The sequence below is a fragment of the Ruegeria sp. YTSC230 genome, assembly GCF_059609665.1.
On the sequence record NZ_JBXWMC010000002.1, the window covers coordinates 229586 to 283732 of the forward strand.

Consider the following 54147-nt stretch of genomic DNA (forward strand, 5'->3'; position numbering starts at 1 on the left):
GCTTGCGCCGACTCTTGCTAAAAACCACCGCGCGCGCCGCGTATACGATGTAAACCGCGCAAGCGGACAGAATGATCGCACCAAGGTTGGTGGCAAAAAGAAGACCGGCCTCATAGGCCTCGGCGGGCTCGTCGAAATACAGCAACACACCCGAAGCAGACAGAGGTGGCACCAAGGACACGCCGATGGCTGCACCGGGAAGCAGGCTGGCCTCGGACCGGTTGATTTGAACGTAAGCTGCGGCCACTCCGGCGGCGAGGGCAACGATCAGATCCTCGGTGCCCGGATCCGTTCTGGCGAGAACCTGATCGGGGATCAGAATGCCGCGCGGGACGTCTGCGACATAGACAAGAAGCCACGCCAGCAAGACGCTGATTACCGCGGCACCGCAGACAATCAAAGCCAGTTTGAACGCGCGACCCAGCCATCCCATCACCATCGCCGCCGCAACCCCAAGGATCGGGGTCATCAATGGCGCAACAAGCATTGCGGCAATGACGACCGCACTGGAATCTCGCAGCATGCCCATCGTGGCGATCACCACGGATAAGGTCAGAAGCATGGCAAACCGTCGCCAATAGGCAGATTTGTCCTTGCCTTCAAATCTCAGGATGTCGCGTGTGGTGCTGAACTTGCGGGAACTCATGAACGTCGTCTGACCCAATTCGCTGTCTGGCTATTGATGGCAGACTACCAACGGATGCCATTCGCGCAAAACATTAGTAGCAAAGAAAAAAGGCGCCCGGGTGGGGCGCCTTTCGGTTGGGATGTTTGTCAGCGTCAAACCTTGAGGTTCGGGATGATCTGTTTTTTGCGGCTCATGATGCCGGGCAGGACTACGGCATCGCCGTCCACGCTTGCGCCAAAGCTCTTTTCCGCGACGCCTTTGACTAGATCGTTCGGCACCAGCAGGGTGGCCTCTTCGTTCAGGATATCGACCACGAACAGCAGAACCTGATCAACGCCGTCTTCCTTGGCCACGTCAGCCATCGAACCCGCTAGGCTTGCCTTGCGGTCTAGCACAACGCCCGGTGCGGTGGTTTCCAGAACCGAAACGCGGAACTTGGTACCGTCGACCTCATATTCCTTGCTGTCCATGCGGATCAGTTCGGCGTCCGAGAAAGACGACACATCCGATTTGGCCGCGAACATTTCCGCGGCATAGGTCGCGACGTCCAGACCCAGCTCGGCAGCCAGCTTCTCGGCCACTGCGCGGTCATGTGCGGTGGTGGTGGGTGAGCGGAATTCCAGCGTATCCGACAGGATGCAGGTCAGTGCGGCGGCTTTGATGGCGTCGGGCATCTTGGCGGCGTCGTCACCGATCAGGTCCATCATGATGGTCGCCGTGCAGGCCAGCGGGCGCACGGTGATGTCGATCGGGCCTTTGGTTTCCAGGCCACCAACCAGCTTGTGGTGGTCGATGATTGCGCGGATGTCGGCGCTGTTTACGCTGGCTGGCAGCTCGGCCGGGTTGTTGGTGTCCACGATGACTACCGGTGCGCCCTCGGCCACGTCCTCGATGATGCGCGGCTTTGGCAGGTCCCAGCGCTGCAGCAGGAATGCCGCTTCGGTGTTGGGTTCGCCCAGCAAAACCGGCTCAGCCTGTTCTCCTTTGATTTCGTTCAGGTACCATGACCACAGGATAGGTGAGCCTGTGGAGTCGGTGTCGGGGGATTTATGTCCAAATACGAGCGTTGTCATGTCAGCGTCCTGAGGGTGATCATTTTGCGCGCCTTATAGGGCGGTCCGCCGGGGTTGTCACCCGACAGTGTTTATGCTGCGGCGGTTGGTCTGAAATCGAGGTGGGTCAGAACGGGGCGCGGGTCAGGGTGTACCCGGTCTGTTGCAATTGGTTCAGCAGCCCGTAGTCGCCCCCAAGATGCCCGGCACCGACCGCGATCACGACAGTTTGGTCCTGAATGTTTAGAATTTTCTGCATCCAGTTGCTGTTGCGCTCGACCAGAAGTTTTTGCTCGAAATCTTTCCATTCCTCGTCGAAAATCTCGGGCGACAAGCCCGAGTCTTCCAAACCCTGAAGGCGGGCGAGTTGGATGATTTCGACATGCTTCTCTTCCAGGTAGGCGTTGGCCATCGTCGCCAGTTGATCCTCGCTGCCGCCCATGGCGCCGGCCATCCGCACAAGGGACTGGACCTGCTTTTCGATGGGGTGGCTGTCGAACATACTCATAAGATCGGCAATCTGTTCAAGCGAGCGTTTGGGGATGCCCAATTCGTCAGCTAGCTGATCCAGACGGGCGTCCATCCCGTGGTTTGCAGTGGGGTCCTGCATCATGCACGGGGGGATGCCCAGCATCATGCTTAGAAACCAAGGCCGCATTTTGGCTGCCATCCAGCCAGGGATACCGCGTTCGGATAACCCGTTAGACAGGGCAGACCAGTCCTCCTCGGACATCAGGTCAATCAGGCTGGGTCCCGAGGTGATCATCACCGGGCTCATGTCCTTGGCCAGGTCTTGTTCGAACGCGTCCATTTCTTCCTGCGTTACCTCGAAATAAAACGCGTCCGCATCGCTGAGGGCCGGCGTTAGCCGTTCGACCACTGCGTCCATGCGTGGGTCATTGGCATGCAACGTACCTACAAGGTGCAGGATCGTGTCGCCCTTGGACGCGATCCAGTGATTACCTTCAGGAAACGGGATATCGGCCACTGCCTGTTGCAGTTCGGACTTTACCGCAGGGCTAAGTCCCGGCCTCAGATCATTCCCTTCGCATGCGGCCTGTGCGGCGGCGGGCAGGAATATGAAAAGCAGAGGTGCAAACAAGCGCATAAGGATCATCTCGGAATCTTCAGTGTGACCGCGACATTGCCTTTGCGCAGCATTGTATTCAAGCCAGATGCAGGTGATGGCTGGCGTTCGCGGCAAATTTGCATAGCATGGCGGAATGGACCGCGAGCAGGATCTATACCCGCCGATCAAGGCGCTGTTCGAGCGCCAGGGCTATACCGTCAAAGGCGAAGTTGGCGCTGCCGATATCGTCGCTGTTCGGGATGGCGATGAGCCGGTGATTGTTGAGCTGAAGCTGCGGTTCTCATTGGCGCTGTTTCATCAGGCGATCACGCGGCTAAGGGTGACTGATCAGATCTATGTCGGTGTGTGCAAACCAAAAGGGCGAACCGCGCGGCGTGCGTTAAAGGACAATTTAGCGCTGTGCCGCAGGCTTGGTCTTGGTCTGATCACTGTACGTGCCGACGGCGCGGTCGAGGTGCAATGTGACCCGGGCCCGTATGCACCGCGAAAAAACAAAGCAAAAGCGGCTCGTCTGCTCCGTGAATTTGACCGGCTTGAAGGTGATCCCAACGCAGGTGGGGCCACCCGGCACGGGATCGTGACGGCCTATCGTCAGGACGCGCTGAAATGTGCAGCCCATCTGGCCGAATGCGGAGCGACAAAGGGGGCGGAAGTTGCCCAATCCACCGGCGTCGCCCAGGCCACGCGCCTGATGCGGGACAATCACTACGGGTGGTTCGACAAGGTCGAGAAAGGGGTCTATGCGCTGTCGGCTACGGGGGCCGAAGGGTTGAAGCACTGGGCGTATAGCTGGGAAGATGCGAACTAGTCAGGCCGTGCGGCGATTTCGGAAATCATGGCGCGGGCTATATCTGAAAGGACGGCGTTGCGTTCAGGAAATGGCGCATCGCTTTCGGTCAGATAGATGGCGGCCAGATAGGTGCGGGGCTCGGGTGTCTGCAAAAAGGCAACGATCGCACGGCTGCCGTGGCCTCCGGCACCGGTCTTGTCCCCGATCGTCCACCCGTCAGGCACGTGCGCGCGGATAAGACCGTTGGCCACTTGATCGTCTATCATCCATTGCCTGAGTTGTGCGGAGGATGCGGGTGAGAGCGCCTGGCCAAATAACAAGCGGTCGAGCGTCGCCAGTATTGCCCGAGGCGTTGTAGTGTCGCGCGGATCGCCTGGAGTGGCTTCGTTCAGCGCCGTCTCCCATCGATCAAGGCGGGTGATGTCGTCGCCGTTTGTCCGAAGAAACTCGGTCAGTCCGGCAGGCCCATCCAGGCGGCGCAACAGCAGATTGGCCGCAGCATTGTCGCTGATCGTCATCGTTGCTTCGCATAGCGCTCCGACAGTCATACCGGTCTCAACATGTTTGCTGGTGACAGGGGAGTAATCTACCAGGTCCGTCGTCTGGTACGTGACGTGATCTGACAGGCTTTCCGTACCTGCATCCACCTCTGCCAGCACGGCGCCGCACAAGAGCGTTTTGAACGTGCTGGACATCGGAAACAGCTCATCCGCGCGGTATGAAACCTCCCATTCGTTGCTGGGATCATAAAGGAGCAGCCCGATCCGGGCATCAAGGCGGCGCTCCCAGCTCTGGACCGTTTCGGTAAGGGGCTGCGCCTGTGCTGATGTGGCTAAACCAACAGTAATAGTAATTAAAAACAACAGGGTAATTTTGATTTTCCGGAGCCCACGCATCGAATCTGCCTTGGTCAAATGTGGTCGCCATCACCTTAGTTGGCTAGGGCGCTGTGTAAACCGGGCGTTCTGGGGCTCTGCGTGCGAAAAATATTCAGGCAACTTGTTGACTCGGTCATTTCGACCCCCTAGCTATGCGTCGTTATCACTCTCCACTACCGAGTGCTAACGCCTCGCCGAAAGGCGGGGGGAGGATAGATAAACTTTGAGCCCAAGGAGCTGCAAAGATGGCATTGAAACCGCTTCATGACCGTGTGCTGGTTCGTCGTACCGAAAGCGATGAGAAAACCGCAGGCGGGTTGATCATTCCCGAAAGCGCAAAAGAAAAGCCCAGCGAAGGCGAAGTCGTTTCGACCGGTGAAGGCGCGCGCAAGGACAGCGGCGAACTGATCGCAATGGCTGTAAAAGCTGGCGACAAGATCCTGTTCGGCAAGTGGTCGGGCACCGAGGTTCAGGTCAACGGCGAAGAGCTGCTGATGATGAAAGAAAGCGACATCATGGGGATCATCGAGTAAGCGCCCGCGCTTCTCTGATCTTCATTTCCAACATTTTTCTCAAGGAGAAACAACATGGCTGCTAAGGACGTCAAGTTCGACACCGATGCCCGCAACCGCATGCTGTCAGGTGTGAACATCCTGGCCGATGCTGTCAAAGTGACCCTGGGCCCCAAAGGCCGCAACGTGGTTCTGGACAAATCCTTCGGCGCACCGCGCATCACCAAAGACGGTGTATCGGTTGCCAAGGAAATCGAACTGGAAGACAAGTTCGAAAACATGGGCGCGCAGATGGTGAAAGAAGTCGCCAGCCGCACCAATGACGAAGCCGGCGACGGCACCACCACTGCAACTGTTCTGGCTCAGTCGATCGTCAAAGAAGGTCTGAAGCAGGTTGCTGCTGGCCTGAACCCGATGGACCTGAAGCGCGGCATCGACCTGGCAACTGCCAAGGTCGTTGAAGGCATCAAAGAGATGGCGCGTGAAGTCAAAGACTCGGCAGAAGTCGCTCAGGTTGGCACCATCTCGGCCAACGGCGAAGCCGAAATCGGTCAGCAAATCGCAGACGCGATGCAGAAGGTTGGCAACGAAGGCGTTATCACCGTCGAAGAAAACAAAGGTCTGGAAACCGAGACCGATGTTGTCGAAGGTATGCAGTTCGACCGTGGCTACCTGTCGCCTTACTTCGTCACCAACGCAGACAAAATGATCGCAGATCTCGACGACTGCATGATCCTGCTGCACGAAAAGAAACTGTCCTCGCTGCAGCCGATGGTTCCGCTGCTGGAGCAAGTGATCCAGTCGCAAAAGCCGCTGCTGATCATTGCTGAGGATGTTGAAGGCGAAGCGCTGGCAACTCTGGTTGTCAACAAACTGCGCGGCGGCCTGAAAATTGCTGCTGTCAAAGCACCGGGCTTCGGCGATCGCCGCAAGGCCATGCTGCAGGACATCGCAATCCTGACCGGCGGTCAGGTCATCAGTGAAGATCTGGGCATGAAGCTTGAGTCCGTGACCATGGATATGCTGGGCACCGCCAAGAAAATCGAAATCACCAAAGACGAAACCACCATCGTTGACGGTGCTGGCGAGAAAGCCGAGATCGAAGCACGTGTTGCTCAGATCCGCACTCAGATCGAAGAAACCTCGTCGGACTACGACCGTGAGAAGCTGCAAGAGCGCGTTGCCAAACTGGCAGGCGGTGTTGCTGTTATCCGCGTAGGTGGCATGACCGAAGTTGAAGTGAAAGAGCGTAAGGATCGTGTTGACGATGCTCTGAACGCAACGCGCGCAGCCGTACAGGAAGGTGTTGTTGTGGGCGGTGGCGTTTCGCTGGTTCAGGCCGGTAAAGCACTGGACACTCTGAAAGGCGCAAACGCTGATCAGGATGCAGGCATCAATATCGTGCGTAAAGCCATCGAAGCGCCGCTGCGCCAGATTGCTGAGAACGCAGGCGTCGACGGCGCAGTTGTTGCAGGCAAAGTTCGCGAATCTTCGGAAGCGGCCTTTGGTTTCAACGCTCAGACCGAAGAGTATGGCGACATGTTCTCGTTCGGCGTTATCGATCCGGCCAAAGTTGTCCGCACTGCGCTGGAAGATGCAGCATCGGTTGCTGGCCTGCTGGTCACCACCGAAGCAATGGTTGCTGACAAGCCTGCCAAAGACGGCGCGCCTGCTGGCGGCGGCATGCCCGACATGGGCGGCATGGGCGGTATGATGTAAGACGTCGAATTCGCCTCGGCGAATTCTGACGGTCCCGACAGGCGCTTGGCTGTAAGGCCAAGCTGCCGAAGGGGAAGCCTTAAAATATAGGGACGGGGTCGCCTTCGGGTGGCCCCGTTTCGTTTTGCGGACCATCCCGCAGGAATGTCAGTGTGCAAAACGCGCCGAAACCGGCTATGCGGTTGATATGAAAATGTTCCTACTCACGTGCCTGACGATGTGCGCCTTTGCGTCCAACTCGATACTTAATCGGCTAGCGATTGATAGTGGCGCCAGCGATCCCGCTGCCTTTGCCGTGGTGCGGGTTTTAGCCGGTGCAGTGGTGCTGGCTGGATTGGTTCTTCTGAGGGCTGGTCATTTGCCCCTGTTTGACCGGCGCAGGGTTGCCGGGGCGGGGTCGTTGTCCCTGTACATGATCGGATTCTCTGTCGCCTATCTGACGCTGGACGCGGGTCTGGGCGCGCTGATCCTGTTCGGGGTGGTGCAGGTGACGATGTTCACCGTGACATCAGTGAAAGGCACTCTGCCCACTGGTCGGCAGATCGCGGGCGCCGCAATCGCGTTGCTGGGGTTGGGCTACGTGCTTTGGCCGTCCGGATCGATACAGGTCAACCCGGTCGGAGCAGCCCTGATGATTGCAGCCGGGATCGGCTGGGCAATCTATTCGCTGGTTGGCAATTCCGAACCGGATGCCTTATCCGGCACCGCGGCCAATTTCGTCGTGGCATTGCCCGTGACAACGCTGGCTTTGTTGGCGACAGGAGGGGCCTGGCACATGACCGCTAACGGATACTTGCTGGCCGCGTTGGCCGGCGCGGTTACTTCGGGGATGGGGTATGCGCTTTGGTATCAGGTTTTGCGGGAATTGACGCCCACAACGGCGGCCGTCGTGCAACTCAGCGTTCCGATCATAGCCATTATTGGCGGTGTCCTCCTGCTGGGTGAGGCCGCCAGTCTGCGTCTGATCCTGGGGGCCGGTCTGGTATTGGGCGGAATTGCACTGGCCGTTCTGCGCAGGACGCCGCGGTAGGGGTTTATTCGCTGGACGTTAGGCCTTATCTGGCGGCTATGCGTTACTTGCTTGCCCTCTTTCTGTTCTTTGTGCCTGCCATTGTGCAGGCAAAATGCGTGGTCCTGCTGCATGGGCTGGCGCGGACCGAAGCGTCCTTTACCGTCATGGAACAACTGTTCAAGACGCATGGTTATACCGTCGTGCGTCCGGGATATCCGTCTACGGACCTGCCTATTCCCGACCTGACTGCACAGACACTGCCGGACGCGTTTGCCGAATGCGGTGACGACAAGGTCAATGTGGTTGCGCATTCGATGGGCGGCATCCTGTTGCGCTATTGGTTGCAGGATAACCATCCGGAGAATCTGGGCCGCGTAGTCATGCTCGGGCCGCCCAATCAGGGTAGTCAGTTGGTGGACGAACTTAGCGCGTATGAGGTGTTTGGGATGCTGAATGGCCCGGCTGGCCTGGCGCTGGGCACGGGCCCCGAAGGTATCCCAAGGCAACTGCCGCCTGCGGATTTCGAACTGGGTGTCATCGCCGGTGAGAATTCGCTGAACCCGCTGTTTTCGTCGATGATTGACGGTTCGGATGACGGCAAGGTCTCGGTTGAGACCACCAAGGTCGAAGGGATGGCGGACCATATCGTTTTGCCGGTGACACACACATTCATGATGAACAACCCGCGCGTAATGGCGCAGGCGCTGCATTTCATAGAGTTTGGGCAGTTTGACCCACAGATTACTTGGTTGGACGGGGTGATGGAAATCATCGACGAAATCTGCATCGGGCAGGATTGTTCGGAACCCGCGTCGGAGCCTTCCCAATGACTGCACTTTCTCTGACTTTAACCGGCGCAGAGGTCTTGTTGCCGGACCAAGGGATGACTCGTGCAGACCTGCCCATTGCCGAGGGGATCGTGCAAGAGGACCGCGCAGGCAGAACAATCGATCTATCGGGATATCTTGCGATGCCCGGTATTATCGATCTGCACGGTGATGGGTTTGAGCGTCATATCGCACCGCGCCGCGGGGCGATGAAGCAGATGGGCGAGGGTATTTTGTCGGTCGAAGCTGAACTGGCCGCCAACGGGATCACGACGGCGGTTCTGGCCCAGTTCCTGAGTTGGGAGGGCGGCGTACGCGGCCCTGAATTCGCTGGCCAAGTGTTTGATGCTATCGCGTCGGTCAAAGATCGCGTCGTGACCGATCTGCTGCCTCAGTTACGGTTCGAAACGCACATGCTGGCGGAATACCCCAACCTGCCTGAACGCATCACCGATTGGCAGGTGCCCTATGTCGTGTTCAACGACCACTTGCCGCATGACCGGTTGGCCGAGGGGCGCAAGCCGCCACGTTTGACGGGGCAGGCGCTTAAGGCAGGGCGCAATCCGGACGCACATTTTGAGATGCTGCTGTCCATGCATGCCCGCCGGGATGATGTGCCCGCTGCCTTGGACACGCTCTGTACGGCGCTGGCCGAGCAGGGTGTCCGTATGGGCAGTCATGACGACGCAACCGCCCAAACCCGCGCCGATTGGCGGGCGCGGGGCGCGCAGATCGCGGAATTCCCAGAAACGCTAGAGGCAGCCGAGGCTGCACGGGCTGCTGGGGATCACGTTATTCTCGGATCACCCAACGTGGTGCGTGGCGGATCGCACAAGGGCAACGTCAGCGCGTTGGATCTGATCACGATGGGGCTGTGTGATGCGCTCGCCTCGGATTACCATTACCCCAGTCCCAGGCGCGCGGCTTTGATGCTGGCCAAATCCGGTCTGTTGGATCTGGCCGGAGCCTGGGCGTTGGTCACTTCCGGTCCGGCACGGGTTCTTGGGTTGCAGGACCGGGGCACGCTCGCCCCGGGTCAACGCGCAGACCTAGTGATCCTTGATGCTCGGTCCCACCGCGTCGCCGCCACGCTGGCTGGTGGGCGGGTTAGTTTCATGTCCGGCGATATCGCCGCACGGTTCGTGGGCTGAGTCACCGCGTGATGCGGTTGAAATGCGCCATCTTGCGGCCCGGTTTGACCTCAGCCTTGCCATAGAGATGAAGCGCCACGTCGCGTTCCCGTGCCAATTCCGGCACACGCTCCATATCATCACCGATCAAGTTCTCCATGACCACGTCCGAATGGCGTTGACCATCACCCAGGGGCCATCCCGCCACAGCGCGGATATGCTGTTCGAACTGATCCACCGCGCAGCCGTTCTGTGTCCAGTGACCCGAGTTGTGCACCCGAGGCGCAACCTCATTCACGATCAACCCTTCTGACGTGACGAACAGTTCGACACCCATGACACCGACGTAATCCAGCGCGTTCAAGATATTGGCGGCCAGAAGAACAGCATCGGTTCGTTGCGCCGGGGCAAGGCGGGCGGGTACCGTGGTGGTGTGCAAGATGCCATCGCGGTGCACGTTTTCACCGGGGTCGAAACAGGACACTTGACCGTCGATGCTGCGGGCGGCGATGACCGATACCTCGTGGCTGAAATTTACGAACCCTTCGAGGATTGCGGGCGCGCCTGCCATATCGGCCAGTGCGGCCTCGGCATCCTCGGGGCCGCGCAACCGCGCCTGTCCCTTGCCGTCATAGCCGAAACGACGTGTTTTCAGGATGGCTGGCGTGCCAATCTGGTCAATCGCTGCCTTTAGGCTGTCCAGATTAGTGATGTCGGCGAACGGCGCTGTCTTCAAACCCAACCCGGCAAGGAAAGTCTTTTCGGTCAGTCGATCTTGACTGACACGCAGCGCCTCGCGCCCCGGATGGATAGGGCAATGTGCTTCCAACAGGTCCAGCGCTTCGGTCGGGATATTTTCGAATTCATAGGTGATGACATCGACGGACTCGGCAAAGGCCTTCAGTGCCGCAGCGTCATCATAAGCTGCAGTCGTCACATGATCCGCCACCTGACCGGCGGGTGGGTTGGCTCCCGGCTCAAAGATGTGGGTTACAAAGCCCAACCGGGCCGCCGCGACGGACAACATCCGGCCTAATTGGCCACCGCCCAGAATTCCAATCCGCGCCCCCGGAGCAAGCATGTCCGTCATCAATCAGTCTCCAACCTTTTTCCAATCGCCTGCAGGGCCGAGCGCAGCGCATCATGTGCGTTGCCCGCATGCAAGGCCTGCGTCATTTGCAGGCTGAGTGTTCCATCCGTTGCCAGCGCGTCCCGCTCTTCGGCCAAACGCCCGGCTTGCCCGGTTTGCATCGTGTGCAGAAACCCGGATAGCAGCTGTGTCGTATAAAACTCTGAGGCATCCGCGTCGCCCGTTTGCTCGGCCAGCCACTCGGCACCCGTTGCCAACACGTCCAGAATGCCCGGGACCATGGCGCAGACGGCAAAATGTGCATTCAGCGCGGCCTCGTTGGATACCTTGACGACCGGGTTTTCGGGCTCGAACAATTCAGCCAGCAAGGCGCCGTTTCCGAACGCTGCAAGCGGGCATCCACCTTGCTGAAGAAAACCCAATGGGATCGTTTGCACAAAGTCAGTTGCGGGGGCGCATAACGCAGCAAGCTGATCCACCGATACAGCCGCCATCACTGACACGATCTGCTGATCCGAGCGAAAGTTTAGCTGTTCCAATACTTCCGGGGCGATTTGGGGGCGCAGGCAAAGAAAAACGATATCTGATGCGTCAAGAACCGCTTGTGGGTTCGCGACCACGACATCCAGTTCAGCTTTCAGTTCGGCCGAGACTGTGGCGTTGCGCTCTGTCACAGCGATCTCGTGCCCTTTTGCCGCAAGAAAACGCGCAATGGGGGCTGCAATATGTCCGGTTCCGATGAAGCCGATACGGCTCATCCCTGCGGTTCCTCGGGGATTGAGGCCGAAAGGGCCGCGCGCCAAGCATCCAGACGATCAGCCAGCGCGGGATCTTGCAGGGCAAGGATACCGGCCGCCATCAACCCGGCATTGGCCCCACCGGCCGAGCCGATAGCCATAGTCGCCACCGGAAAGCCTTTGGGCATCTGCACAATGGAATACAGCGAATCGACGCCGGACAGGGCCCGCGTCTGCACAGGTACACCGATCACCGGCACGCGCGTCTTTGAGGCCATCATCCCGGGCAGATGTGCAGCACCGCCCGCACCCGCGATAATCACATCCAGGCCGCGCTGAACGGCGGTTTTACCATAGTCCCAAAGGCGATCAGGGGTGCGGTGGGCCGAAACGATGCGTTTTTCATACGCAATGCCCAGTTCATCCAGAATGTCTGCGGCTTCTTTCATCGTGGGCCAGTCCGACTGACTGCCCATGATGATCCCCACTTTCACATCGCTCATCCGCTTGTCGCCCTTGCCTGCCGAAAGAGCGCGCACTATAGCCAAATCGGCCTATCTGGCAATGCGGTACAGGGCCTTCAGGCGATGATATCCGGGGTCAGACGATCCTCGATCAGGCGAATGATGTCCTTAAGGCGCAGTTTCTGCTTTTTCAGCCGCTTGATCGTTAACTGATCCGACGTCCCCGTCGCTTGCAGCGCCTCGATCGCCTCGTCCAGATCGCGGTGCTGGCGGCGAAATACCTCCAGCTCGACCCGAAGAACTTCATCTGTTTTCATTGAAATGTCAGTGGGCGCGTTCATGAACGACTCGGTTGTTGTTGTGGTGCTTTCCACACAAGATAGTGTGTCAGGGTTTATCCGGCCAGACCTTGTGGACATCCCTGCATATTCCCATATTCTATCATACGCGGTTGCCAAAACGGGACCGCACCACACGTCGCTTTGGCAATAAAGGACGAAAATACGTGTCGAAACTTACTCTTGGCTCATACCCGCATCTTTTGGGGTTCGAGCAATTGGAACGCCTTCTAGAACGGTCTGCAAAGGCCGGAAACGAAGGATACCCGCCCTATAACATCGAACAGACCTCGGATTTTTCCTATCGCATCACGCTGGCTGTAGCCGGTTTTGCGGAACAGGACCTGTCGATTACCATCGAGGATCGCCAACTGGTGATCCGGGGCCGTCAACGCGACGATAGCGAGGGGCGCATCTTTCTGCATCGCGGCATCGCGGCGCGTCAGTTCCAGCGCATGTTTGTGCTGGCGGACGGTGTCGAGGTGGGCGAGGCGATCATGGAAAACGGTCTGCTGCATGTGGATCTGACCCGCGCCGTGCCTGAAACCGTGGTTCAGACAATCAATATACGGAAGGGGTAAGAGCAATGAATACACCGATTGAAATCAACACCGAAGGCGACCGGATCGTCTATGTAAAAGCCGTCGATGTTGCTGACCTGCCGCGCGAAGTGCGCGAACAGGCCGGTGATCTGGATCAGCTCTACGCTGTGCATGACTCAGATGGTCAGCAACTGGCCCTGGTCGCAGATCGCAAGCTGGCCTTTATTCTGGCGCGCGAACATGACTTTTCCCCGGTGGCCGTGCACTAAAACGGCCCGCGCAACGTGTGATTTTCCCGTGACATCCGCCGCCCCACGGGTGAGATATGCGAACCAATACGGGTTCGCAGGGCGGAGGCACCAAACATGAGTTGGTTTGATTTTGACTGGGTGGACGCATTCAGCGACCGCGCCTTTGGCGGCAATGGATGCGCCGTGGTGCATGGTGGGGCCGTCCTACCCAAAGATATCTGCACGGCTTACGTGCGCGAAACGTCCTTGGTCGAATGTACCTTTACCGGGCCGTCTGACGTGGCCGACTTCCAAGTGCGCTATTTTCTGGCCAGCCGTGAAATCCCTTTTGCGGGTCATCCAACCATTGCCACTGTCGCGGCGATGCGGTCGCGTGGGCTGTTTCAGGGGGATGCACTGACACTGGACACCGGGGCAGGGATCGTTTCCATCCAACTCAATGGTGATGAGATTGAGATGACGCAGGTTGCCCCGCAATTTGGTGCGATGGTTCCTGCCGATCTGGTTGCCGCCGCCATCAGCCTGCCGGAAAGCGCGATCATCTCCCCACCTCAGATGGTATCCACAGGGTTGCCCTTTTGTGTCACCGTATTGCGCGATCATGAAGCCTTGCGCGCCGCGAAGTTGGTTGAAGAACCTTTGCGAAAAGTGATCGAAGCAGGCGGGTATTCGGGGTCGGACATGGCCGAGCCCTTCCTTGTGACGCTGGAAGGTGCGACCGAGGCGGGCGACACATTCTCACGTCTGTTGATGCTGCCGCCCAGCCCGCCCGAGGACCCCTTCACGGGATCAGCAACCGGGGCGATGGCAGCTTATCTGTGGAAGTATGGTTTGATGCCCAAAGATACGTTTACGGCAGAACAGGGCCACGACTTGGGCCGCCCCGGCCAAGCGACCGTTAAACGCGTTGGACCCGCCGATGCGATGACCGGTATCAAGGTGGCGGGTCGCGGCTATATTCTAATGCGCGGACAGGTCAATTTTCTCAGGCAACTGTCATGACCGAACCCGCAATCGCCATCCTGCCTTACGGGCATCGATTAGGGCTGAAACTGGCTTCGGTTCCATTGTCCGATCTGATCTGGCCCGAAGGGTGCCCCGAGCGGTTGGAGGGAAAAACGGTAGGCGATCTTGAGCGTACTGACCATCTGATCATGTATCCCAATTCTACCGTGCATTTGCGCCTGCGCCGGGGCACCCGCGCCCGGATTTCGCTGATGATGGGCGAACCGTCGGCCATTCACGCCAAGCACGACAAGATGCTCCGCTACACTTGGCGGCGGTTTTTTCGGGTGATGACGTTTCATGATGTGCTGTTGCGAAACCTTCCCAATGCGGTGTTTCTGCCCTACGGCGTGACGATGGTGCCGGATTGGCGTGACCTCAACGTAGAGAAAACGAAGTCCTGCTCGCTCATTGCCTCAGCCAAACGCGATCTGGAGGGGCACCAACTGCGCCATTCGGTGATTGACTGGGTGCGGGAAACGGGTGCTGACGTTGATATCATGGGGCGGGGATACACGCCATTTGACCGTAAATCCGACGGCTTGGCCCCGTATCGCTATTCCATTGTGATCGAGAATGTTCGCGAGAAGAACTATTTCTCGGAAAAGCTGACAGATGCGATCTTATGCTCAACGGTCCCGATCTATTGGGGGTGTCCGAATATAGGGGAATTCATGGACACAGCCGGTATGATCCTCTGTGAATCCGAGGCCGACATTCAGCGCGCGATCAACAGCCTGTCCGCTGACGACTATGCCGAACGCCTGCCGCATATGAAAGCTGCGCAAAGCAAGGCGGCAGAGTTCGGTGACTTTGAAGGCCGTGCGGTGCGGACCCTGCGCGAACAGATAAACGCAGCCTAGTGGTGCTATGGCCGCGGGGCCAGCCACCCCACCGGCAAGATCGGATTCGCCGAGGCGTCGATCCCATGTCGAAGGCAAAGCCGCTGCAGATACGATCCGCTGACCGGCAGCCCGGCGTTTTTGCCTGCCATGAACTTTTTCTGATGTCCGTAGATGTGGACTGAATGCACCTTATCCCGTTCGATCTCGGCCGTGGAAATGCGCGGATCGTGCAGTTTCCATAGCTGATCCTTGTCCAAAGGATAGAACACTTCCGGCTGCATCGCGTGGCTGTCTTCGCCAGTCTGGCGCAGAAAGAACTCCAGCGCCTTGGGGCCAGAGCTGCCCCAGGGCAGTGTTTCAATGCCCCAGGTTTCACCGTTTCGGATGCGCCTGCGATTGTTTCGAAGCAGCCGACCGCCGCGCCAGGGTTGGGTTGGGTTGGCAGAGGTCACGAAGTCAATCCATAACGCCAGTGTCTCTGAACCTTCCGGCAGCCGCAGGACGCCGTTGGGAAAGGTGCCTGATTGCGACGACCCGAAAACGTAAGTCGAGGAAAAGTCGAATGGCCTGACACAATATGCATCCAGATCGACCCAGATAAACGGAGTTTTCTGCATAAGCCGCAGTCGAAAGATGTCAGAAAACACTGCGACCCCTAACCGGTCTTCCGGTCGAAAATCAAACGGCGCTGGCCAAAGGATATCAGAAGCGGGCCGTATCTCGGTGCCGCTAGGCACGCCTTCGATGTCATGCACGGTATACAGGATAAACCGGTGACCGTTGTCCAGATAGGATTGAATGCATAACGCCTCGAGCCAGCTCAGGTCTGAACCAAACCAGAAACTGGCAATTGCAGGCAGGTCGCGGGTCATGGGCACTTTGCATTTTGATTAGGGTCTGCATTTGCACCAAGGCAGCGTGCGCTTGTCAATCCAACAAAAAAAGCGGCCAATGCTGGCCGCTTTGCTTGTTCGTTGTAGCAATTAGGATGCTGCAATGAGACCCATGCTTTCCAGTTTCAGCAGAACCTGATGGGCGCAGTTGTCGACCTCGACATTTTCGGTCTCGACGCTCAGTTCGGGGTCCGCGGGAACATCATAAGGGTCCGAGATTCCGGTGAACTCTTTGATCTTGCCTTCGCGGGCAAGCTTGTACAGTCCCTTGCGGTCGCGGCGTTCGCATTCCTCAATGGTGGTGGCCACGTGAACCTCGCAGAAGGCGCCGAATTGTTCGATCTCTTCCCGGACCGCACGGCGGGTCGTGGCATAGGGCGCGATCGGGGCACAGATTGCGATGCCGCCGTTCTTGGTGATCTCGCTGGCCACATAGCCAATGCGGCGGATGTTCAGGTCGCGGTGTTCCTTCGAAAAGCCCAGTTCGGACGACAGGTTTTTCCGAACGATGTCACCATCCAGCAAAGTAACCGGGCGGCCGCCCATCTCCATGAGTTTGACCATAAGCGCGTTGGCGATAGTGGATTTGCCCGAGCCCGAAAAGCCGGTGAAGAACACAGTAAAGCCCTGCTGGCTGCGCGGTGGGCGGGTCTTGCGCAATTCGGCGACAACCTCGGGAAAGCTGAACCATTCCGGGATCTCCAGACCTTCGGCCAGACGACGGCGTAACTCGGTGCCCGAGATGTTCAGGATAGTGACATTGTCCTTGTCCAGAATCTCATCGTTTGGCTCGTATTGCGCGCGTTCCTGCACATAGACCATGTGTTTGAAATCGACCATCTCGACGCCGATCTCATCCTGGTATTTGCGGAACAGATCCTGCGCGTCATAGGGGCCGTAGAAATCTTCGCCCTGACTGTTCTTGCCCGGGCCTGCATGGTCACGACCGACGATAAAGTGGGTGCAGCCGTGGTTTGCGCGGATCAGCCCGTGCCAGACGGCTTCGCGCGGGCCGGCCATGCGCATTGCAAGATTCAACAGTGACATTGATGTGGTCGAGGCCGGGTATTTGTCCAGCACTGCCTCATAGCAGCGCACGCGGGTAAAGTGGTCGACGTCGCCAGGTTTGGTCATGCCCACGACCGGATGGATCAGCAGGTTGGCCTGCGCCTCTTTCGCGGCGCGGAACGTCAGTTCCTGGTGCGCGCGGTGCAGCGGGTTGCGGGTCTGGAACGCAACGATACGCCGCCAGCCGACCTTGCGGAAATAGGCGCGCAACTCGTTCGGAGTGTCGCGGCGCGCGCGGAAGTCATAATGAACCGGCTGCTGGATGCCGACCACAGGACCGCCTAGATAAACTTTGCCGGCCACATTGTGCAGATAGTTCACTGCCGGGTGGGCGTCGTCATCTGCACCAAAGACTTTTTCGGCCTCGCGTGCCTTGTTAGGCGTCCAGCGGTCCGTGACTGTCATGGTGCCCAGAATGACGCCTTCCTGATCACGCAGAGCGATGTCCTGGCCCAATTTGATTTTGTCGGCGAACGCCTCGTCTACGTCCAGAGTAATGGGCATCGGCCACAGTGTGCCGTCGGCCAGACGCATGTTCTCGACGACGTTGTCGTAGTCCGCCTCGCCTAGGAAACCTTTGAGAGGGTTGAACCCGCCGTTCATCAGCAGTTCCAGATCACAGATCTGGCGCGGGCTCAGGTCCCAGCTGGTCAGATCTGCGGCTTCCACCTTCAGTTTCTGTGCTGAATCGTAGGACACGAACAATTCGGGGATCGGGGCCAGGTTACTTAACATCGTCATGGGATTACTCTTGTAAAAGTGCTGCTTTGCCATTGATTAAGGGGCGTTTGCCCCGGCTTTTGGGTGAAGTCCATATACATTGGTGAAACAAAGGACGATATGCGCGGTTTTTTCACGCAATGGAAGGATATTCCGGTTTGTGTGGCAATCTGCGAAGCTGGTTCCCGAGGTGGGCAACAATTCCACCCAATTCAGGGCGAGTGTTCTTATGCAGCCGCACTGGCGCTCAAATCCGCCGCTTTAGGGACGGGCAGGGCGGGAATCGGTCGCGTCACGCCACGCAGGTCGAAAGGGCGAACCTGCCGCATATCGCCGTCATATCCTGCCGCCAGCAACAACTCTTCCGAGACCAAAAGTTCGCAGCCCAAGTTCTTGGTTTCCGCCTCTAACCGGCTGGCCACGTTTACGGTGTCGCCGATGATTGTACGGGCGGCGTGGCCCGCGGCACCGATTTCACCCAGAACAAGGTCCCCCAGATGCAGGCCCATTCCGATGCGGATCCGAGGGCTGCCCTCTGTTTCCAGCTGCTGGTTGAAACGCTGCAAGGCAAGGCTGATATCAATGGCCGCTTTCATCCCTGCCCGAGCAGAGCTTTGGGCGTCGTTGGTTTCGAACACGGCCAACAGGCCGTCGCCCATGTATTTGTCGACCACTCCGCCCTCGGCCGTGATCGCGGGGACGATGGCGTCGAAAAAGCGGTTTAGCAGGAAAACGATGTCGTAGGGCAGTTGGCCAGCGGTGCGCGAGGTAAAGCCGCGCATGTCCAGAAACAGGACCGCCAATTGCCGTTCCTGACCCTGGCTTGCATGTGCCCGGTGTCGGGCGCCATCTGGGCGGAACATGCGAAACGCTGTGATCGGAGCCATCGGTCGGATTTGACATGCCAGCCGGGCACCCGCCGGGGCGCTGACCGCAGCTAGGCTTCGGGCTTCGACCTCACCAGGTTCGGGCAGTTGATCCCCGCCCGCCTCGACAATCACGCGGCAGGTGGTGCAGCGCCCTTTGCCACCGCATAGCGCCGTGTGTGGAATGCCGTTGGCTTGGGAAATTTCAAGCAGGGTCATCCCTTTTTCGGCAACGACCTCAGGGCCTTGAGCGTACTTGACGCGCACGGAATGTCGGCGGCGCCACAGCTTGCGGATCGCAAATACCGCCAGGGATGCGCCAAGGGCCACCCAGAACGCCATGAGCGCATTGTCTTTTACGCTGAACAGGTGCTGGAAGTCTTCGGGAGAGGGCCAGTTGTAATGCTCGATATATTGTTCGCGCAAAAACGGGTCTGCAAAATCAGCCCAGATACGGCGCCCCTCCGTCAACACTCCGGCAAGGGCAAATGTCGGAACAAACACAGCCAGGCCAATCAGATATGGCACCAATTTGGGCCACCAGCGGGTCAGCCGCAGCCACATGTGCAGTCCGATACAGCCATGTACCCACACCACTAGCAACAACAGGCTTTGCATCCAGACCGCGTAGCTCGGCCACATCAGAACGATGATATAGCCCATTTCATCGTTCACATCGTAAACCGTGTTCGCATAGCGCGTTTGCACGATATGCGAGATCAGCTGCAATGGGATCAACAACCCCAGAACCATCTGCAACCCCGTGCTGAACGGCATGCGCAAAGTCCGGCGCTGGCTGATCGAGTACAGGGCTAACCCCGCGTGAATCAAAAGAGCAGCATAGAGTATTATGCTGCCTACATCGTGACGTGTGATTACATGCCGGGCATCCTGCATGTCATGCAGGTAGTCCGTGTGAAACAGACCAAGGCCGATGTTGATGAAGTGAAAGAACGCAAAGGCGAACAGAACTAGGCCGCTGCCGATCCTCAGCCGGGTCGCCCACCCGCCTTGCCACAGAACAGTTTTCAATCAGATCACCTGCGTTGGTCTCGCTTGAGGCCGAGTCTGATACGCCGCAGCTTAGCGGTCAAGCGCAGGTTGCGGATAGGGCGGTGTCCAATCTGTTGACGGCGTATTCGCACGAATCAGCGAAGGAGACGGGTCGAACAGGACAATGTGGCTGAGTTCGGGGCGCGAGCGTGAGCTGTATAGCAACCCGTCAGCGCCTGCGTCACGCGCGCGGTCCGAGAAGCTCCATGTCGGCGAGGTGCCCTGCTTGGCGTGAATGTCCTGCCAAACGACCGATGCCTCGCGCTGTCCACGTACGTCGACCAGTTTTGCGCCTGTCACGGTTGCCCGCTGTAAGACCCGTGGTGGATCGCCCGCCGAAACATATCTTCGAATAGCGACCCCGGCACCTTCTGCGCTGAGCGAGGCGTAAAGCGCCGTCTGCCCCGAGTAATGAAAACGCCCCTCTGGCGCCCGAGCAGGGGCCAAAGGGGCGTCCAATTGCGTCAGAAAAAGAATTCTCCAGACCGGGCCGGAGAATTCCAGCATCAGATCAATCCTGTTCGGCCAGGAAACGCTCGGCATCCAGTGCGGCCATGCATCCCATGCCGGCGCTGGTCACAGCCTGCCGGTAGATATGGTCCGTCAGATCCCCGGCGGCAAATACACCCGGCACCGAGGTCTCGGTCGAACCTGGCTTGGTCACGACATAGCCGCCCATATGGCTTTCCAGTGAGTCCTTGACCAGTTCATTGGCAGGTGCGTGTCCGATCGCGACAAAAACGCCTTTGCAGGGGATCTCGGTGATCTCGCCGGTCTTCACGTTTTTGACCCGCACACCTTCGACGCCCAGCGGGGCATCGGTGCCGGTCACTTCTTCCAACTCGTGGAACCACAGGGGTTCGATTTTTTCATGCTTCAGCAGCCGGTCCTGCAGGATCTTTTCCGCGCGCAGCTCATCACGACGATGGATCAAAGTGACCTTGCTGGCAAAATTGGTCAGAAACAGCGCCTCTTCGACGGCGGTGTTGCCGCCACCGATGACCACGATTTCTTGTCCGCGATAAAAGAAGCCGTCGCAGGTCGCGCAAGCCGAAACGCCAAAGCCCTTAAATTTCTCTTCCGACGGCAGACCCAGCCATTTGGCACGCGCGCCGGTGGCCAGAATGACGGCATCTGCTGTGTAAACAGTGCCGCTGTCGCCGGTTGCGGTGAACGGGCGTTTGCTGAGGTCCAGATCGTTGATGATGTCACCGATGATTTCACAGCCCATCGCCTTGGCATGGTCCTGCATACGCACCATCAGGTCGGGGCCTTGAACCTCGGTGTCTCCGGGCCAGTTTTCGACCTCGGTCGTTGTGGTCAGCTGGCCGCCCGGCTCGATGCCCTGAACCAGAATCGGCTCCAGCATCGCGCGGCTTGCATAAACGCCGGCCGTGTAACCGGCCGGTCCCGATCCGATGATCAGAACCCTGGTGTGTCGTGTTTCGGCCATAGTACCCCCAACTCGATCTGCCTGATTGGGGCGCGTGGCCCCTGACGGATGGATATAGCGAGCGTCGCGCAGGGCTTAAACCCCCAACCTTTTGACAGGCAGTCATGCATTTGCGGCAAGGTGCCCAAAAAAAGAACATTGAAAATATAGAATATTGCGCAGGTGCGAAAGATAATTGCGCATTGGTCGGGTGCTGATATAACAACCGAAAAATTAGGAGCATTTCATGGTCGCGATACGGCTGGATGAGATTGACCGCAAGATTTTGGCAGAATTGCAGGCAGACGGTCGCATGACCAATGTCGAGTTGGCAAAACGCGTAGGTATTTCAGCGCCGCCTTGCCTGCGGCGCGTGCGTACGTTGGAAGAATCCGGGCTTATTCGCGGCTACCATGCCGATGTGAACTCACGCGAGTTGGGGTTCGAGGTTCAGGTCTTTGCCATGGTGGGGTTGGAAAGCCAGGCCGAATCCGAACTTAACGCATTTGAGGAACGCTGCCGCGAATGGCCGCTGGTTCGGGAATGCCACATGTTGAACGGCGAGGTGGACTTTATCCTGAAATGCGTCGCCCCCGACCTGAGCAGTTTTCAGCAGTTTCTGACGGGCGAGCTGCTGACTACGCCCAATGTAGCCAGCGTAAAAACATCGCTGGTTATTCGCGGCGCCAAGGACGAACCCGGCGTTCCCTTCGACGTTCTGGAAGAACGAATGAACCGGACGGCGTGAACATCATTCGCTTTTGATGCGGTTTTGACGGCGGCAGAAATGCTGCGACCGTCAATGATAGAACCCAACTAATTATCAGCTGCATAATGCCCCCACACTGCAGTTAGTTTTTGTTTTCAGGCCGTAAGCGCATCTATCTCACCGTCTCCGGCGCGTGGCAAAACCAGCGGGCCAAAATCGCTCAGCGATTCGATATGCGCAAACAAGTTCAGGTAGATCGATCTGAGCGATTGGCTAACCTGGCGTGCGGCATTGACTCCCGGATGGTATGATTCGAATTGCAGGCCATCGACCTTGATGACCGAATGACGTTTCAGGCAGATGTGAAACAGCTCAATCGGGGTCGGCGGCAATGTTTCGATCACGCTCATACCGTCCTGGAATTCATGGACAGGGGTCAGAATTTCGGCCCCGTCGTGTAAATGGCGCAGATGCGCAGGTGTGCCCAGCAGACGTGCTGCGGGTCCCGCGATTACGCCGGACAGCGGCTTTTGCATTCCAAATGTATCGGCCATGATCCGAGTTAGCGGGCGTGTTCGACCACGCGAATCCTCGCGTCCGGGAATCAGGGTCACCGACCCCTTCCACAACACGGTCTGCAGCGCGCCATCCTGTGTCAGAACCAAGTCGCCCGGCAGCAGATCTTCGATCGCCAATGGGCCGTTTTCGGTTTCCACCAGGGATCCGCGTGTAAAGGCACAAAAGGCGTCTTCGAACATGGGCAATGCCGGAGCGATGTGGCGCGTTTGCGAAACATCTCCGTTTGGCATCAAGGTACTGACCTCATAGCGCCGCAACTGGGCCTTTGGTCTTGCGTTTGTCCTCGGAATTTCGCGCAGCATGGCCGAAGTTTCGACCGCGTTTCTGGCTGCGCGCGTCAAGGAATGTGGAATTGTCATTTTCATTCCGTCCCCTCTAAAATACCGTTCAGACGGGTAAAGCCCTCCGTACAGGGCAACCTGACCGGCGTTTTCTTTGTCTTTAATGAGAGAGCGACCATAGTGCGCACGCCATTCCGGCGTCGCGACGCGATAAGTTTTTGCTTTTCTTTGGTCAACACACTGACCCCCCAGACAAACTCACTAAACGCAGGCGGAAATTACCTGCGCACACACACCCCTGAACATGGCCGCTGGAAATTTCAGCGGTTAGTCACACATCGGCCCGGAGCACCCCTCCGATGTGCGTCTTGACCCTTGGAACCGGCAGCATGGTTCCTTGGGCTTTTGGTCAGCGTTGGCGTGCCAAGCGGCGCGCGACCCTGACCGAAGTACTGGAAACCCGTTTCCACGGCATTTCCGGTGCCTGCTCTCGCGTCGCCGCAACAACGGCGCTAAGAAAGCGAGATTTAACCTTCATGTTATTATTCCTGCTCGTATCGGGGTGAACACCCGGTTTCCCTTGTTGGATCACTGTGATGCGTCAATACGGCACCGATAAGGCTGATCCGGGGTTAAAGCAGCAAAGTTGAAAGTCAGCAGATCCTCTTCTTTCGGAATGCCTCGCACTGCTGGATAATCGTTTGATAAACACCTGAGTACGGACAATAAAAATCAAAATGTCTCGACTCAAACAGACACAACAAATGTGGCAAAAAAGCGGCGTTTTTGCCACATTTGGGACGAGCCCTATAATTTTATGGCGGAAATCAGGCGGCCATAGTCGACTTCTTTCGCGTGGGTGGAGCGGCGGTAGGAATAAAACCTGTCCGGGTCCGAATAGGTGCAGTGCCGCGTCCATTCGGCCTCACCCACCCCGGCTTGCCGCAATTTGTGCAGACCAAAGGCGGGCAGGTCGAACTGCAGCCGATCCCCATTGCCATTCGCAAAGAACCTAAGGTTTTCGGGTGAATCCGCCGCGAATTCATCCAGAAAATCTGGACCGACTTCATAGGCGTTTTGAGAAATCGTAGGACCAATGACAGCCACGGTGTTTTCCCGCTTTGCGCCCAATGCCTCCATCGCGTCCAGGGTTGCCTCCAATACACCGTCCAAAGCACCGCGCCACCCGGCATGCGCAGCCCCGATCACATTCGCGTCAGAATCGGCAAACAGGACCGGTTGGCAATCCGCTGTCAGAATCGTCAGTGCCAGTCCCGGGGTTGCGGTGACAACCGCATCCGCTTTGGGTTTGTCGCCATTTATCGGAGCGTCCACCGTCAGAACAGTTGGAGAATGCACTTGATGCACGCCAACCAAAGCGTCTGGGCTGACTTCCATCGCGGCGGCCACGCGCTGACGGTTCACTGCCACCGCTTCGGTTTGGTCCGACGAGCCATAGCCGCAGTTCAAACCCGCGAATATTCCGGAAGAGGCACCGCCCCGACGGCTGAAGAACCCGTGGCGGACAGGCGATAAGATGTCCGAGGTCAGAATTTCCAATGTCATGGTTCCAGTCCCGGTGGAGGTGCAGCGTAAGAAGGATAGAGACCCAGTACTTTGAACAGATTTCCCATTTCCTCGGGATGCGTCAACCGGCGATGTGCAGCAATGAGCGTCTCAAGCTCAGACCCGCCGAGTGGCGCAGCCAGCGCCTGTGCGCGGGCCGTGATGCCCAACCGTTCCAGAAACATGCCCTGAGGTGTCAGCTTTGTATGGGCGCAACCGGCGGCCCGTGCGGCTATGGCAAGGGGCTCGAAATCTACATGCGCAGTCAGATCCGCCCGACCCGGAGCTTGCAGGGGATCAACACGTTCATGTGATTGCAAAGCTTGAAACGTGTCGCCCAGCGAATGCCAGTCACCGTAATCCACGATCAGACCCGCCCCGCCATAAGTGGCGATCCGCCCGGCGATCACGGTCAGGATCGGAATTGCGGCCGCGCAAAGTTCAACCAGATCGCCATCTTGGGTGTCTATCATGCGATCCGTCAGCGCGACCTGAGCCGTGTTCGGCCCCAGCCCATACGTCAGCGATTCGTCCTGCGCACCAATCAGACGTTCGCACCAGCCATCGCTGTCACGAATGAATTGGCGGACCGGCAGGGCATCAAAAAACTCGTTCGCCACCAAAAACAGGGGGGCTTGGGGCAGGTCGGTGAGTGTATCGATCCAACGCGGGTTGTGACCGCTCAGCGATTGCGCCTGCCTGTCCCGCAGGGCAGGGGAAGCTTCGAACAAAACAATTTCTGCGGCCTCGTGAAACCCGGATACGCTGCTGGTTGCGCGCAGGATATCCGCCATCAGGGTGCCGCGACCCGGTCCCAGCTCTGCTAGAATGAACCTGTCCGGCTTGTCCTGATCCATCCAGCTTTGCGCCAGTGCAAGCCCGATCAACTCTCCGAACATCTGGCTGACTTCCGGGGCGGTAATGAAATCCCCCTGCGCGCCCAGCGGATCACGGGTGGTGTAATACCCGAACTTAGGGTTCAGCAGGCATTCAGTCATGAAATCGGCCACGCTCATCGGGCCATTCAGCGCAATTTGCGCCAGTAGGTGATCCTTAAGGTTCATTGAGTGCGTCGCGCGCGCAGCGCAAACCACAGGCCAAGCGCGATCATTGGCAGCGACAGCATTTGCCCCATGGTCAGACCATAACCACCCACGTGCCATGCCAGCCCCAGCGGATTCCCGGCCGAGACGAACTGTGCGTCAGGCTGACGAAAGAACTCAACAATGAAACGCGAGGCACCATAACCTGCCAAAAATACACCCATCACCAGACCGGGCTTGTGAAACGCCCCACGTCGATAGGCCATCCACAGCAAAAGTGCGCCCAGCAACAAACCTTCCAGTGCGGCTTCATAAAGTTGAGAAGGGTGTCTGGCACACATCCCGGCCACAACACCCGGGCAGTCCTGTGCGGCACCACCTGGAAAGATCACCGCCCATGGAACGTCGCTGGGTCGCCCCCAAAGCTCGGCATTAGTGAAGTTCGCCAACCGCCCTAACAACAGCCCGGGCGGCACAGCATGTGCGATCAGATCAGCCAAAGACAATACTGGCACCTGGTAACGCCGAGCATAGAGATAGGACGCAACGACAACCCCCAGCAAACCACCATGGAAGGCCATGCCGCCCTGCCAGATCATCAAAATCTCTAGTGGATGCGATAAGTAATAGGCCGGTTGATAAAACAGAACGAATCCCAGTCGCCCGCCGAGAATCACCCCAAGGATGATCCAGGTGATCAGATCCTCTAGTTGCTGCGGTTTCATCGGTGGTGTTTGATCAGGCCAAAGGGCCGGACGCTTCAGCGCCGCAGTACCCAATCGCCATGCGATCAGAATACCGGCGATATAGGCCAGCGCGTACCATCTAAGTGCGAACTCCATCCCGAACAGCGAGATCGAGAAAACTTCGGGCGAAAGGTCGGGGAAATTCAGAACAGCCTGCATGTGCGTCTCATTGCCCGGGGTTAGCGGGGCAAGTCAACCTTGAGCCCGGGCCATTCTTTACCCATATAGAGACCAACCGCGATACCGGAGTAAAGCCATGCAAACCCGTAACAAGATTCTTGATGACGTTTCCCAACTGATGACCAATGCCATGGGCGTGGCCCAAGGCGCGAAAGACGAGGCCGAAAACGCGATGAAGTCGATGATCGACCGCTGGCTGGCCGACCGCGATTTCGTCACGCGCGAAGAGTTTGATGCTGTGCGCGCCATGGCCCAGAAAGCGCGCGAAGAGAACGCCGCACTTGAGGCGCGCATTGCGGCGCTTGAAACCAAACTGGACAAATAAGTTCCGCACACTCGAGATTTTGAAAAAAGAAAACCGCCGCGCAATCCACGCTGGGATTGTGCGGTGTTGTGTATTCTGACGCCTTACCAAATTTAATCAAGACAAAGCTGGCGGTAGCACCAATATTTTGATCGCCGTTGCTGACTGTCCACAACTTATTGCTGTTATCCCCAACAAATAGGGTTGCCAGATCCCTGCCCGCGGCGCACCATATCTAGTACAGGCAGACTGGGGAAGCCCGGCTTGTAGAGCAAGCAACTAGCGCTGGGGCGCTGCCAGCCCCTAAAAGGCTAGAGATTAGTGAGGTGGCATTATGGCCCTTTCCGAACAGTTTCTCGAAGAAGACCTTCATCCAATCGACATTGTTGAACATCTTGCCGAACACCACGACTGGGATTTCGACCGGATCGGGGATGATCAGATTGCCATGGCTGTCGAAGGACAGTGGCGCACCTATTCGATCACCTTGGCCTGGTCCAACTATGACGAAACGCTCCGCATGGTGTGTTCTTTCGAAATGGAGCCGCCTTCCGAGCGTGAAAACGTGCTTTATGAGCTGCTCAACAAGATGAACGATCAGTGCTGGGCAGGGGCGTTCACCTACTGGGCCAATCAAAAGCTGATGGTCTACAGGTATGGTTTGGTTCTAGCGGGTGGCCAGATGGCCAGCCCGGAACAGATCGACACGATGATCACCGCTGCGGTTCTGAGCGCCGAGCGCTATTACCCCGCGATCCAACTGGTCACCTGGGGCAACCGCGATCCCGAGGATGCAATGCAGGTCGCCATTGCAGAGGCCTACGGCCGCGCGTAAAGCTTTGCCCCAAACCGGATAAGGAGAGGGGCAATCATGGACATGTCACGCGTCGCCGAGCAGGGGCTGGTTCTTCTGGGGTGCGGCAAGATGGGTTCGGCCATGCTCGCCGGTTGGCTGGAGCATGGCCTTCCTGCGTCAGCTGTCTGGGTGATTGATCCGTACCCCTCAGAATGGCTGAAGGCGCAGGGCGTCAATATCAACACTCCATTACCCGAGGCCCCGGCGGTCGTGCTGGTTGCCGTCAAGCCGCAAATGATGGGCGATGCGCTGCCATCGATCAAGGCGTTGGGCGGTGGCGGTAGCCTTTTCGTCTCGGTCGCTGCGGGTACGTCTATTGCAACCTTCGAGAATGTACTGGGCGAAGGCACTCCGATCGTGCGCGCCATGCCGAACACTCCGGCAGCAATCCGGCAGGGAATCACGGCGCTGATTGGCAATTTGGTTGCATCGGATGCTGATGTTTCTCTTGCCGAAAACCTGCTGTCCGCCATCGGTGACACAGTTCGCCTTGAGGAGGAATCGCAGATGGATGCGGTGACAGGTCTTAGTGGCTCTGGTCCGGCTTATGTCTTTCATCTGATCGAAACGCTGGCCGCTGCCGGGCAGGCTCAGGGTCTGCCGCACGATCTGGCGATGAAGCTGGCCAAATCCACGGTGGCCGGGGCAGGGGCTTTGGCAATGGCGGCCGACGAAGACCCTTCGCAACTGCGCGTCAACGTAACGTCGCCCAATGGTACGACGCAGGCAGCGCTGGAAGTGCTGATGCATGAGGAAGAGGGTTTCCCCGACCTGCTGCACCGCGCCGTCAAGGCCGCAACTGACCGATCCAAGGAGCTGTCCCGTGAGTGAGATTTCATTCGACGATTTTCTGAAGGTCGACATCCGCGTCGGCAAGGTCATCCGGGCAGAACCCTATCCTGAGGCCCGTAAGCCCGCGATCAAGATGTGGATCGACTTTGGTGACGATATTGGCGAGCGCCGAACCTCAGCCCAGATAACGGCGCATTACGATCCGGAGACGCTGGTGGGCAAACAGGTGATGGCCGTTGTCAATTTCCCGCCGCGCCAGATCGGCAAGTTCATGTCCGAGGTTCTGGTGCTGGGCCTGCCCGATGACAAGGGCGAGATCGTTCTGATCGGTCCGGATGGCGAGGTTCCAACCGGCGGACGGATGCACTGATGAAACTTTTGATCGCACGCCCCATGACCGCCGCTGTCGAGGCGCGCGCCCGCGCCGAGTTCGACGTCGAAATCCGCAGCAGCACGCTGCCAATGTCGCCCGACGAAATGCGGCGCGCATTGGCTGAGTTCGATGTGGTGGTTCCGACGCTGGGGGATCAGTTTTCGGCCACAATCTTCTCCGAAGTGCCGCAGCCGCGCTGTAAACTGCTGGCCAATTTCGGTGTGGGGTACAACCATATCGATGTCGCTGCCGCACAGACCGCAGGGATTCAGGTCACTAACACCCCCGGTGCGGTTACCGATGCCACTGCTGACATCGCGATGACCTTGCTGTTGTCGACCGCGCGCCGCGCGGGCGAGGGAGAACGGCTGGTCCGCTCGGGCAACTGGCAAGGCTGGCATCCGACGCAAATGCTGGGGCATCATGTGACCGGAAAACGCGTTGGGATCGTCGGGATGGGCCGTATTGGTCAGGCGATCGCGTGGCGTTGCCATTTTGGTTTCGGGATGGACGTGGCGTACCAGTCGCGCAGCCCGAAAGAGGTGGAATTTCCCGCAGAAAACATACCCGACCTGAAAGAACTGGCCGCTGCGGTCGATTTCCTGGTGCTCGCCGTGCCCGGCGGTGCGCAAACGCGCCACCTGATCAATGCGCCGGTGCTGGAGGCGATGAAACCTTCGGGCATCTTGATCAACATCGCGCGCGGAGAAGTTGTGGACGAACCCTCCCTGATCGCTGCCCTGCAATCCGGTCAGATCGCAGGCGCGGGCCTTGATGTTTATGAGTTCGAACCCACCGTTCCGCAGGCCCTGCGCGATATGGAGAATGTGACGATATTGCCCCATCTTGGCACCGCGACCGAAGAGGTCCGCACCGATATGGGGCATATAGCGCTGGATAACGTTACAGCTTTCGTCGCGGGGCGATCTTTGCCGAACCCGGTCTAGCGCCCGACGGCCTCGCGCCAATGTTTGCGGCAGAGCGAAACATAGGTTTCATTGCCGCCGATCTGTACCTGTGCGCCTTCGGTGATGGCGTTGCCGTTTTCGTCCTGACGGATGACCATCGTGGCCTTGCGCCCACACTCGCAAATGGTCCGCACTTCGCGCATCTCGTCCGCCAACGCCAGCAAGGCAGCGGAGCCGGGAAACAGGTGGCCCTGAAAATCCACGCGCAAGCCATAGGCAAGGACAGGCACCCGCAGGTCATCCACTGCGCGGGCCAATTGCCAGACTTGCTCTTCGGTCAGAAATTGCGCCTCATCAATAAAGACGCAGGTGACGTTCCCTTTTTTCAGGCGCTGTTCAATCATCGCAAAAACGTCGGTTTCGGCGGTGAACGTGTCCGCATCGGCCGATATGCCGATCCGCGACGCAATCCTGCCGACACCGGCCCGGCCATCTAGGGCCGCGGTCATCAAATAGGTGTCCATCCCCCTCTCACGGTAATTGTGCGAGGCCTGCAGCAACACGGTCGATTTTCCCGCGTTCATCGTCGAATAATTAAAGTATAGTTTTGCCATGGGTTGGGTCTAAAACGCCTGTCCAATTCGGGCAAGCCATCAATAGCCTTCAAAAAGCGACGTCGCCATTATCGTTGCAGAGGTCGAGCGTAAGCCCATTGGGGATGGATCCCCCCGCCCCAACAACGGCGACGCCGTCGGCCAACATGCGGCCTAACCGTAGCGGGACAAGAATACCGACCCGCAATCACTCATTACCGGCATTAAATGCCGCCACTCACTCACAAAACCCCCGCATATCTGAGGGATAGCCAACATATGACATTTCAATTATGAATCGAGTATGGGAATTTTCTTTTCCCTTTCCCCCGCAATGGCAGATTTAGTGGGGCGTGCAGGCAGTAAAGGTAAAAACATGGCAGATATCGGGGCCTACCTGAAAAAACACACAGAAGCGCTGGTTAAAGACGTGGGAATCGAATCCGCGTGCGAGATTACCGGCAAATCAAAAGCCACGTTGGGCCGTTATTATTCTGACAATGTCGAACATACTGATCGGTTCATGCCGGTCGATGCGGTGGCGCGGCTTGAGGCAGTGGCAAACTTCCCTCACGTCACCTCGGCGCTTGCCGATCTGAAGAATATCACCCTGTCCTATGACGGGCGCAATGACGACAGCCCCCGCACCGGTGGAGTGAATTCTGACGTCATCGCGCTGAGCCAGCGGTTTGCGATGCTGATGACCGAATATCAATCGGCGATCGAGGATGGCATCATCACGGTGAACGAAGCCAAGCGTCTGTTGAGGGAAACGAGCCAGCTGCAACAGGTCCTGCTGGACATGAAGCTGCACCTGGAAGAGGAAAGCGTGAGCTGAGGTTTCGGTGTGCACCGCCCAGGGATCAGGACGATGTTCCTGTGAACAACCCGCAACCTCTTCAGCAGTCTTTAGGTTGAATTGGATTTGAACAGGTGTGTTTCGTTTCATTTGTTCCGCAAGCGACTAGTGCACCATTCCAGTTACATCACCAAATGGTTCGGTAATGGCAAAATGCCTGATGCTTGATGTTGATGGTGTCCTCGTCGACGGTCGTCCCGGCGATGGTCTGCGATGGGACACTGATTTATCGAAGGATCTGGGACTAGATCCTAATCTGCTTGCGGAAGAGTTTTTCAAAACTGAATGGACTGCCATTGTCGAGGGACGGGCTGAACTCTTACCGATACTAGAGGCTGTTCTGAAGCGTGTTGCACCGACCATCAAAGCTCCTGATTTGATAGACTATTGGTTTAGAGGGGATTCAAGTATAGTCGAAACCACTGTTGCGGATGTGCAAGAGGCGAGACGCAAAGGCATACCTGTTTATCTTGCAACCAACCAGGATCACATGAGAGCAATCTATCTCATGCAGACAATGGCGCTCGGCGATGAAGTTGACGGCATCGTGTACTCAGCAAAAGCAGGGTGCAGAAAGCCAAAACCTGAGTTCTTCGCTTTCGCAGCGCGGGAGGTCGGGCGCCAACCGGGTGAACTTTTGCTGGTCGATGATACCCTGCCGAATATTGAGGCAGCCCGATCCGCAGGATGGAAGGCTGTCCATTGGGATGGAACCGAACGCCTTTCCACGATTCTACACCGCAGTGTAAGTTAAGCGGGTATTATACCTTTTGCGTCCCAATCAAGCGTTCCTAATGTCGTCTTGCGCGCTGTGGTGCGGCGTATCCTGGATTGTGATCGGTGTGTCGCGATGCCAAGAAGTCAACTGTGCCGTTTGACGATCACCGATCCAACCGAATACCCCGCACCGAACGAACAGATCAGGCCGACATCTCCCTCTGACAGGTCATCCGAATACTTGGAAAACGCGATGATGGACCCGGCCGAGGAGGTGTTGGCATAGTCCTGCAGGATGTTGGGCTGTTCGCTTGCTTCAGGCTCGCGGCCCAGCACTTTCTTACCAATGAAATCGTTCATCGTTTTGTTGGCCTGATGCAGCCACAGGCGTTTCAGGTCATCGCTGTTCACGCCTTCCGCGTCCATGTGATCCGAGATGTGCCTGCTGACCATCGGCAGCACCTCTTTGAAGACTTTGCGCCCGTTCTGCATGAACTGCATGTCACGACGGTCGACCACCCCGTCAGGGCGTGAACGGCGCAGGAAGCCGTTGTTGTTGCGGATATTGTTCGAGAATTCGGTCGCGCAGCGTGTCGATAAAATTTCGAAATGCGGACCCTTCGCGTCTTCGACCCGCTCGATCAAAGTGGCGGTGGCCACGTCGCCAAAGATGAAATGGCAATCGCGGTCGCGCCATTCCAGATGGCCTGAACAAATCTCGGGGTTTACCACCAATGCGGCGCGGACCGAGCCGGAGCGGACCATGTCTGCGGCGGCCTGAATCCCGAAAGTGGCTGAAGAACAGGCGACATTCATATCAAACCCGAACCCGTTGATCCCAAGCGCTTGCTGGATTTCGATCGCGACGGCGGGATAGGCGCGTTCGTGGTTAGACGCGGCACAGATCACCAGATCAACGTCCTCGGCGCTGCGCCCGGCCTGTTCCAGCGCCTTTTTACACGCATCCACGGCCATCTCGGTCATGATGCCCGGTTCGTCATCGCTACGTTGACGCAACAAGGGATGCATCACGTCAGGGTCCAGAACACCGTCCTTGTCCATCACGTAGCGTTTCTCGATACCCGAGGCCTTGAAGATGAACTCTTCCGACGAATGCTGCATCGGCTCAATCTCACCTGCCGCGATTGCGTCTGCGTTTTGGGCGTTCATCTTGTCGGCATACTTATTGAAAGCCGTGACGAGCTCGGCGTTGGTGATGACGTTTTCGGGGGTGAAAACACCTGAGCCAGTGATCGCGGGCGTGTACATGATAAGACCTGAATGTTTCGGATTCGCCCAAAATGCAGTCATATATGGGTTAGATCAAGAGACGTTGACCCAAGGGAATGTCAAAGTTTGCGCTGAAACCCACTTCACATCTTGAATAGTTCATATTTCGAAGTATATGCGGGGCCAAAGTTACAAACGGATTCACCGATGACCCATGACGACAGTGCGCTGATCCGCTGCCTCAGCCCCGAAGTGCAGGCGATGATGGGGGTCTATGCGCTGTACTGGAAACTGGAAGAAAGCCTGGACGCACTAGAGGTCGGGCTGAGCCATCAGGAATGCCATATGATGGTCAAGCTTGAGCGACCCAAACGCATGGGCGTTTTGGCTGCAGACATGCTGACGGTGCCGTCCACCATCACGTCAACCGCTGACGCGCTAGAAGAGGCAGGATACCTGACCCGACAGCGCGATCCGGAAGACCGTCGGGCGTGGTTGTTGGTTCTGACGGACAAGGGGCTTGAGATGCGGCAGGTGCTGATGTCCGAAGCGGGGGATCTGTTCCGCCGAGCCTCTGGGCTGGATGCTGACGAAACTGCCGAATTTGCACGACTGGCCCGGAAGATCCGGGAAAACATAATGAAAACAGGAATTCCTGAGGGATTGAAGAAATGAAACTCTTCACTGTACTGAGCGTCGCTTTGACCGTGTTTGCCACCTCTGTTTTGGCGCGGGATAGCGCCAAACCCGTAAAACTAATGATGGTCCAAGAGACATCGCCCGGTTTTTCGCGCCAGTTTTTTGGACGCGTCGCTGCGCGACAAACGGTCGATCTGGCCTTTCAGGTTTCCGGGCAAATCGTCGAAATGCCGGTGACCGAGGGGTTCGTGATACCCAAGGGCGAGCTGATCGCACAATTGGATCAGGAACCATTCCAGCGCCGCTATGACCGCGCTGTCCTGCAAAAGGATCAGGCAGATCGTACCGTCGCCCGCCTTTCCCGTCTGCGGGGAACCACAGCCAGTCAGGTGGCAGTGGATGACGCGGAAACCGAAGCGCAACTGGCGGATATCGCCGTCCGCGATGCAGAATACGATCTGGAACATGCGACACTGACCGCGCCGTTTGACGCGCTGGTCTCACGCCGAACGGTCGAGGCTTTTACGACTGTAAACGCAGGGGCGCCCATCGTGCGTATCCACGATATGTCCGAATTGCGGATCGAAGTAGATGTTCCGGAAATCCTGTTCCAACGATCGGGTCAGGAAGATGACATTGCGATTACGGCGAAGTTTCCAACCAGCGACGAGGTCTTCCCTCTGCAGATCCGGGAATTTGACGCCGAAACCTCAAGCGTGGGTCAGACTTTCCGCATCCAATTTGGCCTCACGCCACCCGAAGGATTGCAGATTTTGCCTGGTTCGTCAGTGACCGTGAATGTGAAGGTCCAGGACGCTCGGACAGGTATCGTTGTGCCTGCAACGGCCATCATTTCGGACGCAGAGGGCGGTCTGGGCGTCATGGTGTTTTCACCGGTTGGGGCCGATGAAGGCGCCGTCCAGCTTGTGCCGGTTACCATCGAACCCACGCAGACCGGCGAAGTCCGTGTTTTGACCGGGTTGAACGATGGCGATGAGATCGTCGTCGCGGGTGGCAGCACCTTGACAGATGGCCAAGCCGTTCGCCGCTTTGCTGGCTTTGCGAACTGAAGGGCGGATCGATGAACATTGCGCGCGCATCCATTGACCGCCCGATCTATACGTGGCTGATAATCCTGATCGCCCTGTTTGGTGGCGTCTGGGGTTTCCTGTCGTTGGGACGTCTGGAAGATCCGGCCTTCACCATCAAAAACGCGGTCATCGTGACCCAATATCCCGGTGCAACCGCTGAACAGGTGGCGCTGGAGGTATCCGAGCCTCTAGAATCCGCCATCCAGCAAATGGGTGAGGTTGATACGATCACATCCGTGAACCAGCCCGGTCTTTCGCTGATCGAGGTTGAGATCCAATCAACATATGACGGATCCGAATTACCTGAAATCTGGACCAAGCTGCGCGCCAAGGTGCGTGACACGGCCCGTAGCCTGCCGTCCGGAGTGCAGGCGCCGCTGGTCAACGACAGGTTCGGCGACGTGTTCGGGCTGTTCTATGCAGTAACGGCTGATGGGTTTTCAGACGCTGAAAAACACGAACTGTCGACCTACTTGCGGCGCGAATTGCTGACCGTCGAAGGCGTCGCAGACGTAGAAGTGATGGGCCTGCCGCAAGAGGCGATCTTTGTAGAGCCCGATCTGGCCATCTCGGTGAACCAGAATGTGCCACTGCAGTCCCTCAATGAGGCCATTGCCAATGCGGATTCGGTGAACGCTTCGGGCTCGGTCCGCTCAGAGAATGACCGCACGACCATCCTGACTGCCGAAGGGTCGGACAGTGTCTCAGCGATTGCGGGATTGTCGGTAGGTTCGCAAGGGCAGGTGATCAACCTGTTTGATATGTCCGACGTATATCGTGGCCGCCAGACCGACCCCGAGGTGATGATCCGGTTCAACGGGACCGAAGCTTTCACATTGGGCATTGCGGGTCTGTCCACCGAAAACATTGTCGAGGTCGGCAAACGCGCTGATGCAAAATTCGCCGAGCTGGACTCGCAAATCCCGTTTGGCGTCGAAATCCTGCCGATCTACCAACAGCACGTGGTGGTCGAGCAGGCCTCGAATGACTTTCTGGTAAATCTCGCCATGTCCGTGACCATTGTGGTTATCGTACTCGCGGTGTTCATGGGATGGCGCGCGGCGGTTGTTGTCGGCTCAACCCTGTTGTTGACCGTGGTGGGAACGCTGCTGTTCATGTCGATGTTCTCGATCGAGATGGAGCGGATTTCGCTGGGAGCACTGATCATCGCGATGGGAATGCTGGTGGACAACGCCATCGTTGTGGCTGAGGGCATGCAGATCGCAATGCTGCGCGGGAAAAACTCGCGCGATGCCGCGGATGAGGCCGCGTCCAAGACGCAAATCCCGTTGTTGGGCGCGACCGTCATCGGGATCATGGCCTTTGCAGGGATCGGTCTTAGCCCGGATGCGACGGGCGAGTTCCTGTTCTCTCTGTTTGCGGTGATCGGTATTTCACTGCTGCTGAGCTGGGTGCTGGCACTGACGGTGACACCAATGCTGGGCCACTATTTCTTCAAGCAGGGTGAGGCAGGCGCTGTGGATGCCTATGGCGGGATCATGTTCCGTGTCTACGGCAGCATCCTGCGCTGGGCGCTCCGGTTCCGCTGGCTGGTTGTTGCCGGTTTGATTAGCGTCACTGTTGCCTGTTTCGCCGGGTTTGGACTGGTCAAACAGCAGTTCTTCCCGGATTCGAACACGCCGCTGTTCTTCGTGCACTACAAACTGCCGCAAGGTACGCCCATCGCGCGAACGGCCGAGGATATGGCTGTATTCGAAGAATGGCTGGACAAACGCGACGATGTCGTTGCCGTCACCACATTTGTTGGGCAGGGGGCAACCCGGTTTCTGCTGACCTATTCGGCAGAGAAACCGAACCCCAGCTATGGCCACATGATAATCCGCACCGAAACTCTGGATGACATTCCCGCATTGCAGGCTGATCTAGAGGCGTTTGGCTCGGCTCAATTCCCCGAAGGTGAGTTCCGCACCAAGCGTCTGATCTTTGGCCCTGGCGGCGGTGATCCGATCCAGGCCCGGTTCTCGGGCAGTGATCCGGCCGTTCTGCGGCAGCTTGCGGACGAGGCGATTCAGCGGATGCGCGGTGCGTCCGAGAACGCTTTGCATGTCTATCAGGACTGGCGTGAGAAAGAACTGGCGGTTCAGCCTATCTATGCGACAGAACGAGCGCAGACTGCCGGTGTCACCCGTGAAGATATCGCGGGAACGCTGCAATTTTCGACCGATGGCATCAGGGCGGGTGTCTTCCGGGAACGCGACCGTTTGATCCCGATCATTATCCGCCGGCCTGCGGACGGAGATTACTCGATCGTCGATCAGGTCGTGTACTCGGACCAGTCCGAAAAGTTTGTGCCAATCGAACAGATGGTCGACGGGTTCGAGTACAAATCGCTCAACACGCTGGTTCATCGTCGTGACCGGGTGCTGACCATTACCGTCGGCGCCGAAATTCCGGCGGGTCTGACGGCGGCTCAGGTCCACTCGGAAGTGCGCGCTGCCATCGAAGAGATGGAACTGCCCGCAGGGTATCGCATGGAGTGGGGTGGCGAGTTCGAAAACGCCGGTGACGCCAACGAAAGCCTGGGCCGTCAGTTGCCGGTCAGCCTGTTGATCATGGTGCTGATTTCGGTGCTGATTTTTAACGCCATCCGTCAGCCGATTATCATCTGGTTGCTGGTGCCGATGTCCGTAAATGGCGTGGTTATCGGGTTGTTGGGTACTGGTCTTCCGTTCACCTTCACGGCGCTGCTGGGTCTGCTCAGCCTGTCGGGGATGCTAATCAAGAACGGCATTGTTTTGGTCGAGGAAATCGATCTGGTCCGCGAAACCGGCAAAGGCTTGCGCGAGTCGATCATCGAGGCCTCGGTCTCACGTCTGCGCCCAGTGATGCTGGCCGCGATCACCACTATTCTGGGCATGGCGCCGTTGCTGACAGATGCGTTCTTCAAGTCCATGGCGGTGACGATTATGGGCGGCCTGGCCTTCGCGACAATCCTGACGATGGTCGCAGCGCCCGTCTTCTACATGATCTTCTTCGCGCGAGATGAAAAGCGTGAGATTAAAGAAGCCGCTGCGTAACAGCTCAGATTTTTGTCGAATTTCTCAAACCCGGCTGGTGTCCTATCCAGCCGGGTTTTTCGACCAATTGACTCGGTCTAAGGCCGCCTGCGTTTCAGGGGCAATGTCATAGTTGGATCGGGCATTAGTGTCATAACTTCGCCAAGCGCTCGACGTGATTGCCTTGCAATGCCAGACGCCATTGGATTTTGGGGTGATCAGACTGCCTCGTGACTTCAACAGCCCGATTGTGTGGACGTGCCATGACGTAAACCAAAGAGGACCAGAGGGCGCGATGCAGTATTTGGCTCTGCACAGTTTGTCGTCCGCCTTTTTGCGGATGTGATCGGAATGTCGAAAATTTTCGGTGCAGCCTGCATCCGGATACCGCCATTCCACACCCAGGCGGACAAACCCGGTTGGCCGTTTTTGGGTGAGGTCAAAAATTGAACCGCTTTTGCACCAGACCAGTTCATCAATATCACATTGAAGAACCGCGCGAGCGCCCGAAAGAAAACGCAAGCGCGCGATGTTCAGCAGCGAAGTCTGCAGAAACATCGTATTGTGACGGTTTTTGCCCTTTCTGTCTTGCGAAACAACGCCGTACCTGAAAGGCGCGGACAGCACCGTTGGGTTATGGATCCCACCCCGCCTCAGCGCTTCGCGGATGTCGTCCAGCCCATACCGGGTTGAGGCATTGTCGAAGAACAGCATCTGCTCCAGCCCATGCATCTGACAATGGTAACGGGCAAAATCTTCAATCCAGGTCAGGTCGTTGTCACGCGACAAGGTTACGGCCACGTTTTTCCCAGTGTGAGGGGCCGAATCCTGCTGGACCGAATTCACGGGCGACTCGACACCAGAACCGCGCCATTCAAACCTTAGGGTTTGTGGCTTCTTTGACGTCCGGATGATCAATAGATCATAGAACTCATGGGACTTCAGGCGGGGTTTCCCGACTTTGTCTTCATCCAGATAAAACTGGCCTTCTCGGATCACGTGGTACAGGCCGAACAGTTTTGGGCAGAAAACCACCAGGCTGCCCCGGTCCCAAAATGCATCGTACCAGAACGTGTCATAGTCGTACGCGTGCTCGGTATAGTCTGGGCCAACATGGCCCGGTTTCATTTCGCGGCGTAGCCCGAGTTCCGTAAGGCTGCTGGAGGCAAAAATCGGATAGTGCTCTTGTGTCAAAGTCGTTGCCTTAAACTTGCTGGCAATTTCGAATTGTTGCCGCCAACTTACATGCGCTTAGATCGCCAGCTCATCGGTATTTCTGGCGCCGGGTTCAGTCGCCCGGATCCCTTGCCGGGTCATAGTGATAATAAAAACAGGACAGTTTGTTCCCGTCAGGGTCGCGCAGATAAGTGACATAGAAATCAGGTGCGTAATAGTCTCTTGTACCCGGGGCACCAGCGTCTGTGCCACCATGCTCCAGCCCTGCTGTGTGAAACTGTCGGACCGTTGCGGCGCTTTGGGTGGGAAATGCGATCATCGTCCCGTTGCCCACATTGGCAGGGTTCCCGTCAAAGGGTGTGTGTATCCAGAACCCGGTCCCATCGTCTGGTTCGGTTCCCCAACCCGCACGATCTTTGGTCCATCCCGGAAGGCGTGGCAGATCCAAGACAGAAAAGATCGCGTCATAGAACTTAATGGCCCGCGACAGGTCATTTGTTCCATAAGTGACGTACAGGCGCACGGCTTCCCCCGATATAGGGACGGTATCACACGGCCTTTATATCGGAGGGTTACAGAAAAACAGCACTGAAATCTGATTTAGATCAACGGGACAAAGGGCACATCACACGCTGCAAGCGTCATCATTGCGGCGAAAACCATAAACCTGCGCATTTGTTTTTTTCCTTCTGCTCAATCATAGAAAAGATGCGCGCCCGGGGACACAAGGTCAACGGGCGCGCGAAACGTTCGGTCGTGTAAGCAGGTTAAGGCCGATCAGCCCTGCAGCGATCTAACCTCGACATCGCCTTCGGCCTGCGCCTTGATCGCCAGCGCGGCGGCGTGGCTTGCGGCAGCTGTCGTGTAGTATGGGATCTTGTCATACAGTGCGATGGATCGGATGGCTTTGCTGTCCTCAACCGCTTGCGCGCCTTCGGTGGTGTTCATCAACAGCTGAACCTGGCCGTCTTTCAACATATCGACCACGTCCGGGCGACCCTCATAGACCTTGTTGACGATCTCACAGGCAACGCCCTGCTCGGCCAACCAGCTTTGTGTGCCACGGGTCGCGACAAGCGAAAAGCCCTGTTCCGTCAGAACTTGAGCGGCTTCAAGCATAGCGGCACCTTTATCGGCGTCCTTGATCGAGATAAACGCACGACCCGAAGAGGGCAGAACCATGCCTGCGCCCATCTGCGCCTTGAGGAAGGCGCGCGGGAAGTCGCGGTCCCAGCCCATGACCTCGCCAGTGGAACGCATTTCCGGGCCCAGAATGGTGTCAACGCCGGGGAAGCGGGCAAAAGGCAAAACAGCCTCTTTCACCGAGAACCACGGCATGTCCGGATCGGCCAGCGTCATCTGGTCGGCAATCTTGGTGTCCTGACCTTCCTTATAAGCGGGGCGCATGGGGAAGTTCGAAAGTTTCTCACCGGCCATGACGCGTGCCGCAATCGAAGCAATCGCACTGTCGGTCGCCTTGGCCACAAACGGTACGGTCCGCGAGGCGCGTGGGTTCACTTCGATCAGGTAGATTTCATCGTCCTTGATCGCGAACTGCACATTCATCAGGCCGACAACGTTCAGCGCCTTGGCCAGCTTGAACGTCTGGCCCTTGATCTGATCGATAATCTCTGCCGATAGCGAGTAGGGCGGCAGCGAACAGGCCGAGTCGCCGGAATGTACGCCCGCCTCTTCGATATGCTGCATGATGCCCGCAACATGCACGTCGGTACCATCGCACAGCGCATCCACGTCCAGCTCGACCGCACCGGCCAAGTAGCTGTCCAGCAGCACAGGGCTGTCGCCCGAGACGACCACGGCCTCGTTGATGTAGCGCCTCAGTTGATCCATATCGCGCACGATTTCCATCGCACGACCGCCCAAAACGTAAGAGGGGCGGATCACCAGCGGGAAACCGATCTCTTCAGCAATATCCAGCGCTTGCGCGTCGGTTGAAGCGATGCCGTTTCTGGGCTGTTTCAGGCCCAGATCATTAACCAGCGCCTGAAAGCGTTCACGGTCTTCGGCCAGATCGATGGCATCCGGCGTGGTGCCCAGGATCGGGATGCCTTCGGCTTCCAGCGCGTTGGCTAGTTTCAGGGGGGTCTGACCGCCGTACTGAACAATCACGCCGTGCAGGGTGCCGTTTTCCTGTTCCTTCGTCAGGATTTCCATGACGTGTTCGAAAGTCAAAGGTTCAAAATACAGACGATCCGAGGTGTCGTAGTCGGTCGACACGGTCTCGGGGTTGCAGTTGATCATGATGGTTTCATAACCAGCGTCGGTCAGCGCGAAACAGGCGTGGCAGCAGCAATAGTCGAACTCGATGCCCTGACCAATCCGGTTCGGGCCACCGCCAAGGATGACGACTTTCTTGCGGTCAGACGGACGCGCCTCGCATTCTACGTCACCCATCATGGGGGCTTCGTAGGTCGAGTACATATAGGGCGTCTGCGCCTCGAACTCGGCGGCGCAGGTGTCGATGCGTTTGAACACGGCCGTAACACCCAGATTGCGGCGCGCCCGGCGGACGTTGTCTTCGTCACGACCGGTCAGATTTCCCAAACGCGCGTCAGTAAAGCCCAGCATCTTGAGCTTACGGATGCCTTCCTCGGTCACGGGCAGGCCGTCTTTGCGTACTTGGCGTTCGGCTTCGATGATCTCGCGGATACGGGCAAGGAACCAAGGGTCGAACTTGGTGACGCCAAAGATCTCATCATCGGTCAGCCCGTGGCGCATTGCTTGAGCAATGGTGCGCAGACGGTCAGGCGTCTGCTGGCTGATTGCCTTGATAACGGCGGCCTTGTCGTCGACTTCGTCCCAAACGCCTACGTTCAGGCCGGGGATTTCAATCTCATCAAACCCGGTCAGGCCCGATTCCATTGAAGCCAGCGCCTTTTGCATCGATTCGTGGATAGTGCGGCCGATGGACATCGCCTCACCCACCGATTTCATCGCGGTGGTCAGGTAGGGCTCGGAGCCGGGGAACTTCTCGAACGCGAATTTTGGGATCTTGGTGACAACATAGTCGATGGTCGGCTCAAAGCTGGCCGGGGTGACCTTGGTGATGTCGTTGTCCAACTCGTCCAGCGTGTAGCCCACAGCCAGCTTGGCGGCGATCTTGGCAATCGGGAAACCGGTTGCCTTTGACGCCAACGCCGAAGACCGCGATACGCGCGGGTTCATCTCGATCACGACCATCCGTCCGTCGACCGGGTTGATCGCCCATTGCACGTTCGATCCGCCGGTCTCGACCCCGATCTCGCGTAGTACGGCAATCGAGTGATTGCGCATGACCTGGTATTCTTTGTCGGTCAGCGTCAGGGCCGGGGCAACGGTGATCGAGTCACCCGTGTGCACGCCCATTGGGTCGATGTTTTCGATGGAACAGACGATGATGGCATTGTCGGCGGTGTCGCGCACCACTTCCATCTCGTATTCTTTCCATCCCAAAAGGCTTTCGTCGATTAGGATCTGGCCCACTGGCGAGGCATCCATGCCGGTGCGACAAATATGGATATAGTCTTCGCGGTTATACGCCACGCCGCCGCCTGTGCCGCCCAGCGTAAAGGCGGGGCGAATGATGGCGGGTAAGCCGACATTTTCAAGGGTTTCGAGGGCCAGCGCCACACCGGCGTCCAGGTCTTTCTTGCCGCTTTCGTTCTTGGGGGCAGTCACGATCTCGGCCTTGGGATTTTCGATGCCCAGCCGGTCCATCGCCTCGCGGAACAAGGCGCGGTCTTCGGCCATTTCAATGGCGTCGCGCTTGGCACCGATCATCTCGACGCCAAACTTGTCCAGCACGCCCATCTCTTCCAGCGCGAGCGAGGTGTTCAGGCCGGTCTGCCCGCCCATGGTGGGCAGCAGCGCGTCGGGGCGTTCTTTTTCAATGATCTTGGCGACAACTTCTGGCGTGATCGGTTCGATATATGTCGCGTCGGCCAGCCCGGGGTCGGTCATGATCGTGGCGGGGTTTGAGTTCACCAGAATGACCCGGTATCCTTCTTCCCGTAGTGCCTTGCAGGCCTGAGCGCCGGAATAGTCGAACTCGCAAGCCTGACCAATAACAATGGGGCCCGCCCCGATGATCATGATCGACTGAATGTCGGTTCTTCTCGGCATGGCCACGTTCCTTCGATTGTCCGCGATTCAGGGCACCCCCAAGCGCCCAAATTGTCCTGCGTTATAGGGACCGCGCGAAAAGGTGCAAGGGGGATCGGAAACAGGGGCGAAATTGCCGCTTTCCCCCCTTTCCCTTGGCGGCGTATTCTCTATACCGCGCAGCACGGCAAATGAGGATGCAATTGCGTATTCGTTTTGATCAGGGGCCAGCCGGGTCAGGAACCAGTTTTGACCGGCCAGCCGAGATGATCCGCGCGGACAATGCGGAGGACGTGCCCCAAGCGTTGGAGGCGCTGGACGAGGCGCGCGCGCAAGGGGCTTGGTTGGCTGGCTATGCTAGCTATGAGCTGGGGTACGTGCTGGAACCGCGCCTGTCTGACCGCATGCCAGATGGCCGTCGGCTGCCTTTACTATGCTTCGGCGTTTATGATCACCCCATTCAGCGGGAATTGCCCGCTGCATCCGGTGGGGTGACCCATTTTGAACCGCGCTGGGACGAGGCGCGGTACACGCAGGCGTTTCAACATGTGCATGACGCCATTGGGGCAGGGGATATTTATCAGGCCAACCTGACATTCCCGATTGATATGACCGTACAGGGCAACAGCGCCGCGCTTTATGCCGCGCTCACAGCCGGACAGCCCGTAGGTCACGGCGCCCTGATCCAGCAGGATGGGTTGCCCGATCTACTCAGCCGGTCTCCTGAGCTATTCTTTCGCACGAACGCGGACCGCGGGATCGAAACCCGCCCAATGAAGGGGACCCAACCCCGCAGCGAGGATATGGCTGAAGACGCCCGGCGTCGGGCGTTCCTGGCGGTCGACGAAAAGAACCGGGCTGAAAACCTGATGATCGTCGATCTGTTGCGCAACGATATCAGCCGCGTCGCGATGCCCGGATCCGTTAAGGTGCCCGAACTGTTCAAGGTCGAAACCTATGCGACCGTGCATCAGATGATCTCGCTGGTGCAGGCGCAGCTGCATATGGGCGCCGAGCTGTCCGATATCCTGACGGCTCTGTTTCCCTGCGGTTCCATCACCGGTGCCCCCAAAATTCGAGCCATGGAGATTTTGTCCAATCTCGAACCCTGGCCTCGCGATGTTTATTGCGGTGCGATCGGCTGGGCCGCGCCGGACGGGCGTTCAGAATTCAACGTGGCGATCCGGACGCTGATGGTCGAGGATGGCTCGGCCACCCTCAACGTCGGCGGTGGAGTGATCTGGGACAGCACGGCCCCATCGGAATATGAGGAAGCGCTATGGAAAGCTCGCTTTGCCCACCAGCTGACCCTGACTTCCGCCTGATCGAAACACTGGCCTTTCGACCCGGGCAAGGGTTCGTTCGCCGAGATCGGCATCTGGCCCGTATGGCTCGGTCAGCTGTGGCCATGGGCATTCCTTTCGATGCGGGCGCCGCTATCCAGGCACTGGACAATGTCGTAGGGCAATCACCTCAGCGTTGCCGGCTTACGCTGGCAGTTGATGGAACATACGATGTGACAACCGGAGTACTGGCCGGTAACCCACCATTATGGCGGGTCGCGGTCACCAAAATGCGGCTTTCCGCGTCGGATGTTTGGTTGCAGCACAAGACGACCCAACGCTCTGTTTACGACACGGCTCGCGCATCGCTGCCGGACGGAATAGACGAATTTCTGTTCCTGAACGAGCGTGACGAGCTGTGCGAAGGGACCATCACCAACCTGTTCCTGCACATGCCGGACGGCCGACGTCTGACGCCAAAGCTGACCTGCGGATTGCTTCCGGGGATTCTGCGAGAAGAACTGATTGATAATAAACAGGTTACCGAAAGCGTCTTGTTCTTGACCGATCTGAAAAACGCAGAAAAAGTTTTCGTGGGGAATTCCTTACGTGGCCTGATCCGGGCGGAGTTGGCGGTATTGTGAGCAAACAGAGCGATTGGGCGCGCGACGGGACGCATCACCTGCGGCTACGGCTGGAGTTCGGCCTGTTCTTTGTCGCAGTACCAGTTCTGATCGCGGTCTTCTTCCCTCCGAATTGGATGTTTCCGTCGCTGTTCACGTTCACGGCCATCGGTATCATCCTGCTCCATTACACGCCCGGTTTTACCTGGGCCGAACTTCGGTACAACTGGCGCAATTGGACGTGGCGCGAAATCGCTCTTTTTGCTGTTGCCATGACGGCGTTTTGCTCGGCGGTCGTTATGGCGATGCGACCGGACGTTGCATTTCGCATGCTTCTCTACCGGCCCGAATTCCTGGCAGTGATCTGGCTGGCGTACCCGATCGCTTCGGCTCTGCCGCAAGAGCTTTTGTTCCGATCACTGTTTTTCCGCCGCTACCAGGCGATCCTTCCAAACGGGAAGGCGGCTTACCTACTGAACGCGTCCCTGTTTTCGCTGGCCCACCTGATGTACTGGAACTGGATTGTCGCCATCATGACCTTTGGCGGAGGGCTGTTGTTCACTTGGGCCTACCGCCAACGCGGGTCGTTTTTCTACGCGGTCCTGCTGCACGCTATTGCGGGTAATGTTATCTTTGCGGCGGGTCTGGGCATCTATTTCTATTCCGGCAACGTGCAAAGGCCGTTTTGACGGCGCGACCTGCCTTGACTTTCCAAGCCTGACAGGGTGTACCGGCGCGACGAATTCTACGCCCGAAGGGATAAATCCATGCACGCCTACCGCAGCCACACCTGCGCCGCACTGACCGCCGCCAATGTCGGTGAAACCGTCCGCCTGTCCGGTTGGGTGCATCGGGTCCGAGATCACGGCGGCGTGCTGTTCATTGATCTGCGCGATCATTTCGGTGTGACACAGGTTCTGTGTGATGGCGACAGTGCAGCTTTTGCCGAGCTTGAGAAAGTACGTTCGGAATGGTGTATCCGCATCGACGGCACCGTCAAAGCACGTGACCCGGAGCTGGTGAACTCGAAACTGCCGACCGGTGAGATTGAAGTTTATGTGCGGGAGCTTGAGGTTCTGGGCGCGGCTGACGAACTGCCGCTGATGGTGTTCGGAGATCAGGAATACCCCGAAGAAACGCGTCTGCGCTACCGTTACCTGGACCTGCGCCGCGAGGCGATGCAGCAGAACATGACCCTGCGCTCGGACGTTGTCGCCTCGATGCGCAAGCGCATGTGGGATCAGGGCTTCCGCGAGTACCAGACGCCGATCATCACCGCATCGTCGCCTGAAGGCGCGCGTGACTTCCTTGTGCCGTCGCGTTTGCACCCGGGCAAGTTCTACGCGCTGCCGCAGGCCCCACAGCAGTTCAAACAGCTGATCATGGTGTCGGGCTTCGACAAGTATTTTCAGATCGCGCCCTGCTTCCGTGACGAAGACCCACGTGCCGACCGCTCGCCCACCGATTTCTACCAGCTTGACCTTGAGATGTCGTTTGTCGAACAGCAGGACGTGTTCGACACGATCCAGCCGGTTCTGACCGGTGTGTTCGAAGAGTTCGGCGGAGGGCGTAAGGTCGATCAGGAATGGCCGCAGATTTCCTACAAGGATGCTGCATTGTGGTACGGTTCCGACAAGCCGGACCTGCGCAACCCTATTAAAATGCAAGTGGTCTCTGACCACTTCCGCGGGTCTGGCTTCGCGATTTTCGCGAAGCTGCTGGAGCAGGAAGGCACCGAAATCCGCGCCATCCCCGCGCCGACCGGTGGTAGCCGTAAGTTCTGCGACCGCATGAACGCATTCGCTCAGAAAGAGGGTTTGCCCGGCATGGGTTACATCTTCTGGCGCGATCAGGGCGAAGGGATGGAGGCCGCAGGTCCGCTGGCCAAAAACATCGGCCCCGAACGCACCGAGGCCATCCGTCAGCAATTGGGGCTGGGCGTTGGTGATGCGGCGTTCTTCCTGGGTGGTAAGCCGAAAGCCTTTGAAAAAGTCGCAGGCAAGGCGCGTGATGTGATCGGTGAGGAACTGAACCTGACCGAGAAAGACCGCTTCGCCTTTGCCTGGATCGTGGATTTTCCGATCTACGAGCAGGACGAAGAATCCGGTGCCATCGACTTTGAACACAACCCGTTCTCGATGCCGCAGGGCGGAATGGAGGCTCTGGAAGGCAATCCTCTGGATGTGCGAGGCTATCAGTACGACTTGGCTTGCAATGGGTATGAGCTGGTGTCGGGTGCAATCCGAAACCACAAGCCCGAGATCATGCTTAAGGCCTTTGAGCTGGCAGGCTATGGCGAGGATGAAGTCAAAAGCCGCTTTGGTGCGCTGTTCAACGCCTTCCATTATGGTGCCCCGCCGCACGGTGGCTGCGCCGCTGGTATCGACCGTATCGTGATGCTGCTGGCCGATGAAGCCAACATCCGCGAGGTCATGATGTTCCCCATGAACCAGCGTGCCGAGGACCTGATGATGGACGCACCATCCGATCCGACTTCGGATCAGATGATGGAGCTGGGCCTGCGGATCATCCCTCAAGACTGAGAATGACAAAACCCGCTGCTTACCCTGCAGCGGGTTTTCTCATGGTTTGCGCTTGTACAAAGGTCATGGCTATGGACCGGTATTCATAGCTTGGTCACAGGTCTGCATAGCCCGTTTGTTGGCGACCTATTCCCATGGGTCCTTAAATGACTTCCGGCTGGAGCGAATATCACGGGCGGTAGCGCGGGTTTGCCAGTAGACCCAAAGGCACAGGATCGTTGCGGTTATGAAGTAAGCGGTCATCATCTCAAATCGCCTCACGTTGTTCCAAACGGGTCTGCACAATCCCGGCGACCTGAGCGGCGACGGCCGTTACTGGGGTCCCGTCTGCCCGGGACTCGGCCAGCCGCTGCGCCGCTTCTGCCAGAACTGTATCGTCGGCATCGCGGGCGACCCCGCGCAGAAACTGTGCCGCGTAATCCAGCGTGCGCTGATCATTCGGACCAGCCAGAATGTCGGCGATATGGGCCATGTCATCCTGATAGGCCAACGGATCGGCGTTAATGATTTCATCCCGGACGGCATGCAGGCTGCTGGGGCGGCGATCTTCGGGCAAACGTTCCAGAACGGATGTCTGGAAATAGGCCAGCGATTTGAGGGGTTTTTCCAGAAAACCGTCGGCACCCGCCCGCATTGCGGTGCGTTTCATGTGGTCATCCCCGGACATGCCAAGAATGGCCCCAATACGGGGCGCAGCCTCAGACAGATCGGCGATCAGATCCGCGCCGGACCCGTCCGGCAGCCCCATGTCCACAATGATGACAGAGGGGCGGTAGATCTGCAGGTGACGCCGTGCCGATTGCAGGCAATCCGCCCGCCTGATGCGCGCGCCGCTGTGCAGGCACATCAAGCGGATGGCGTCGCAGGCATAGCGGCTGTCTTCCACAACCAGAATAGTTTGTCCCAGCAGGGGCCGCGTGGCCGTCGGCTGCGCGGGAGAGGCGAAGGGGCTCGAATCGTCCATGGCGGAACTCCTAATCAGCAGATACCTCACGCTAGGAACTTCTGGCTAACAGGGCGTTAACGGCAATTTGGCGCACTTGTTCTTTGTTCAATCTGCCCCCATAACCGCTGCAACGCAGAATAGAGGAGAGTTCCATGATTGGTCGACTGAACCACGTAGCCATTGCCGTACCCGATCTTGAGGCCGCCTCTGAGCAGTACCGCAACGCGCTGGGCGCGAAAGTCGGCGCGCCACAGGATGAGCCGGATCACGGCGTCACAGTTGTGTTCATCGAACTGCCCAATACCAAGATCGAACTGCTCTATCCGTTGGGCGATGACAGCCCGATCAACGGGTTTCTGGAAAAGAACCCCGCTGGCGGCATCCACCATGTCTGCTATGAGGTCGAGGATATCATCGCTGCCCGCGATCACCTGAAGGAAACCGGCGCACGCGTGCTGGGTTCGGGTGAGCCCAAGATCGGTGCGCATGGTAAACCGGTGCTGTTCCTGCACCCCAAAGATTTTAACGGCTGCCTGGTCGAGCTGGAACAGGTGTAACCTAACCCCGGAGGGGATGAGATGTCGATTACTGGTGCGGCCGTTCTGTTCGCCGTGATCTGGTTCATGACCTTGCTGGTGGTGCTGCCAATCCGCATCAAGACGCAGGGCGATCTGGGTGATATCGTTCCGGGCACCCACGCGGGCGCACCGGAAGAGCATCACTTGAAGAAAAAGATGTGGATCACCACCGGTATCACGGTGGTGCTTTGGGCCATCATAGCAGGCATCATCCTGTCCGGCGTGATTTCTGTGCGTGATTTCGACTGGTTGAACCAGCTGGAGCCGCGCGGTTGATCTTTAAGCCATAGGCCCTGATAGCTTGTGGTAGATATGGGTGAACGTTGCGACGCCAAGGATTGGGATCACAAGGTTCACCAGCGGCACGGATAGCGGGATCGCCATCAAAATGCCTGCCATCCAGATGGTTGTTGCGTGTTTGGCGCGCAGCTTACGTGCACCTTCCCGACCTAACCTGCGCATGGCAGCCAACGTAAAGTATTCCCGTCCCAACAAGAAACCGTTCATGCCCCAGAAGATGAAGGGGGCGAGCGGAGTAAAGATCGCATAGAGGATCAGGGCCAGCAGGTTGGCAACGATCAGAATCCCCATGAAGCTCAGCCCGTCGCGCAGGCTTTCGCTGAACGGAATGCCGGGAACAGTTGGTAAAGATGGGTAATGCTTGTCTTCGACCGCTTGCGCGACGTCTTCCAGAAACATCGACGTAATCGCCGAGGCCACCGGGACCATCAGAAACACGGGCAGGATCAGGACGATAAAGATGCCGGAATAGTTTAGCACATCGTTCAGCCACGGCACGGCACCGATAAAGGGCAGAGAGATCTCGTTCCCCGACAGCCGGTTGATCAGCCAGATTGCCAAAGCACAAGCGGCGATCAACAAAACGATCGTCAGACCAACGCCGCGCAACAGGACAGCCCGGAACTTTGGGTCGCCGATCTGTCCCAGTGCTGCAAAAAAGGCGTTGAGAATGGTCATTCCGAAACCCACTGCGTCAACCCATCCACGTCAGGGCGGGGTCTTTCGGGCGGTGCTTTGCCCTCGGTCGCGATATGGACCAGACCCGCGACGCGTTCATTTTCTTGCAGTCCGAACGCCTTTTGGCAAAAGTCGCGGTCGTGGGTCTGCCAACCGGACAGCCAGTTTGCGCCCCAACCGGCGGCAAGTGCCGCGTTCAGCAAAGCCAGGCACACTGCGCCTGCGGAATAGGTCTGTTCGATTGCAGGGATTTTCGCGGAGGGTTTTTGAACCTCGATCACGGCGACCGCCAGATGGCCCATGTCGAACTGGTTGCGGGCCTTGGCTATGTCCTCAGCGGATTTACCCAGCGCCGAGCCACATTCTTCGGTCAATTGGGCAAGGCGCGGCATAGCGCCTTTATCGAGTACGATGAAACGCCAGGGTTCCAGCTTGCCATGATCCGGACTGCGCGCCGCGGCGGTTAGCAGGGGCAACAGCTGGTCCCGCGTGGGCGCGGGTTCAATCAGCGTTTTTGCAGGGCGCGACCGGCGCGATTGCAGAAACTCCAGAGCGGCCGGATTCTTCAAGGACATATGTTAACTTCCTTTACATAGGCGGTTGTGTATGTGGTTGAACATCTGGCGGGTTTCAAGGGCAAGTGGCTGGATGCAGGAGATCAATTTCACTCCCTGAGCGTTCGTGCAAGGGTGTTAAAGAAGAAGAGAGGGAAGATGGCCAAACCAAAGCTGCGAAATGTACCGGATCTGAGCGCGCACGCCGTACCCGATGAAGGGATCGAGGTCCGGGTCACGCCGAAAGCTGCGAAGGATGGGATTTTAACCGATCAGGGAAACATTCGCATCACCGTTACCGCGCCGCCCGAAAACGGCAAAGCAAACGAGGCGGTGCGTAACATATTGGCCGTGGCCATGGGGGTGGCACCGTCTACTCTGATCCTCAGGCGGGGGCAGGCGTCGCGTGACAAGGTGTTTGTCTATTTGCCCTGATCCGGTGTTTCCCGGATTTGGTACACGCCTTCCGGCAAATCTAAAGCCGCCGCCAGATCGCGCACCTGTTCAGGAGATAACGTGATCCTCTGAATCTGATCCGTGCGCGGGTCCAATTGTTCAAGCGTCACACATTCGGCGAAGCTGTTGATGACGACATCCTCTTGCAAAGGCTTGGGGCCTTCGTCCACCAGAGTAATGACTGTCGAGTCGAATTCATGCTCAATCGAAAACATGAAAGCAGAGTGCAGGTCAGCCGAATGCAATGCAACCCGTACCTTACCAATCGGGCTGTGGTGATTGGCGCGGCTCCGCGCTATGGTCGTGAAAACGGGCCAACCGTTTCAAAGGATTATGAATGTATCGTCTGATCTGTTTGTTTCTTCCTCTTTTTCTGGCGGCCTGTAGTGCTGGCGAGATGCGATTGCAGCCCGCGACCCAATGGTCGGGGACCTTGGGTGAGTATCAGGTAGAGGCGGCCGCGGTTCGAGATGTCAGCCGCTCCATCGGCAAGGAAGCCCGGGCAGAGTGTCTGAAGCGGGCCAAAGTCAAAAATTGTGATTTCACGGTTCTTGTTGATCTCAATCCACAAGCGGAAGCGAATGCGTTTCAGACCTTGGATGACAGGGGCCAGCCGGTGATCATAATGACCCGATCCATGATTCAGTCGGCGCAAAATCCAGATGAGCTGGCTTTTGTACTCGGGCACGAGACTGCTCATCATCTGCTGCGTCACATTCCGCGCCAGGCCGAAAACGCACAGGAAAGCGCAGTCATATTCAACAATCTGGGCGAACTCTTTGGAGAAGAGGGAGAAGACCTGGAGCGTACACAGAAAATTGGGGCGGAAGTGGGTGTGCAATTGAATGTTAAGGCCTTCGAGCTTGAGGCTGACCAGTTGGGCACAATCATTACCCACAATGCCGGATATAACCCGTTGATTGGTGCAAAGTACTTTGACCGCATCCCGGACCCGGAGGACAGTTTTCTCGCGTCACATCCGCCGAATGCGCAACGTGTGCAGATGGTTCAGAACACGGCCCGAAAACTTGGGCTGACGCAATGACCCAAATAGCAAGGCTGGGCGTAATCCTGACGGATCGTGGATCGAAATACGCGGTGTCGGGGGCTGCTGTGCAAACGCGCGAGGACGTGGATGCCGTTCTGCAAGACCTCAAGTCCGACAAAGCCTATGCCAAGGCGACGCACAATACCTGGGCGACGATCTTGCCGACAGGGGCTCTCAAGGCCGACGACGGCGAAAGCGGTGCCGGAATGGTCATCCTGCGCATGCTCGAAAGGGCCGGACTGGAGGGCCACATCATCATTGTCACCCGCTGGTACGGGGGTAAAAAGCTGGGCGGTGACCGCTTTCGCAGGGTGCAGGATGCCACCCGCGCCTATCTGGAGCATATCGGCGCCGGGTCTTGACCTGAGTCAAATGCCTGTTCGGGCCGCTGCGCTATCCTGTCAGAACTGTGCGACAGGGAGACAGCGCAATGCTTGGCAAAAATACTCTGAAACGACATGCGGAACTGGTCGACCAGATGGCAACCCACGTCGGGGTCGATCTGGAAGATGCGGCCATAGGCGGTGATGTCTCGATTGACCAGATATCTGATGCGGTCCTGCGATGCAGTGATTGTTCGAACCCTGATCATTGTGCGCAATTTCTGGCACAATCTGCCCAAGGCCAGAAAACCCCGGAATACTGCAGGAACACTTCCCTGTTTGACCGCCTCACTTCGCTGTCGGAAAGCAAGCGCGACGGTTAAGAAAAATCATGCCGCGCCATTGCTGTGTTTGACGGCGCTTTGTGCAAAAAAAAGGCAGATCTGCCAATGACCCGAGACAATCTGGGCGACGTGGAGAAACACTTTTGGCTAACCCGGTCGGTGGCCAGATGTATGGATGTTTCGTTGACCGAAGCAATGGCCGAGGGGCGGTTGACCACCAATGGTTATGCGGAGATCGTGACGCGCTGTCGTGCCTCTGGGTGCAGCGACCAATGCGAATTGTGGCTGTCGAAACAACAGGTCAAAGCCGATTCGGCACCTGAATTCTGCGCTAATGCGGAAACGCTGAACGCTTTGAAGGCTTAGTCAGAGCTTGGAATGCGAACCGTCGCACAGCGGCTGATTGGCCGTTTGTTTGCACCCGCAAAAGAACACCTTCTTGCTGGTCTCGGCAGTAAACTTCACCGGTTCAAACTGGGTTCCCTTGTGTGAACCATCGCAGAAGGGCTGACGCTCTGACTTGCCACAGGCACACCAGAAATAGGTTTTCCCTTCGGTCACTTCGACCGGGTAGGGGGCTTTTTGGGCAGGTTTCGGCTGATCTGACATGTGGCTGCTCCGCTTTTGGCTAATGTCGTGAAACAACTATAAGGCCTTCGCGCGGGGCGGGTAGAGCGCTTATGTTTCTTTATGTAAGCAGCATGGTTTTGCCGCTCTCACGAATCTGTGATTGATTTTGTTGCAATAATATCAACGAGGTCGTATTTTGAGACTGGCCCCAGATAATAGGGCAATATGAGAAAATTTTTAGAGGAATGACGGACATGAAACTTAAATTTGCTGCCGTTAGCGCAATTGCCCTGGTTCTGGCTGCATGCTCGCAGCAGGAAGAGCCGACGCCGGTTTACATCACACCTGAGTACGACAAGTTCGGCACACCGAGCTGCCCGGCTGGAACCGAGCTGGCCACGACCGAAGCGGGACAGACCATCTGTAACCCGGTCGCTCAGTAAGAATTCTGCGGGCGGTCTTGTTTTGGCCGCCCGCTTACTCAACGCAGCCGACCGCCCTTGTTGGGCGGTTTTTTTGTGCCCGCTTTATGCCGACGCGGACTCGGATCAGAATACGTCGGTAATTGGCAATCATCACCTCACCAGCCGTCAGTAACCGTGTCCAAATGACTTGCGGTTATAGTGTTGACGCTTTGACCCGTACCGTGGCGCATAAAGGTAGCGATAGGATTTCTTTTTTAGCTTTTGCTGAACGTAGGGCGCGTTCTTAGGAACCGGGTTTGGGTGGTAGACTTTGGGTGTGTGGACTTTCGGAGAGTAATAGTGCCGGTGAATGCGGATTTTATTGCGGCTATGAGCATTCTGCGAATTTGACCCAACAACAATTTGGCCGATCGTTCCAACGGTGATGCTGCCTGCGGTAGCCGGGAAGGCAAAAAGTTGGGACGCAAGTATCGCGGCCATGCAATTGAAAGAGATTGCACGAAAGTATGCCATGAAAACCCTCCTTCTAGCGAGTTGAGGTTTTCATTCATGGTCCGGGAAAATCCCGTCTCAAGCCAATAAACTTAAATCACGCTCTGCCTATCGAGGGTGAACGGCACATTAGGCTTAGGTGCGTGTGCCCCATAAATCGTATTCGCCGGCCTCATCGATCTCGACCGACACGATGTCACCAGGCTTCAGGTCATCAAAACCCTCATCGATGAACAGATTCCCGTCGATCTCGGGCGCGTCTGCCTTGGTGCGGCACGTGGC

General features: G+C 57.6%; 63 protein-coding genes (2 of these 63 only partly in view). 33 read left to right on the forward strand and 30 right to left on the reverse strand.

Annotation, left to right across the window (positions count from 1 at the left end):
* The 3 genes from AC2FD9_RS05135 to AC2FD9_RS05145 form a co-directional block, all read right to left on the reverse strand.
* Positions 1–646, reverse strand: partial view of a DUF389 domain-containing protein gene (locus AC2FD9_RS05135; protein ID WP_496835720.1) — the 5' portion only. Its footprint begins 425 nt before the window's first position; the window shows 646 of its 1071 coding nt (coding positions 1–646); its start codon is at positions 644–646; its stop codon lies off the left edge, out of view.
* Positions 647–780: 134 nt separating this feature from the next.
* Positions 781–1701: a manganese-dependent inorganic pyrophosphatase gene (locus AC2FD9_RS05140; RefSeq protein WP_472723122.1), complete on the reverse strand. Its 921-nt coding sequence runs from the start codon at positions 1699–1701 to the stop codon at positions 781–783.
* Between the two features lie 106 nt (positions 1702–1807).
* Entirely contained in the window at positions 1808–2797 is a 990-nt protein-coding gene (locus AC2FD9_RS05145) for a TraB/GumN family protein (RefSeq protein WP_496835722.1), read from the reverse strand.
* Positions 2798–2903: 106 nt separating this feature from the next.
* Here AC2FD9_RS05145 and AC2FD9_RS05150 point away from each other — a divergent pair, with 106 nt between their 5' ends.
* Positions 2904–3578: a DUF2161 domain-containing phosphodiesterase gene (locus AC2FD9_RS05150; protein ID WP_496835724.1), complete on the forward strand. Its 675-nt coding sequence runs from the start codon at positions 2904–2906 to the stop codon at positions 3576–3578.
* Here AC2FD9_RS05150 and bla read toward each other — a convergent pair.
* A complete protein-coding gene (bla, locus tag AC2FD9_RS05155; protein WP_496836066.1) occupies positions 3575–4456 on the reverse strand; it encodes a class A beta-lactamase in 882 nt (293 codons plus the stop codon). The genes AC2FD9_RS05150 and bla overlap by 4 nt on opposite strands.
* Positions 4457–4683: 227 nt before the next feature.
* On the opposite strand from bla, the gene AC2FD9_RS05160 reads away from it, so the two are divergent.
* The 5 genes from AC2FD9_RS05160 to AC2FD9_RS05180 all read left to right on the forward strand — a co-directional run bounded on the left by AC2FD9_RS05160 (position 4684) and on the right by AC2FD9_RS05180 (position 9659).
* Positions 4684–4971 carry a co-chaperone GroES gene (locus AC2FD9_RS05160; protein ID WP_058275523.1) on the forward strand — a complete coding sequence of 96 codons (288 nt, stop codon included), beginning with the start codon at positions 4684–4686 and terminating at the stop codon, positions 4969–4971.
* 54 nt (positions 4972–5025) lie between these two features.
* A complete protein-coding gene (gene groL, locus AC2FD9_RS05165; protein WP_058275524.1) occupies positions 5026–6669 on the forward strand; it encodes a chaperonin GroEL in 1644 nt (547 codons plus the stop codon).
* A 187-nt stretch (positions 6670–6856) separates the two neighbouring features.
* Entirely contained in the window at positions 6857–7699 is an 843-nt protein-coding gene (locus tag AC2FD9_RS05170) for a DMT family transporter (RefSeq protein WP_282118976.1), read from the forward strand.
* Between the two features lie 38 nt (positions 7700–7737).
* Positions 7738–8511 carry an alpha/beta fold hydrolase gene (locus AC2FD9_RS05175; protein WP_496835727.1) on the forward strand — a complete coding sequence of 258 codons (774 nt, stop codon included), beginning with the start codon at positions 7738–7740 and terminating at the stop codon, positions 8509–8511.
* Positions 8508–9659 (forward strand): alpha-D-ribose 1-methylphosphonate 5-triphosphate diphosphatase, encoded by a 1152-nt coding sequence (locus AC2FD9_RS05180; protein ID WP_282118978.1) that lies wholly within the window; start codon positions 8508–8510, stop codon positions 9657–9659. The genes AC2FD9_RS05175 and AC2FD9_RS05180 overlap by 4 nt, the downstream gene beginning before the upstream one ends.
* A gap of 1 nt (position 9660) precedes the next feature.
* Here the strand turns inward: AC2FD9_RS05180 and AC2FD9_RS05185 are convergent, their stop codons facing one another.
* The 4 genes from AC2FD9_RS05185 to AC2FD9_RS05200 form a co-directional block, all read right to left on the reverse strand.
* Entirely contained in the window at positions 9661–10728 is a 1068-nt protein-coding gene (locus tag AC2FD9_RS05185; protein ID WP_472723127.1) for a 5-(carboxyamino)imidazole ribonucleotide synthase, read from the reverse strand.
* On the reverse strand, positions 10728–11486 hold the full coding sequence (locus AC2FD9_RS05190) for an NAD(P)-binding domain-containing protein (protein WP_496835730.1): 759 nt from the start codon (positions 11484–11486) through the stop codon (positions 10728–10730). Before AC2FD9_RS05190 ends, AC2FD9_RS05185 begins: the two co-directional genes overlap by 1 nt.
* Entirely contained in the window at positions 11483–11968 is a 486-nt protein-coding gene (purE, locus tag AC2FD9_RS05195) for a 5-(carboxyamino)imidazole ribonucleotide mutase (protein ID WP_058276051.1), read from the reverse strand. Before purE ends, AC2FD9_RS05190 begins: the two co-directional genes overlap by 4 nt.
* A 77-nt stretch (positions 11969–12045) precedes the next feature.
* Positions 12046–12270 (reverse strand): YdcH family protein, encoded by a 225-nt coding sequence (locus tag AC2FD9_RS05200; protein ID WP_058275529.1) that lies wholly within the window; start codon positions 12268–12270, stop codon positions 12046–12048.
* A gap of 164 nt (positions 12271–12434) precedes the next feature.
* Between AC2FD9_RS05200 and AC2FD9_RS05205 the strand changes: the two genes are divergently transcribed.
* From AC2FD9_RS05205 to AC2FD9_RS05220, 4 genes are all read left to right on the forward strand, one after another.
* Positions 12435–12848, forward strand: coding sequence for an Hsp20 family protein (locus AC2FD9_RS05205; RefSeq protein WP_058280036.1), 414 nt, complete (start codon positions 12435–12437; stop codon positions 12846–12848).
* Between the two features lie 5 nt (positions 12849–12853).
* Positions 12854–13078 (forward strand): DUF1150 family protein, encoded by a 225-nt coding sequence (locus AC2FD9_RS05210; RefSeq protein WP_058275531.1) that lies wholly within the window; start codon positions 12854–12856, stop codon positions 13076–13078.
* Between the two features lie 96 nt (positions 13079–13174).
* Entirely contained in the window at positions 13175–14062 is an 888-nt protein-coding gene (locus tag AC2FD9_RS05215) for a PhzF family phenazine biosynthesis protein (RefSeq protein WP_282168967.1), read from the forward strand.
* Complete coding sequence (locus AC2FD9_RS05220) at positions 14059–14928, forward strand: glycosyltransferase family 10 domain-containing protein (RefSeq protein ID WP_282168966.1); 870 nt, start codon at positions 14059–14061, stop codon at positions 14926–14928. The genes AC2FD9_RS05215 and AC2FD9_RS05220 overlap by 4 nt, the downstream gene beginning before the upstream one ends.
* A 5-nt stretch (positions 14929–14933) precedes the next feature.
* Here the strand turns inward: AC2FD9_RS05220 and AC2FD9_RS05225 are convergent, their stop codons facing one another.
* The 5 genes from AC2FD9_RS05225 to trxB form a co-directional block, all read right to left on the reverse strand.
* The gene (locus tag AC2FD9_RS05225) at positions 14934–15782 is read right to left on the reverse strand and encodes a hypothetical protein (protein WP_282168965.1); all 849 of its coding nucleotides are present in this window, start codon (positions 15780–15782) and stop codon (positions 14934–14936) included.
* A 111-nt stretch (positions 15783–15893) separates the two neighbouring features.
* Positions 15894–17612 carry a bifunctional sulfate adenylyltransferase/adenylylsulfate kinase gene (locus tag AC2FD9_RS05230; RefSeq protein WP_496835734.1) on the reverse strand — a complete coding sequence of 573 codons (1719 nt, stop codon included), beginning with the start codon at positions 17610–17612 and terminating at the stop codon, positions 15894–15896.
* Between the two features lie 206 nt (positions 17613–17818).
* The gene (locus AC2FD9_RS05235; RefSeq protein ID WP_496760838.1) at positions 17819–19489 is read right to left on the reverse strand and encodes an adenylate/guanylate cyclase domain-containing protein; all 1671 of its coding nucleotides are present in this window, start codon (positions 19487–19489) and stop codon (positions 17819–17821) included.
* A gap of 51 nt (positions 19490–19540) precedes the next feature.
* Positions 19541–20017, reverse strand: coding sequence for an RES family NAD+ phosphorylase (locus AC2FD9_RS05240; protein ID WP_496755242.1), 477 nt, complete (start codon positions 20015–20017; stop codon positions 19541–19543).
* 4 nt (positions 20018–20021) lie between these two features.
* A complete protein-coding gene (trxB, locus tag AC2FD9_RS05245; RefSeq protein ID WP_282118987.1) occupies positions 20022–20963 on the reverse strand; it encodes a thioredoxin-disulfide reductase in 942 nt (313 codons plus the stop codon).
* Positions 20964–21189: 226 nt separating this feature from the next.
* Here trxB and AC2FD9_RS05250 point away from each other — a divergent pair, with 226 nt between their 5' ends.
* Positions 21190–21690 (forward strand): Lrp/AsnC family transcriptional regulator, encoded by a 501-nt coding sequence (locus tag AC2FD9_RS05250; RefSeq protein WP_058275538.1) that lies wholly within the window; start codon positions 21190–21192, stop codon positions 21688–21690.
* A 116-nt stretch (positions 21691–21806) separates the two neighbouring features.
* Here the strand turns inward: AC2FD9_RS05250 and AC2FD9_RS05255 are convergent, their stop codons facing one another.
* The 5 genes from AC2FD9_RS05255 to lgt all read right to left on the reverse strand — a co-directional run bounded on the left by AC2FD9_RS05255 (position 21807) and on the right by lgt (position 26025).
* Entirely contained in the window at positions 21807–22589 is a 783-nt protein-coding gene (locus tag AC2FD9_RS05255) for a Hint domain-containing protein (protein ID WP_282169096.1), read from the reverse strand.
* Positions 22590–22920: 331 nt separating this feature from the next.
* Positions 22921–23049 (reverse strand): hypothetical protein, encoded by a 129-nt coding sequence (locus AC2FD9_RS05260; protein ID WP_282118988.1) that lies wholly within the window; start codon positions 23047–23049, stop codon positions 22921–22923.
* Positions 23050–23318: 269 nt separating this feature from the next.
* Positions 23319–24077: a peptidoglycan editing factor PgeF gene (gene pgeF, locus AC2FD9_RS05265; protein WP_496835737.1), complete on the reverse strand. Its 759-nt coding sequence runs from the start codon at positions 24075–24077 to the stop codon at positions 23319–23321.
* On the reverse strand, positions 24074–25141 hold the full coding sequence (locus AC2FD9_RS05270; RefSeq protein ID WP_496835738.1) for a class I SAM-dependent methyltransferase: 1068 nt from the start codon (positions 25139–25141) through the stop codon (positions 24074–24076). The genes pgeF and AC2FD9_RS05270 overlap by 4 nt, the downstream gene beginning before the upstream one ends.
* Positions 25138–26025: a prolipoprotein diacylglyceryl transferase gene (gene lgt, locus AC2FD9_RS05275; protein WP_109313258.1), complete on the reverse strand. Its 888-nt coding sequence runs from the start codon at positions 26023–26025 to the stop codon at positions 25138–25140. The genes AC2FD9_RS05270 and lgt overlap by 4 nt, the downstream gene beginning before the upstream one ends.
* A 97-nt stretch (positions 26026–26122) precedes the next feature.
* Between lgt and AC2FD9_RS05280 the strand changes: the two genes are divergently transcribed.
* The 5 genes from AC2FD9_RS05280 to AC2FD9_RS05300 all read left to right on the forward strand — a co-directional run bounded on the left by AC2FD9_RS05280 (position 26123) and on the right by AC2FD9_RS05300 (position 29318).
* The gene (locus tag AC2FD9_RS05280; RefSeq protein ID WP_109313257.1) at positions 26123–26371 is read left to right on the forward strand and encodes an accessory factor UbiK family protein; all 249 of its coding nucleotides are present in this window, start codon (positions 26123–26125) and stop codon (positions 26369–26371) included.
* 313 nt (positions 26372–26684) lie between these two features.
* On the forward strand, positions 26685–27185 hold the full coding sequence (locus tag AC2FD9_RS05285) for a type III secretion system chaperone family protein (RefSeq protein WP_058275545.1): 501 nt from the start codon (positions 26685–26687) through the stop codon (positions 27183–27185).
* A 36-nt stretch (positions 27186–27221) separates the two neighbouring features.
* Entirely contained in the window at positions 27222–28037 is an 816-nt protein-coding gene (gene proC, locus AC2FD9_RS05290) for a pyrroline-5-carboxylate reductase (protein ID WP_108859296.1), read from the forward strand.
* Complete coding sequence (locus tag AC2FD9_RS05295; RefSeq protein ID WP_282118993.1) at positions 28030–28368, forward strand: tRNA-binding protein; 339 nt, start codon at positions 28030–28032, stop codon at positions 28366–28368. Before proC ends, AC2FD9_RS05295 begins: the two co-directional genes overlap by 8 nt.
* On the forward strand, positions 28368–29318 hold the full coding sequence (locus AC2FD9_RS05300) for a 2-hydroxyacid dehydrogenase (RefSeq protein ID WP_282118994.1): 951 nt from the start codon (positions 28368–28370) through the stop codon (positions 29316–29318). Before AC2FD9_RS05295 ends, AC2FD9_RS05300 begins: the two co-directional genes overlap by 1 nt.
* Here AC2FD9_RS05300 and AC2FD9_RS05305 read toward each other — a convergent pair.
* Positions 29315–29893: a thymidine kinase gene (locus AC2FD9_RS05305; protein WP_282151759.1), complete on the reverse strand. Its 579-nt coding sequence runs from the start codon at positions 29891–29893 to the stop codon at positions 29315–29317. The genes AC2FD9_RS05300 and AC2FD9_RS05305 overlap by 4 nt on opposite strands.
* A 355-nt stretch (positions 29894–30248) precedes the next feature.
* On the opposite strand from AC2FD9_RS05305, the gene AC2FD9_RS05310 reads away from it, so the two are divergent.
* Entirely contained in the window at positions 30249–30710 is a 462-nt protein-coding gene (locus AC2FD9_RS05310) for a hypothetical protein (RefSeq protein WP_058275729.1), read from the forward strand.
* Between the two features lie 181 nt (positions 30711–30891).
* The gene (locus tag AC2FD9_RS05315; protein WP_496755234.1) at positions 30892–31485 is read left to right on the forward strand and encodes an HAD-IA family hydrolase; all 594 of its coding nucleotides are present in this window, start codon (positions 30892–30894) and stop codon (positions 31483–31485) included.
* Between the two features lie 107 nt (positions 31486–31592).
* Here the strand turns inward: AC2FD9_RS05315 and AC2FD9_RS05320 are convergent, their stop codons facing one another.
* The gene (locus tag AC2FD9_RS05320; RefSeq protein WP_496835740.1) at positions 31593–32717 is read right to left on the reverse strand and encodes a beta-ketoacyl-ACP synthase III; all 1125 of its coding nucleotides are present in this window, start codon (positions 32715–32717) and stop codon (positions 31593–31595) included.
* Positions 32718–32885: 168 nt separating this feature from the next.
* Between AC2FD9_RS05320 and AC2FD9_RS05325 the strand changes: the two genes are divergently transcribed.
* Genes AC2FD9_RS05325 through AC2FD9_RS05335 form a run of 3 tightly spaced genes read left to right on the forward strand, consistent with a single transcriptional unit; the run spans position 32886 to position 37446 of the window.
* Positions 32886–33353 (forward strand): MarR family winged helix-turn-helix transcriptional regulator, encoded by a 468-nt coding sequence (locus AC2FD9_RS05325; protein WP_058275550.1) that lies wholly within the window; start codon positions 32886–32888, stop codon positions 33351–33353.
* A complete protein-coding gene (locus tag AC2FD9_RS05330; protein WP_058275964.1) occupies positions 33350–34387 on the forward strand; it encodes an efflux RND transporter periplasmic adaptor subunit in 1038 nt (345 codons plus the stop codon). Before AC2FD9_RS05325 ends, AC2FD9_RS05330 begins: the two co-directional genes overlap by 4 nt.
* Before the next feature lie 11 nt (positions 34388–34398).
* The gene (locus AC2FD9_RS05335) at positions 34399–37446 is read left to right on the forward strand and encodes an efflux RND transporter permease subunit (protein ID WP_496835742.1); all 3048 of its coding nucleotides are present in this window, start codon (positions 34399–34401) and stop codon (positions 37444–37446) included.
* Between the two features lie 42 nt (positions 37447–37488).
* On the opposite strand, the gene AC2FD9_RS05340 is transcribed toward AC2FD9_RS05335, so the two are convergent.
* The 3 genes from AC2FD9_RS05340 to carB form a co-directional block, all read right to left on the reverse strand.
* The gene (locus tag AC2FD9_RS05340; protein WP_496835743.1) at positions 37489–38619 is read right to left on the reverse strand and encodes a hypothetical protein; all 1131 of its coding nucleotides are present in this window, start codon (positions 38617–38619) and stop codon (positions 37489–37491) included.
* A 94-nt stretch (positions 38620–38713) separates the two neighbouring features.
* Positions 38714–39124 (reverse strand): VOC family protein, encoded by a 411-nt coding sequence (locus tag AC2FD9_RS05345; RefSeq protein WP_496769052.1) that lies wholly within the window; start codon positions 39122–39124, stop codon positions 38714–38716.
* 254 nt (positions 39125–39378) lie between these two features.
* Positions 39379–42723, reverse strand: a complete 3345-nt coding sequence (gene carB / locus AC2FD9_RS05350; RefSeq protein ID WP_496835745.1) for a carbamoyl-phosphate synthase large subunit — start codon at positions 42721–42723, stop codon at positions 39379–39381.
* A 176-nt stretch (positions 42724–42899) separates the two neighbouring features.
* On the opposite strand from carB, the gene AC2FD9_RS05355 reads away from it, so the two are divergent.
* The 4 genes from AC2FD9_RS05355 to aspS all read left to right on the forward strand — a co-directional run bounded on the left by AC2FD9_RS05355 (position 42900) and on the right by aspS (position 47151).
* Entirely contained in the window at positions 42900–44027 is a 1128-nt protein-coding gene (locus tag AC2FD9_RS05355) for an aminodeoxychorismate synthase component I (protein ID WP_496836069.1), read from the forward strand.
* A complete protein-coding gene (locus tag AC2FD9_RS05360; protein ID WP_496835746.1) occupies positions 43982–44629 on the forward strand; it encodes an aminotransferase class IV family protein in 648 nt (215 codons plus the stop codon). Before AC2FD9_RS05355 ends, AC2FD9_RS05360 begins: the two co-directional genes overlap by 46 nt.
* Positions 44626–45297 (forward strand): CPBP family intramembrane glutamic endopeptidase, encoded by a 672-nt coding sequence (locus tag AC2FD9_RS05365; RefSeq protein ID WP_496835748.1) that lies wholly within the window; start codon positions 44626–44628, stop codon positions 45295–45297. The genes AC2FD9_RS05360 and AC2FD9_RS05365 overlap by 4 nt, the downstream gene beginning before the upstream one ends.
* A 78-nt stretch (positions 45298–45375) precedes the next feature.
* Positions 45376–47151 carry an aspartate--tRNA ligase gene (gene aspS / locus AC2FD9_RS05370; RefSeq protein WP_282168949.1) on the forward strand — a complete coding sequence of 592 codons (1776 nt, stop codon included), beginning with the start codon at positions 45376–45378 and terminating at the stop codon, positions 47149–47151.
* 247 nt (positions 47152–47398) lie between these two features.
* Here the strand turns inward: aspS and AC2FD9_RS05375 are convergent, their stop codons facing one another.
* Complete coding sequence (locus AC2FD9_RS05375) at positions 47399–48115, reverse strand: response regulator (RefSeq protein WP_108859308.1); 717 nt, start codon at positions 48113–48115, stop codon at positions 47399–47401.
* Positions 48116–48249: 134 nt separating this feature from the next.
* Between AC2FD9_RS05375 and mce the strand changes: the two genes are divergently transcribed.
* Together mce and AC2FD9_RS05385 are read left to right on the forward strand one after the other, a co-directional pair.
* Positions 48250–48654, forward strand: a complete 405-nt coding sequence (gene mce, locus AC2FD9_RS05380) for a methylmalonyl-CoA epimerase (protein WP_109313240.1) — start codon at positions 48250–48252, stop codon at positions 48652–48654.
* A 21-nt stretch (positions 48655–48675) separates the two neighbouring features.
* On the forward strand, positions 48676–48951 hold the full coding sequence (locus AC2FD9_RS05385; protein ID WP_058275562.1) for a DUF1467 family protein: 276 nt from the start codon (positions 48676–48678) through the stop codon (positions 48949–48951).
* 3 nt (positions 48952–48954) lie between these two features.
* Here AC2FD9_RS05385 and AC2FD9_RS05390 read toward each other — a convergent pair whose 3' ends face one another.
* Both AC2FD9_RS05390 and AC2FD9_RS05395 read right to left on the reverse strand, forming a co-directional pair.
* The gene (locus tag AC2FD9_RS05390; RefSeq protein WP_496835751.1) at positions 48955–49653 is read right to left on the reverse strand and encodes an EI24 domain-containing protein; all 699 of its coding nucleotides are present in this window, start codon (positions 49651–49653) and stop codon (positions 48955–48957) included.
* Positions 49650–50228 (reverse strand): nitroreductase family protein, encoded by a 579-nt coding sequence (locus AC2FD9_RS05395; protein WP_496733935.1) that lies wholly within the window; start codon positions 50226–50228, stop codon positions 49650–49652. The genes AC2FD9_RS05390 and AC2FD9_RS05395 overlap by 4 nt, the downstream gene beginning before the upstream one ends.
* Before the next feature lie 138 nt (positions 50229–50366).
* On the opposite strand from AC2FD9_RS05395, the gene AC2FD9_RS05400 reads away from it, so the two are divergent.
* On the forward strand, positions 50367–50642 hold the full coding sequence (locus AC2FD9_RS05400) for a DUF167 domain-containing protein (RefSeq protein WP_496835753.1): 276 nt from the start codon (positions 50367–50369) through the stop codon (positions 50640–50642).
* Here AC2FD9_RS05400 and AC2FD9_RS05405 read toward each other — a convergent pair.
* Complete coding sequence (locus tag AC2FD9_RS05405) at positions 50630–50878, reverse strand: DUF8831 family protein (RefSeq protein WP_058275565.1); 249 nt, start codon at positions 50876–50878, stop codon at positions 50630–50632. The two genes, AC2FD9_RS05400 and AC2FD9_RS05405, sit on opposite strands and share 13 nt — an antisense overlap.
* A 122-nt stretch (positions 50879–51000) precedes the next feature.
* On the opposite strand from AC2FD9_RS05405, the gene AC2FD9_RS05410 reads away from it, so the two are divergent.
* From AC2FD9_RS05410 to AC2FD9_RS05425, 4 genes are all read left to right on the forward strand, one after another.
* The gene (locus tag AC2FD9_RS05410; protein WP_496696118.1) at positions 51001–51708 is read left to right on the forward strand and encodes a M48 family metallopeptidase; all 708 of its coding nucleotides are present in this window, start codon (positions 51001–51003) and stop codon (positions 51706–51708) included.
* Positions 51705–52073 (forward strand): YigZ family protein, encoded by a 369-nt coding sequence (locus AC2FD9_RS05415; RefSeq protein WP_282168942.1) that lies wholly within the window; start codon positions 51705–51707, stop codon positions 52071–52073. The genes AC2FD9_RS05410 and AC2FD9_RS05415 overlap by 4 nt, the downstream gene beginning before the upstream one ends.
* A gap of 68 nt (positions 52074–52141) precedes the next feature.
* Positions 52142–52417, forward strand: coding sequence for a DUF6455 family protein (locus AC2FD9_RS05420; protein ID WP_109313235.1), 276 nt, complete (start codon positions 52142–52144; stop codon positions 52415–52417).
* Between the two features lie 66 nt (positions 52418–52483).
* On the forward strand, positions 52484–52744 hold the full coding sequence (locus AC2FD9_RS05425; RefSeq protein ID WP_496835755.1) for a DUF6455 family protein: 261 nt from the start codon (positions 52484–52486) through the stop codon (positions 52742–52744).
* Here the strand turns inward: AC2FD9_RS05425 and AC2FD9_RS05430 are convergent, their stop codons facing one another.
* Positions 52745–52987: a CDGSH iron-sulfur domain-containing protein gene (locus tag AC2FD9_RS05430; protein WP_496835757.1), complete on the reverse strand. Its 243-nt coding sequence runs from the start codon at positions 52985–52987 to the stop codon at positions 52745–52747. It lies immediately after the preceding gene.
* Between the two features lie 215 nt (positions 52988–53202).
* On the opposite strand from AC2FD9_RS05430, the gene AC2FD9_RS05435 reads away from it, so the two are divergent.
* Positions 53203–53391, forward strand: coding sequence for a hypothetical protein (locus AC2FD9_RS05435; RefSeq protein ID WP_058275732.1), 189 nt, complete (start codon positions 53203–53205; stop codon positions 53389–53391).
* Between the two features lie 147 nt (positions 53392–53538).
* Here AC2FD9_RS05435 and AC2FD9_RS05440 read toward each other — a convergent pair whose 3' ends face one another.
* Positions 53539–53886, reverse strand: a complete 348-nt coding sequence (locus tag AC2FD9_RS05440) for a hypothetical protein (protein WP_496835759.1) — start codon at positions 53884–53886, stop codon at positions 53539–53541.
* A 114-nt stretch (positions 53887–54000) separates the two neighbouring features.
* On the reverse strand, positions 54001–54147 hold the final stretch of the coding sequence (gene rimO, locus AC2FD9_RS05445) for a 30S ribosomal protein S12 methylthiotransferase RimO (protein ID WP_496835761.1). 1242 nt of this gene lie beyond the right edge of the window; 147 of the gene's 1389 nt are visible here — the last part of the coding sequence; its start codon lies beyond the right edge, outside the window — the gene reads right to left on this strand; the stop codon is at positions 54001–54003.

Excerpts from the sequence above, each read along its gene's own strand:
- AC2FD9_RS05425 (WP_496835755.1), top strand. The coding sequence starts at position 52,484 with ATGACCCGAGACAATCTGGGCGACGTGGAGAAACACTTTTGGCTAACC.
- groL (WP_058275524.1), top strand. The coding sequence starts at position 5,026 with ATGGCTGCTAAGGACGTCAAGTTCGACACCGATGCCCGCAACCGCATG.
- AC2FD9_RS05305 (WP_282151759.1), bottom strand. The coding sequence starts at position 29,893 with ATGGCAAAACTATACTTTAATTATTCGACGATGAACGCGGGAAAATCG.
- proC (WP_108859296.1), top strand. The coding sequence starts at position 27,222 with ATGGACATGTCACGCGTCGCCGAGCAGGGGCTGGTTCTTCTGGGGTGC.
- AC2FD9_RS05225 (WP_282168965.1), bottom strand. The coding sequence starts at position 15,782 with ATGACCCGCGACCTGCCTGCAATTGCCAGTTTCTGGTTTGGTTCAGAC.
- AC2FD9_RS05280 (WP_109313257.1), top strand. The coding sequence starts at position 26,123 with ATGCAAACCCGTAACAAGATTCTTGATGACGTTTCCCAACTGATGACC.
- AC2FD9_RS05270 (WP_496835738.1), bottom strand. The coding sequence starts at position 25,141 with ATGAACCTTAAGGATCACCTACTGGCGCAAATTGCGCTGAATGGCCCG.
- AC2FD9_RS05215 (WP_282168967.1), top strand. The coding sequence starts at position 13,175 with ATGAGTTGGTTTGATTTTGACTGGGTGGACGCATTCAGCGACCGCGCC.
- AC2FD9_RS05145 (WP_496835722.1), bottom strand. The coding sequence starts at position 2,797 with ATGATCCTTATGCGCTTGTTTGCACCTCTGCTTTTCATATTCCTGCCC.
- AC2FD9_RS05360 (WP_496835746.1), top strand. The coding sequence starts at position 43,982 with ATGGAAAGCTCGCTTTGCCCACCAGCTGACCCTGACTTCCGCCTGATC.
- AC2FD9_RS05420 (WP_109313235.1), top strand. The coding sequence starts at position 52,142 with ATGCTTGGCAAAAATACTCTGAAACGACATGCGGAACTGGTCGACCAG.
- AC2FD9_RS05220 (WP_282168966.1), top strand. The coding sequence starts at position 14,059 with ATGACCGAACCCGCAATCGCCATCCTGCCTTACGGGCATCGATTAGGG.
- AC2FD9_RS05160 (WP_058275523.1), top strand. The coding sequence starts at position 4,684 with ATGGCATTGAAACCGCTTCATGACCGTGTGCTGGTTCGTCGTACCGAA.
- AC2FD9_RS05405 (WP_058275565.1), bottom strand. The coding sequence starts at position 50,878 with ATGTTTTCGATTGAGCATGAATTCGACTCGACAGTCATTACTCTGGTG.
- AC2FD9_RS05200 (WP_058275529.1), bottom strand. The coding sequence starts at position 12,270 with ATGAACGCGCCCACTGACATTTCAATGAAAACAGATGAAGTTCTTCGG.
- AC2FD9_RS05400 (WP_496835753.1), top strand. The coding sequence starts at position 50,367 with ATGGCCAAACCAAAGCTGCGAAATGTACCGGATCTGAGCGCGCACGCC.
- AC2FD9_RS05390 (WP_496835751.1), bottom strand. The coding sequence starts at position 49,653 with ATGACCATTCTCAACGCCTTTTTTGCAGCACTGGGACAGATCGGCGAC.
- AC2FD9_RS05150 (WP_496835724.1), top strand. The coding sequence starts at position 2,904 with ATGGACCGCGAGCAGGATCTATACCCGCCGATCAAGGCGCTGTTCGAG.
- AC2FD9_RS05190 (WP_496835730.1), bottom strand. The coding sequence starts at position 11,486 with ATGAGCCGTATCGGCTTCATCGGAACCGGACATATTGCAGCCCCCATT.
- AC2FD9_RS05320 (WP_496835740.1), bottom strand. The coding sequence starts at position 32,717 with ATGTACACGCCCGCGATCACTGGCTCAGGTGTTTTCACCCCCGAAAAC.
- AC2FD9_RS05325 (WP_058275550.1), top strand. The coding sequence starts at position 32,886 with ATGACCCATGACGACAGTGCGCTGATCCGCTGCCTCAGCCCCGAAGTG.
- AC2FD9_RS05315 (WP_496755234.1), top strand. The coding sequence starts at position 30,892 with ATGCTTGATGTTGATGGTGTCCTCGTCGACGGTCGTCCCGGCGATGGT.
- AC2FD9_RS05410 (WP_496696118.1), top strand. The coding sequence starts at position 51,001 with ATGTATCGTCTGATCTGTTTGTTTCTTCCTCTTTTTCTGGCGGCCTGT.
- AC2FD9_RS05415 (WP_282168942.1), top strand. The coding sequence starts at position 51,705 with ATGACCCAAATAGCAAGGCTGGGCGTAATCCTGACGGATCGTGGATCG.
- AC2FD9_RS05440 (WP_496835759.1), bottom strand. The coding sequence starts at position 53,886 with ATGGCATACTTTCGTGCAATCTCTTTCAATTGCATGGCCGCGATACTT.
- mce (WP_109313240.1), top strand. The coding sequence starts at position 48,250 with ATGATTGGTCGACTGAACCACGTAGCCATTGCCGTACCCGATCTTGAG.
- AC2FD9_RS05355 (WP_496836069.1), top strand. The coding sequence starts at position 42,900 with ATGCAATTGCGTATTCGTTTTGATCAGGGGCCAGCCGGGTCAGGAACC.
- purE (WP_058276051.1), bottom strand. The coding sequence starts at position 11,968 with ATGAGCGATGTGAAAGTGGGGATCATCATGGGCAGTCAGTCGGACTGG.
- AC2FD9_RS05140 (WP_472723122.1), bottom strand. The coding sequence starts at position 1,701 with ATGACAACGCTCGTATTTGGACATAAATCCCCCGACACCGACTCCACA.
- AC2FD9_RS05170 (WP_282118976.1), top strand. The coding sequence starts at position 6,857 with ATGAAAATGTTCCTACTCACGTGCCTGACGATGTGCGCCTTTGCGTCC.
- AC2FD9_RS05240 (WP_496755242.1), bottom strand. The coding sequence starts at position 20,017 with ATGCTGGAATTCTCCGGCCCGGTCTGGAGAATTCTTTTTCTGACGCAA.
- AC2FD9_RS05395 (WP_496733935.1), bottom strand. The coding sequence starts at position 50,228 with ATGTCCTTGAAGAATCCGGCCGCTCTGGAGTTTCTGCAATCGCGCCGG.
- AC2FD9_RS05435 (WP_058275732.1), top strand. The coding sequence starts at position 53,203 with ATGAAACTTAAATTTGCTGCCGTTAGCGCAATTGCCCTGGTTCTGGCT.
- AC2FD9_RS05185 (WP_472723127.1), bottom strand. The coding sequence starts at position 10,728 with ATGACGGACATGCTTGCTCCGGGGGCGCGGATTGGAATTCTGGGCGGT.
- AC2FD9_RS05430 (WP_496835757.1), bottom strand. The coding sequence starts at position 52,987 with ATGTCAGATCAGCCGAAACCTGCCCAAAAAGCCCCCTACCCGGTCGAA.
- AC2FD9_RS05285 (WP_058275545.1), top strand. The coding sequence starts at position 26,685 with ATGGCCCTTTCCGAACAGTTTCTCGAAGAAGACCTTCATCCAATCGAC.
- aspS (WP_282168949.1), top strand. The coding sequence starts at position 45,376 with ATGCACGCCTACCGCAGCCACACCTGCGCCGCACTGACCGCCGCCAAT.
- AC2FD9_RS05250 (WP_058275538.1), top strand. The coding sequence starts at position 21,190 with ATGGTCGCGATACGGCTGGATGAGATTGACCGCAAGATTTTGGCAGAA.
- AC2FD9_RS05330 (WP_058275964.1), top strand. The coding sequence starts at position 33,350 with ATGAAACTCTTCACTGTACTGAGCGTCGCTTTGACCGTGTTTGCCACC.
- AC2FD9_RS05260 (WP_282118988.1), bottom strand. The coding sequence starts at position 23,049 with ATGAAGGTTAAATCTCGCTTTCTTAGCGCCGTTGTTGCGGCGACGCGA.
- lgt (WP_109313258.1), bottom strand. The coding sequence starts at position 26,025 with ATGCAGGCTGTTCTGAATTTCCCCGACCTTTCGCCCGAAGTTTTCTCG.
- AC2FD9_RS05375 (WP_108859308.1), bottom strand. The coding sequence starts at position 48,115 with ATGGACGATTCGAGCCCCTTCGCCTCTCCCGCGCAGCCGACGGCCACG.
- AC2FD9_RS05175 (WP_496835727.1), top strand. The coding sequence starts at position 7,738 with ATGCGTTACTTGCTTGCCCTCTTTCTGTTCTTTGTGCCTGCCATTGTG.
- bla (WP_496836066.1), bottom strand. The coding sequence starts at position 4,456 with ATGCGTGGGCTCCGGAAAATCAAAATTACCCTGTTGTTTTTAATTACT.
- pgeF (WP_496835737.1), bottom strand. The coding sequence starts at position 24,077 with ATGACATTGGAAATTCTGACCTCGGACATCTTATCGCCTGTCCGCCAC.
- AC2FD9_RS05385 (WP_058275562.1), top strand. The coding sequence starts at position 48,676 with ATGTCGATTACTGGTGCGGCCGTTCTGTTCGCCGTGATCTGGTTCATG.
- carB (WP_496835745.1), bottom strand. The coding sequence starts at position 42,723 with ATGCCGAGAAGAACCGACATTCAGTCGATCATGATCATCGGGGCGGGC.
- AC2FD9_RS05300 (WP_282118994.1), top strand. The coding sequence starts at position 28,368 with ATGAAACTTTTGATCGCACGCCCCATGACCGCCGCTGTCGAGGCGCGC.
- trxB (WP_282118987.1), bottom strand. The coding sequence starts at position 20,963 with ATGGCCGAAACACGACACACCAGGGTTCTGATCATCGGATCGGGACCG.
- AC2FD9_RS05210 (WP_058275531.1), top strand. The coding sequence starts at position 12,854 with ATGAATACACCGATTGAAATCAACACCGAAGGCGACCGGATCGTCTAT.
- AC2FD9_RS05230 (WP_496835734.1), bottom strand. The coding sequence starts at position 17,612 with ATGACGATGTTAAGTAACCTGGCCCCGATCCCCGAATTGTTCGTGTCC.
- AC2FD9_RS05255 (WP_282169096.1), bottom strand. The coding sequence starts at position 22,589 with ATGACAATTCCACATTCCTTGACGCGCGCAGCCAGAAACGCGGTCGAA.
- AC2FD9_RS05180 (WP_282118978.1), top strand. The coding sequence starts at position 8,508 with ATGACTGCACTTTCTCTGACTTTAACCGGCGCAGAGGTCTTGTTGCCG.
- AC2FD9_RS05335 (WP_496835742.1), top strand. The coding sequence starts at position 34,399 with ATGAACATTGCGCGCGCATCCATTGACCGCCCGATCTATACGTGGCTG.
- AC2FD9_RS05310 (WP_058275729.1), top strand. The coding sequence starts at position 30,249 with ATGGCAGATATCGGGGCCTACCTGAAAAAACACACAGAAGCGCTGGTT.